58 protein-coding genes, 2 tRNA genes and 1 rRNA gene (1 of these 61 running past the window's edge) are annotated in these 55301 nt (G+C 60.9%); 35 read left to right on the top strand and 26 right to left on the bottom strand.

Annotation, left to right across the window (positions count from 1 at the left end; genetic code table 11):
- The 5 genes from BLR35_RS17505 to BLR35_RS17485 all read right to left on the bottom strand — a co-directional run.
- Nucleotides 1–251, bottom strand: partial view of an SHOCT domain-containing protein gene (locus BLR35_RS17505; RefSeq protein ID WP_090384913.1) — the 5' portion only. It extends 157 nt beyond the left edge of the window; 251 of the gene's 408 nt are visible here — the first part of the coding sequence; the start codon lies at nt 249–251; its stop codon lies off the left edge, out of view.
- Between the two features lie 140 nt (nt 252–391).
- Nucleotides 392–730 (bottom strand): hypothetical protein, encoded by a 339-nt coding sequence (locus BLR35_RS17500; protein WP_090384910.1) that lies wholly within the window; start codon nt 728–730, stop codon nt 392–394.
- Nucleotides 727–1671 (bottom strand): polyprenyl synthetase family protein, encoded by a 945-nt coding sequence (locus BLR35_RS17495; RefSeq protein ID WP_090384908.1) that lies wholly within the window; start codon nt 1669–1671, stop codon nt 727–729. The genes BLR35_RS17500 and BLR35_RS17495 overlap by 4 nt, the downstream gene beginning before the upstream one ends.
- On the bottom strand, nt 1668–2363 hold the full coding sequence (locus tag BLR35_RS17490) for a TetR/AcrR family transcriptional regulator (protein WP_090384905.1): 696 nt from the start codon (nt 2361–2363) through the stop codon (nt 1668–1670). Before BLR35_RS17490 ends, BLR35_RS17495 begins: the two co-directional genes overlap by 4 nt.
- A gap of 47 nt (nt 2364–2410) precedes the next feature.
- Nucleotides 2411–2689 (bottom strand): WNWW family protein, encoded by a 279-nt coding sequence (locus BLR35_RS17485; RefSeq protein ID WP_090384903.1) that lies wholly within the window; start codon nt 2687–2689, stop codon nt 2411–2413.
- Nucleotides 2690–3178: 489 nt separating this feature from the next.
- On the opposite strand from BLR35_RS17485, the gene BLR35_RS17480 reads away from it, so the two are divergent.
- A complete protein-coding gene (locus tag BLR35_RS17480; RefSeq protein ID WP_090384901.1) occupies nt 3179–3571 on the top strand; it encodes a 30S ribosomal protein S6e in 393 nt (130 codons plus the stop codon).
- Between the two features lie 32 nt (nt 3572–3603).
- Nucleotides 3604–4050: a DUF7112 family protein gene (locus tag BLR35_RS17475; protein WP_090384899.1), complete on the top strand. Its 447-nt coding sequence runs from the start codon at nt 3604–3606 to the stop codon at nt 4048–4050.
- 60 nt (nt 4051–4110) lie between these two features.
- Here the strand turns inward: BLR35_RS17475 and BLR35_RS17470 are convergent, their stop codons facing one another.
- Complete coding sequence (locus tag BLR35_RS17470) at nt 4111–4614, bottom strand: helix-turn-helix transcriptional regulator (protein WP_090384897.1); 504 nt, start codon at nt 4612–4614, stop codon at nt 4111–4113.
- A 433-nt stretch (nt 4615–5047) separates the two neighbouring features.
- On the opposite strand from BLR35_RS17470, the gene BLR35_RS17465 reads away from it, so the two are divergent.
- Nucleotides 5048–5293 (top strand): DUF7385 family protein, encoded by a 246-nt coding sequence (locus BLR35_RS17465; RefSeq protein ID WP_090384895.1) that lies wholly within the window; start codon nt 5048–5050, stop codon nt 5291–5293.
- Between the two features lie 110 nt (nt 5294–5403).
- On the opposite strand, the gene BLR35_RS17460 is transcribed toward BLR35_RS17465, so the two are convergent.
- Nucleotides 5404–7881 carry a CARDB domain-containing protein gene (locus tag BLR35_RS17460; RefSeq protein ID WP_244510273.1) on the bottom strand — a complete coding sequence of 826 codons (2478 nt, stop codon included), beginning with the start codon at nt 7879–7881 and terminating at the stop codon, nt 5404–5406.
- A 270-nt stretch (nt 7882–8151) separates the two neighbouring features.
- On the opposite strand from BLR35_RS17460, the gene BLR35_RS17455 reads away from it, so the two are divergent.
- The 3 genes from BLR35_RS17455 (at nt 8152) to BLR35_RS17445 (ending at nt 11127) form a co-directional block, all read left to right on the top strand.
- Nucleotides 8152–8838, top strand: coding sequence for a DUF8159 domain-containing protein (locus tag BLR35_RS17455; RefSeq protein ID WP_090384890.1), 687 nt, complete (start codon nt 8152–8154; stop codon nt 8836–8838).
- 166 nt (nt 8839–9004) lie between these two features.
- Nucleotides 9005–10267, top strand: coding sequence for a HEAT repeat domain-containing protein (locus BLR35_RS17450; RefSeq protein WP_090384888.1), 1263 nt, complete (start codon nt 9005–9007; stop codon nt 10265–10267).
- On the top strand, nt 10264–11127 hold the full coding sequence (locus BLR35_RS17445; RefSeq protein WP_090384886.1) for a CheF family chemotaxis protein: 864 nt from the start codon (nt 10264–10266) through the stop codon (nt 11125–11127). The genes BLR35_RS17450 and BLR35_RS17445 overlap by 4 nt, the downstream gene beginning before the upstream one ends.
- A 135-nt stretch (nt 11128–11262) precedes the next feature.
- Here BLR35_RS17445 and BLR35_RS17440 read toward each other — a convergent pair whose 3' ends face one another.
- Nucleotides 11263–11457 (bottom strand): hypothetical protein, encoded by a 195-nt coding sequence (locus BLR35_RS17440; protein ID WP_090384883.1) that lies wholly within the window; start codon nt 11455–11457, stop codon nt 11263–11265.
- Between the two features lie 460 nt (nt 11458–11917).
- On the opposite strand from BLR35_RS17440, the gene BLR35_RS17435 reads away from it, so the two are divergent.
- The 11 genes from BLR35_RS17435 to BLR35_RS20825 all read left to right on the top strand — a co-directional run bounded on the left by BLR35_RS17435 (nt 11918) and on the right by BLR35_RS20825 (nt 23508).
- Nucleotides 11918–12964, top strand: coding sequence for an archaellin/type IV pilin N-terminal domain-containing protein (locus BLR35_RS17435; RefSeq protein WP_090384881.1), 1047 nt, complete (start codon nt 11918–11920; stop codon nt 12962–12964).
- 439 nt (nt 12965–13403) lie between these two features.
- Nucleotides 13404–14426 (top strand): archaellin/type IV pilin N-terminal domain-containing protein, encoded by a 1023-nt coding sequence (locus BLR35_RS17430; protein WP_090384877.1) that lies wholly within the window; start codon nt 13404–13406, stop codon nt 14424–14426.
- A gap of 8 nt (nt 14427–14434) precedes the next feature.
- The gene (locus BLR35_RS17425; RefSeq protein WP_090384875.1) at nt 14435–14971 is read left to right on the top strand and encodes an archaellin/type IV pilin N-terminal domain-containing protein; all 537 of its coding nucleotides are present in this window, start codon (nt 14435–14437) and stop codon (nt 14969–14971) included.
- 334 nt (nt 14972–15305) lie between these two features.
- Entirely contained in the window at nt 15306–16271 is a 966-nt protein-coding gene (locus BLR35_RS17420) for an archaellin/type IV pilin N-terminal domain-containing protein (RefSeq protein WP_090384872.1), read from the top strand.
- 447 nt (nt 16272–16718) lie between these two features.
- The gene (locus BLR35_RS21170; protein ID WP_090384869.1) at nt 16719–17678 is read left to right on the top strand and encodes an archaellin/type IV pilin N-terminal domain-containing protein; all 960 of its coding nucleotides are present in this window, start codon (nt 16719–16721) and stop codon (nt 17676–17678) included.
- Between the two features lie 448 nt (nt 17679–18126).
- Nucleotides 18127–19083 (top strand): archaellin/type IV pilin N-terminal domain-containing protein, encoded by a 957-nt coding sequence (locus tag BLR35_RS21165; protein WP_090384867.1) that lies wholly within the window; start codon nt 18127–18129, stop codon nt 19081–19083.
- Nucleotides 19084–19444: 361 nt separating this feature from the next.
- Complete coding sequence (locus tag BLR35_RS17405) at nt 19445–19921, top strand: archaellum stator protein ArlF (protein WP_090384864.1); 477 nt, start codon at nt 19445–19447, stop codon at nt 19919–19921.
- Nucleotides 19922–20401, top strand: coding sequence for an archaellum stator protein ArlG (locus BLR35_RS17400; protein ID WP_090384862.1), 480 nt, complete (start codon nt 19922–19924; stop codon nt 20399–20401). It begins immediately after the preceding gene.
- A gap of 11 nt (nt 20402–20412) precedes the next feature.
- Nucleotides 20413–21477 (top strand): FlaD/FlaE family flagellar protein, encoded by a 1065-nt coding sequence (locus BLR35_RS17395; protein ID WP_090384859.1) that lies wholly within the window; start codon nt 20413–20415, stop codon nt 21475–21477.
- Nucleotides 21478–21581: 104 nt separating this feature from the next.
- Nucleotides 21582–23324 (top strand): archaellar assembly protein FlaJ, encoded by a 1743-nt coding sequence (gene flaJ / locus BLR35_RS17390; RefSeq protein ID WP_090384857.1) that lies wholly within the window; start codon nt 21582–21584, stop codon nt 23322–23324.
- Between the two features lie 46 nt (nt 23325–23370).
- Nucleotides 23371–23508: a hypothetical protein gene (locus BLR35_RS20825; RefSeq protein WP_170831070.1), complete on the top strand. Its 138-nt coding sequence runs from the start codon at nt 23371–23373 to the stop codon at nt 23506–23508.
- A gap of 45 nt (nt 23509–23553) precedes the next feature.
- Here BLR35_RS20825 and BLR35_RS17385 read toward each other — a convergent pair whose 3' ends face one another.
- Nucleotides 23554–24192 carry a DUF7500 family protein gene (locus BLR35_RS17385; protein ID WP_090385296.1) on the bottom strand — a complete coding sequence of 213 codons (639 nt, stop codon included), beginning with the start codon at nt 24190–24192 and terminating at the stop codon, nt 23554–23556.
- 429 nt (nt 24193–24621) lie between these two features.
- On the opposite strand from BLR35_RS17385, the gene BLR35_RS17380 reads away from it, so the two are divergent.
- The 4 genes from BLR35_RS17380 to BLR35_RS17365 all read left to right on the top strand — a co-directional run bounded on the left by BLR35_RS17380 (nt 24622) and on the right by BLR35_RS17365 (nt 29781).
- Nucleotides 24622–26370, top strand: coding sequence for a FlaD/FlaE family flagellar protein (locus BLR35_RS17380; RefSeq protein WP_244510272.1), 1749 nt, complete (start codon nt 24622–24624; stop codon nt 26368–26370).
- A complete protein-coding gene (locus BLR35_RS17375) occupies nt 26363–27121 on the top strand; it encodes an archaellum protein ArlH (protein ID WP_090384852.1) in 759 nt (252 codons plus the stop codon). Before BLR35_RS17380 ends, BLR35_RS17375 begins: the two co-directional genes overlap by 8 nt.
- A gap of 15 nt (nt 27122–27136) precedes the next feature.
- On the top strand, nt 27137–28810 hold the full coding sequence (locus BLR35_RS17370) for a type II/IV secretion system ATPase subunit (protein WP_090384849.1): 1674 nt from the start codon (nt 27137–27139) through the stop codon (nt 28808–28810).
- A gap of 98 nt (nt 28811–28908) precedes the next feature.
- Nucleotides 28909–29781, top strand: a complete 873-nt coding sequence (locus tag BLR35_RS17365) for a CheF family chemotaxis protein (protein WP_090384846.1) — start codon at nt 28909–28911, stop codon at nt 29779–29781.
- Between the two features lie 3 nt (nt 29782–29784).
- On the opposite strand, the gene BLR35_RS17360 is transcribed toward BLR35_RS17365, so the two are convergent.
- The 5 genes from BLR35_RS17360 to BLR35_RS17340 all read right to left on the bottom strand — a co-directional run bounded on the left by BLR35_RS17360 (nt 29785) and on the right by BLR35_RS17340 (nt 34854).
- Nucleotides 29785–30999, bottom strand: coding sequence for a chemotaxis protein CheC (locus tag BLR35_RS17360; protein ID WP_090384843.1), 1215 nt, complete (start codon nt 30997–30999; stop codon nt 29785–29787).
- Between the two features lie 6 nt (nt 31000–31005).
- Nucleotides 31006–31359, bottom strand: a complete 354-nt coding sequence (gene cheY / locus BLR35_RS17355; RefSeq protein ID WP_090384840.1) for a chemotaxis protein CheY — start codon at nt 31357–31359, stop codon at nt 31006–31008.
- A 162-nt stretch (nt 31360–31521) separates the two neighbouring features.
- The gene (cheA, locus tag BLR35_RS17350; protein WP_170831069.1) at nt 31522–33453 is read right to left on the bottom strand and encodes a chemotaxis protein CheA; all 1932 of its coding nucleotides are present in this window, start codon (nt 33451–33453) and stop codon (nt 31522–31524) included.
- Complete coding sequence (gene cheB / locus BLR35_RS17345) at nt 33450–34514, bottom strand: chemotaxis-specific protein-glutamate methyltransferase CheB (RefSeq protein WP_090384835.1); 1065 nt, start codon at nt 34512–34514, stop codon at nt 33450–33452. Before cheB ends, cheA begins: the two co-directional genes overlap by 4 nt.
- A gap of 145 nt (nt 34515–34659) precedes the next feature.
- Nucleotides 34660–34854, bottom strand: coding sequence for a hypothetical protein (locus tag BLR35_RS17340; RefSeq protein WP_090384833.1), 195 nt, complete (start codon nt 34852–34854; stop codon nt 34660–34662).
- 172 nt (nt 34855–35026) lie between these two features.
- Between BLR35_RS17340 and BLR35_RS17335 the strand changes: the two genes are divergently transcribed.
- From BLR35_RS17335 to BLR35_RS17325, 3 genes are all read left to right on the top strand, one after another.
- The gene (locus BLR35_RS17335) at nt 35027–35815 is read left to right on the top strand and encodes a ParA family protein (protein ID WP_090384831.1); all 789 of its coding nucleotides are present in this window, start codon (nt 35027–35029) and stop codon (nt 35813–35815) included.
- The gene (locus tag BLR35_RS17330) at nt 35812–36933 is read left to right on the top strand and encodes a chemotaxis protein CheW (RefSeq protein ID WP_090384828.1); all 1122 of its coding nucleotides are present in this window, start codon (nt 35812–35814) and stop codon (nt 36931–36933) included. The genes BLR35_RS17335 and BLR35_RS17330 overlap by 4 nt, the downstream gene beginning before the upstream one ends.
- A 129-nt stretch (nt 36934–37062) precedes the next feature.
- Complete coding sequence (locus tag BLR35_RS17325; RefSeq protein WP_090384826.1) at nt 37063–38649, top strand: methyl-accepting chemotaxis protein; 1587 nt, start codon at nt 37063–37065, stop codon at nt 38647–38649.
- A gap of 144 nt (nt 38650–38793) precedes the next feature.
- Here BLR35_RS17325 and BLR35_RS17320 read toward each other — a convergent pair whose 3' ends face one another.
- Nucleotides 38794–39225: a chemotaxis protein CheW gene (locus BLR35_RS17320; RefSeq protein WP_090384823.1), complete on the bottom strand. Its 432-nt coding sequence runs from the start codon at nt 39223–39225 to the stop codon at nt 38794–38796.
- Between the two features lie 316 nt (nt 39226–39541).
- Between BLR35_RS17320 and BLR35_RS17315 the strand changes: the two genes are divergently transcribed.
- The 5 genes from BLR35_RS17315 to hepT all read left to right on the top strand — a co-directional run bounded on the left by BLR35_RS17315 (nt 39542) and on the right by hepT (nt 43880).
- Nucleotides 39542–39994 carry a DUF5807 family protein gene (locus tag BLR35_RS17315; RefSeq protein ID WP_090384821.1) on the top strand — a complete coding sequence of 151 codons (453 nt, stop codon included), beginning with the start codon at nt 39542–39544 and terminating at the stop codon, nt 39992–39994.
- A gap of 60 nt (nt 39995–40054) precedes the next feature.
- Nucleotides 40055–40753 carry a hypothetical protein gene (locus BLR35_RS17310; RefSeq protein ID WP_090384818.1) on the top strand — a complete coding sequence of 233 codons (699 nt, stop codon included), beginning with the start codon at nt 40055–40057 and terminating at the stop codon, nt 40751–40753.
- Nucleotides 40754–41005: 252 nt separating this feature from the next.
- On the top strand, nt 41006–42976 hold the full coding sequence (locus BLR35_RS17305) for a S9 family peptidase (RefSeq protein ID WP_090384816.1): 1971 nt from the start codon (nt 41006–41008) through the stop codon (nt 42974–42976).
- Between the two features lie 36 nt (nt 42977–43012).
- Complete coding sequence (mntA, locus tag BLR35_RS17300) at nt 43013–43459, top strand: type VII toxin-antitoxin system MntA family adenylyltransferase antitoxin (protein WP_090384814.1); 447 nt, start codon at nt 43013–43015, stop codon at nt 43457–43459.
- Nucleotides 43341–43880 carry a type VII toxin-antitoxin system HepT family RNase toxin gene (gene hepT, locus BLR35_RS17295; RefSeq protein ID WP_342027645.1) on the top strand — a complete coding sequence of 180 codons (540 nt, stop codon included), beginning with the start codon at nt 43341–43343 and terminating at the stop codon, nt 43878–43880. Before mntA ends, hepT begins: the two co-directional genes overlap by 119 nt.
- Nucleotides 43881–43893: 13 nt before the next feature.
- On the opposite strand, the gene BLR35_RS17290 is transcribed toward hepT, so the two are convergent.
- Both BLR35_RS17290 and BLR35_RS17285 read right to left on the bottom strand, forming a co-directional pair.
- Nucleotides 43894–45081: a DHH family phosphoesterase gene (locus BLR35_RS17290; protein ID WP_090384810.1), complete on the bottom strand. Its 1188-nt coding sequence runs from the start codon at nt 45079–45081 to the stop codon at nt 43894–43896.
- A gap of 136 nt (nt 45082–45217) precedes the next feature.
- Nucleotides 45218–45670: a universal stress protein gene (locus tag BLR35_RS17285; RefSeq protein ID WP_090384808.1), complete on the bottom strand. Its 453-nt coding sequence runs from the start codon at nt 45668–45670 to the stop codon at nt 45218–45220.
- 328 nt (nt 45671–45998) lie between these two features.
- Here BLR35_RS17285 and BLR35_RS17280 point away from each other — a divergent pair, with 328 nt between their 5' ends.
- Nucleotides 45999–46457, top strand: a complete 459-nt coding sequence (locus BLR35_RS17280; protein ID WP_090384804.1) for a universal stress protein — start codon at nt 45999–46001, stop codon at nt 46455–46457.
- Here the strand turns inward: BLR35_RS17280 and BLR35_RS17275 are convergent.
- Both BLR35_RS17275 and BLR35_RS17270 read right to left on the bottom strand, forming a co-directional pair.
- Nucleotides 46449–47021 carry a GNAT family N-acetyltransferase gene (locus tag BLR35_RS17275; protein ID WP_090384803.1) on the bottom strand — a complete coding sequence of 191 codons (573 nt, stop codon included), beginning with the start codon at nt 47019–47021 and terminating at the stop codon, nt 46449–46451. The two genes, BLR35_RS17280 and BLR35_RS17275, sit on opposite strands and share 9 nt — an antisense overlap.
- A gap of 2 nt (nt 47022–47023) precedes the next feature.
- The gene (locus BLR35_RS17270) at nt 47024–47392 is read right to left on the bottom strand and encodes a universal stress protein (protein WP_090384800.1); all 369 of its coding nucleotides are present in this window, start codon (nt 47390–47392) and stop codon (nt 47024–47026) included.
- Nucleotides 47393–47517: 125 nt separating this feature from the next.
- Between BLR35_RS17270 and BLR35_RS17265 the strand changes: the two genes are divergently transcribed.
- Together BLR35_RS17265 and BLR35_RS17260 are read left to right on the top strand one after the other, a co-directional pair.
- A complete protein-coding gene (locus tag BLR35_RS17265) occupies nt 47518–48951 on the top strand; it encodes an ATP-binding protein (RefSeq protein ID WP_090384796.1) in 1434 nt (477 codons plus the stop codon).
- A gap of 104 nt (nt 48952–49055) precedes the next feature.
- Nucleotides 49056–50240, top strand: coding sequence for a methyl-accepting chemotaxis protein (locus BLR35_RS17260; RefSeq protein ID WP_090384793.1), 1185 nt, complete (start codon nt 49056–49058; stop codon nt 50238–50240).
- A 1-nt stretch (nt 50241) separates the two neighbouring features.
- Here the strand turns inward: BLR35_RS17260 and BLR35_RS17255 are convergent, their stop codons facing one another.
- The 5 genes from BLR35_RS17255 to BLR35_RS17235 all read right to left on the bottom strand — a co-directional run bounded on the left by BLR35_RS17255 (nt 50242) and on the right by BLR35_RS17235 (nt 52851).
- Nucleotides 50242–50820, bottom strand: coding sequence for an NUDIX hydrolase (locus BLR35_RS17255; RefSeq protein WP_090384790.1), 579 nt, complete (start codon nt 50818–50820; stop codon nt 50242–50244).
- Nucleotides 50821–50874: 54 nt separating this feature from the next.
- Entirely contained in the window at nt 50875–51285 is a 411-nt protein-coding gene (locus BLR35_RS17250) for a DUF5809 family protein (protein WP_090384788.1), read from the bottom strand.
- Between the two features lie 32 nt (nt 51286–51317).
- Complete coding sequence (locus BLR35_RS17245; protein ID WP_090384784.1) at nt 51318–51698, bottom strand: DUF5810 domain-containing protein; 381 nt, start codon at nt 51696–51698, stop codon at nt 51318–51320.
- Between the two features lie 40 nt (nt 51699–51738).
- A complete protein-coding gene (rimI, locus tag BLR35_RS17240; RefSeq protein ID WP_244510270.1) occupies nt 51739–52212 on the bottom strand; it encodes a ribosomal protein S18-alanine N-acetyltransferase in 474 nt (157 codons plus the stop codon).
- 144 nt (nt 52213–52356) lie between these two features.
- The gene (locus BLR35_RS17235) at nt 52357–52851 is read right to left on the bottom strand and encodes a DUF892 family protein (RefSeq protein ID WP_090384778.1); all 495 of its coding nucleotides are present in this window, start codon (nt 52849–52851) and stop codon (nt 52357–52359) included.
- Between the two features lie 408 nt (nt 52852–53259).
- Here BLR35_RS17235 and BLR35_RS20820 point away from each other — a divergent pair, with 408 nt between their 5' ends.
- The 3 genes from BLR35_RS20820 (at nt 53260) to BLR35_RS17225 (ending at nt 54346) form a co-directional block, all read left to right on the top strand.
- Entirely contained in the window at nt 53260–53427 is a 168-nt protein-coding gene (locus BLR35_RS20820; RefSeq protein ID WP_170831068.1) for a hypothetical protein, read from the top strand.
- Nucleotides 53428–53462: 35 nt separating this feature from the next.
- Nucleotides 53463–54182, top strand: a complete 720-nt coding sequence (locus tag BLR35_RS17230) for a DUF7119 family protein (protein WP_090384775.1) — start codon at nt 53463–53465, stop codon at nt 54180–54182.
- Nucleotides 54183–54272: 90 nt separating this feature from the next.
- A tRNA-Lys gene (locus BLR35_RS17225) sits at nt 54273–54346 on the top strand.
- A 457-nt stretch (nt 54347–54803) separates the two neighbouring features.
- Here the strand turns inward: BLR35_RS17225 and BLR35_RS17220 are convergent.
- Both BLR35_RS17220 and rrf read right to left on the bottom strand, forming a co-directional pair.
- A tRNA-Cys gene (locus tag BLR35_RS17220) sits at nt 54804–54879 on the bottom strand.
- A 138-nt stretch (nt 54880–55017) separates the two neighbouring features.
- Nucleotides 55018–55139, bottom strand: a 5S ribosomal RNA gene (gene rrf, locus BLR35_RS17215).
- Nucleotides 55140–55301: the final 162 nt, after the last annotated feature.

The raw sequence follows: 55301 nt of genomic DNA, 5'->3' as shown, positions 1-55301 counted from the left end.
CGGGATCGATCACTCGAGGGGACGTCGACGTCGGACGTTCGGCCGGCCGACGACTCACTCCGGAGCAACGACACCAGTCCGAGCACAGCCAGCGCGAACAGCCCCAGTACGACGACGGTGACGAGGATCGAGAAGATGGTTGCAACGATCGAGAACGCGATGCCCACGATCGTCGCGATGACACTCAGTACGATGAATGCGAGAACGAAGACGCCGATTCCCTTGAGGAGAAGCGTACCGAGACGGCCCATACGAGACGTTCGGCGGGCCACTACAAAAATAGCACGTTCTATCAACCAGTTGTCTTGTATCCGCTTTTCGAGGCGGTCACACGTCCGACTCAGACGGTCTGCTGGAAGTCAGTTCCGACGCGACCCAAGCAGCGATCCGTTCAGGAGCCGTTCGAATGGGGTTCTGCCCCCGCGGTCGCTCCGGTTCGTTTCGAGAGCCCGATGAGATAGACGTCGAGCAGACAGACGATCAGAACGGAAAGCGGGAGCGCGACGTCGGTAAAAGCGACCTGCTCGAACTGTAATGCGGTGACGACGAACGGCGCGTCTAGTTCGAACGCACCCGAAACCGTTCGGGCACTCAGGAACGCAAGCGAGAGCACGTACAGCAGGAACCAGATCACTCCGCGTTTCCAGTGACCCAGATAGCAGTGTCCCAGGCCGGCGACGAAGACCGACAGGGGGTAGGCAGGCCAGATCGGGCGCGTGAATCCAATCATAGTTCGATCGTCTGGAACGGAACCCGCGTCGCTCGCTCGAGTCGATCCAGCGGCGACGGGGACCGACCGGCCGTCAGTCCAGTTTCATCGCCGTCCGATCGCTCGAGACCGACGTCTGCTGCCGCCTCGAGCCGTTCGAGCGTCTCGCGTGCCTGCTCGAGATGTCGTTCGACCGGGGCTGGGACGATGGCTGACGAACTCGATCGACTCTCGATGCCGTCCTGGTGGACGGAGCGACCGTCAGTCTCGCTGGACGAGGTGTGTCCGGAGAGGATGCGGGCCGTTAGCCCGTGGACGTCGTCGATCGGGTCCGAAGACGACGATCGAATCGCAAGCGCCGACCCCAGTGATCGACCGTAGTTCTTCGTCGCCGACCGCGTCTCGTTCGTCGCACCGAGGGCTGTCGCCCCCAGTTCGGCCGCGACACCGGCGAGGATCGCCGTCGGTCGTGATCGCTGATGGTCGTCGTCAGTGTCCGCGTCGGTCCCGGTGTCTCCCCACTCGAGGAATCCACGGGAGAGCGCGGTCGATCCCCCGGTCAGGATCCGGTACAACTCGATCGAGCGACGGTCGGAGATCGGTGCGTCGTCGACCGCCGCGTACGCTGCGGCGTGGAGGTAGTCACTTGCAAGCAGTGCCGCGTCACGTTCGTCCGTTTCGGCGGCGTACCGGTTCGTCGCCACCAGATCGTGCCTGATACGGACGTACCCCTCGAGCGAAGTGACGGCGCTTACGACGGGGTCGACGATCTCGGCCGACGGATCGCTCGAGTCGGCCGTCGATCCAGCCGCGATTTCGGCCGCGACGGTACAGAGCGTTGCCGGGACGGAACGGGATTGCGGAGGAACCGAATCGGAAACGATCCGTCGGACCGGCGACGCCAGTTGTGGAGAGGCAGTACCAGTGTGTTCTGTCTCGGTCGAAAGGGTGTGTTCACTCATTGTCTACTCGCCTCGTCGGACGGGTCGTCGATAGCATCGGAAATGGAGGTGTTCGCCGAACGGTCCAGTTCGTCGACAGCGGGGGAGTCGGCCGGGAACGAGACGCCGTCGGCCAGTATATCCGCGAAGATTCGCGAGACGATCGCCGAGCGAACCTGCTCGACGTAGTCGTCGCGCTCGAGCGTGAGCTGGCGAATGCGTGCCCCATCGAGTGTGGCGATCAGGAGTGCCGCCGTCTCTTCGGGATCGTGATCCTCGAACTCGCCGGCCTCGATGCCGTCACGCAGGATCTCTTCGAGAATCTCTCGCAACAGATCGTCGCTCCGACGGAGCTGTTCGCGGTATTGTTCGTTGTGTGGCGCCTGCGTTCGGATCTCGAGCATCGCCGTGTGAATCGACTGTCGCTCGTCGGCGTCGGTCGAACCGTAGAGGAACCAGTCGACGAACGTTGCCAGCCGCTGGGTCGGCGGTAACTCCTCGGTTTCTTCGAATCGATCGCCGAACCACTCGACGAGGTAGTCGACGAAGTCGGCGACGAGATCCTCCTTCGAGTCATAGTGATAGAACAGCAGGGACTTGCTCTTGTCAGTCCGGTCGGCGATATCCTGGGCGGTCAGATCGGTGTACCCGTACTCACACACCGCCTCGTAGGTCGCTTTCATGATCGCGTCGCGAACGTCCGGATCGGTCACTAACTGAATAGTTGGTCAGGAACCTGTAAAATGCGTTTCGTTATTGTCTACGCCGGATATCGATCGATCCTGAACCGGGCGTAATCGCCGTAGGCAATCTCGAGTGAGCCGATCCACCAGTTCCACCGATCCGCGGGCGTCCCGTCCGGTGCATCACCGAGTTCCGAGACGACGACGTCGTTCGTCAGCGGACCGCCGGCGTCGTCCCGGTACTGACCCGAATCCGCGAGGTCGACGGCCTGGCGCACGACGACGCGTCGCTCCTCGGTCGTGCCGTCGAACTCCTCGCGCAGGCGCGTCTCGAGGCGGTCGGGATCGATGAACACGCCTAACTGTAGGACGGCAGCGTACTTGACTGTTCGAGTAGGAACAACAATAGAGGGCATCTCGATGGCCGGGAGCGACCTCGCCGAATCCGGCGAGGTCGCGACTCGGGGGAGGGCAGGCCCTCACCGATACTCACCGCGAGCGAGGCCGAAATCGCGGCGCTACGCGCCGCGCAACGACGAACGGCCGGAGGCCGTGAGTCAGGCCGAGCGAGCGGGCCGACGACCGATGTGACGGCCCGCAACGCGGGCCGGAACGGAGGGAGAAGGCTTTTCATCGAAGCTAAGCGGGAGCGAAGCTCCCGCGAGGTCCGAGAGAGCTTCGCTCTCTCGAGATTTTGCCGAGGGCGCGGCGGAGCCGCGCCCGTGGTTCGAAAGGCGCGAAGCGCCTTTCGTCATCACGGAAGACGCGTAGCGTCTTCCGAACGACAGAGCAAAAGTTCGTTGGGAAACGATGTTCTTTTGAGCCACGACCGCCTTCCGTCGTGCATGGCAAGTTTCACTGTCGTCGTCGGTGATCCCGACTCCGGGATGACCTACCAGCTCGAGGCCGAAGAACAGGATGCAAACCGGTTTATCGGCAAGTCGATCGGCGAAGAAGTCGAGGGCGACGCCGTCGGACTCGACGGCTACACCCTCGAGATCACCGGTGGCTCCGACGAAGCCGGCCGTCCCCTCAACGGAGACGTCCCCGGAGCGAACCTGAAGGAAGTGCTCATGAGCGAGCGCCAGACGGGATACCACCCGAGTCGCGACGGCGAGCGTCGCCGTATCACGGTGCGCGGTCGCGAACTTTCGGACGCCGTCGCACAGGTCAACGCCTCGATCGTCGAACGCGGAAGCACCGACGTCGACGAACTGCTCGGCGAAGACGACGAGTAACTGACCGAAGACGATTTCTCGAGAACGCATACATGGGAGACAGAGTCTCGAGCGACCATCCGTCGGTCCGGACGGTCCGTACGACGTGTACCGAAACGGCAACCGGTGTTCGACTATCGATTCCGGCGGACGACCGCGACGCGTTTCCGACCGACGAGGTCGTCCGGATCGTCCTGGACGGGGACGAGCTGTTCGCTCGAGTCGAGCGGGCGCTAACGGGCGAGGAACTGTCGATTCCGGCCGTCTACGAGACGCCGGATCTGGCACGGGACCCCTCGGGTGGCACCGATCGACTGACGGAGTGGATCGACGATCACGGAGTGTCGGCGGGTGGATCGGCACTCGTCGACGTCGTCGAACCCGACTTTCTCTACGGACTTCGCGAACCGGGGGCGACGGCCTACTACGACGCCCACGAACCGCCAAGCGAGAGCCTGAGCGATATCGCGAAGAGCCTCGAGGACGGCGACGGGACGTAGTCGGAGCCGTCGCTTGCGGGGTGACGACTCGAGAACGACGTTCGGGGACGAAAACGCCGGCTACAGTCGGGTGAGAAACGCGTAGAGCAACAGCCCGAACGAGAGGTGCTGGACCATCGTCTGTTCGACCGCCTGCTGGACGTAGGCCTCGTCTTCGATCGAGTACTCTTTGGTCTGGACTTTCGCCTGCATCGCCAGAATGTCCGCTTCGTTGAGTTCGTGGAGACGAGGATAGACGGTTCCCGGGCTGAGCGTCGCGTCGAAGAGATGCGACAGGTCCGAGAGCAGTTCCTTCCCGTGGGTCTCCTCGTGCAAGGCGATGAGCAACAGGAGTAGTTCGTCGAGGTTCTCCTTGACGAGGTCCTCGTCGAACGTGATGTCGTCGACCGGTACCACGCTGTCGACGTGTGCTATCAGCTCGTCGAGTTCGCGTTCGATTCCACCGTCTGATTCCGTCTCCCGACCAATCTCGAGAGTGTCTCTCGAGTTCGACTGGTCGGCTGTCGTTGCCATCCGTGACAGTTCGTCGAAGACGGACTCCGTACTGGTTGTGTCCTCACGCATTGACGATCACCGATTGGGGGTTACGTGGCTGGGTCCGCTCGTCCACCGTCGGCCACACCGGTCCGACGATCGTCCGAAACGCGGTACCACACACGACTACTCAATCACTGGAACTGATACATATTAAACGACAGGGAACCGAACGAATCAAATTGCGATATTTTAACTCCTCGTGATGGACATAATAACCATCTCCCGTGTGTCCCACGCCAGGATTCGTATTCTTGCAGCAGTAAAATTGAGAAGTGAAGATCGAGGTGGCGATTGGTTTACGAACGTTTATATCACTGACGAATTCAAAGAAGTATAATAAACTATTGGCCATCTTCGTCCATTTGTTTGACATGGGTTGTTTCTGATCGGTCTATAGATAGGTCGAGAAATCGAACTATCGGGCCGTTGCAGTTATCTTCGAATACAGGAGACGGTGCGTATGGAACGAATCGACGTCGACGACGGGTTCAGCATGCACGAGTACCGTGCGAAGCTCAAACTCCTGAAGGACAACGGCGACACGCGCATCCTCGAGCACCGCGACGACCTCGGTTGCCCGTCCTGTGGACAGGCGTTCGACCGACTGTTCGTCACCGAACACCGGACGACCTCGTTCGACACTCCTCCGGATCGGCCGTTCTGTCTCGCACGGACCGACGAGAAACTACTGCTGATCACCCACTAGATTAGTAGCGCCCGATCTGAGAGAAAAAATCTCGTTGTGGGTTTGATTCGACCCAGCAGTCGACGCCCGAAACGATACTAGCCGAACACTCGAGTCGAGCGCAATCGCCGTTATAGTTCTCGAATCGTGATCCCTTCCGGCCGAAGGATCACGCCGACCTGGTCCGTCTCCCCACCGAACGTTTCTTCGTGTGACGTGATGTCGTCGACGCCGGCACCGACCTCGAACCGGTCCGCGTCCGGCAGCGTGTTGAACGTCCGTCGCTCGCTTTCCCCGAGCTGGAAGTCCTCGAGGAACACGACGTCGTTTCCGGCCCTGACTCGGATGCGAACCAGCGATTCGCGTGGGAGGTCGTTCTGGACGATGACGGCTCCGGAGCCGATACCGGGAATTGCGCCAATGGCAGCGTTTTGTAACTGCCGAACACGGGCACGGACAGCCGCCGGATCGTTCCGGTACTTGATCACGCCCGCACCGGCCAGCAGCAGGCCGAGAAGCGACGCGACGAGCACGGCGACGGTCGCTCCGCCGGGAACGTTCGGAAGACCCAACGTGTCGCCCGTCGCTCCCGTCGTCGCGGTGCTAGCGGCGGAGTCGTCGTCGGTCGACGCACCATAGGAGTGAGTCACGCCGTCTTCCTCCGAAGCCGGTGCCTCCGAGGTGACGGTGGCTTCCTCGTCCGGCTCGAGAGTGACCTCCTCGGAGTGGATCGTCTCCCCGTCGAACTCGAGCGAGACTTCCTGGGTGCCCGTGACGCCACCCATGTTTCGCACCGTGGAAACGACGTCGACGCCGGATTCGGGATCCTCCGCTCCCTCGAGCGACGCGTCCGTGATATCGAACTGTGCCTCGTTGTCCCGGACCTCGACCGTCGTCGCCGTCGACGCCTCGCTCGTCGACGCACGCAACTCGAGTTGCGGGGGCGCGTTCCCGGTCAGATCGAACGTGACGTCTTCGCTCACCGATTCGCCGGGCTCGATCTGGATCTCTCGCGTTTCGGTTCCGTTCGATTCGACTGCAAAGGAGTTCTCGATCTCGATCGTGAGCGTATCCTGGCCGGGCGATTCGCCGTTGTCGGTGACGACGACGGTCGTGTCGAGCGGTTCGTGGCGAGCCGCAGGATCAGTCACGTCCGCGAACGCGATATCGGTGTCGCGGTCGAAGGTGACCGTCGCGTCTTCACCCGGCGTTTCGACCGTGACGTCGGTTATCGGTGGATCGGTCGCATCCCGGTCGTAGGAGAACGTCTCCTGGGTGTCCGTTCCGTCTTCCAGGGTGACGTACCGGTGGTCTTCGAACGTTCCGTCGACAGTGAGATTCGCAGGGAACGTCGTCTCTCCAGCGGGAAGCTCCCCGTCGTATCCGAAGGACGCGTCGACTTCGAGCGTCCCACTGGAGCCGAGTTCGTCGATGTTAGTGTCCGTAATCGACGCCTGGATGTTGTCTTCGTACTCCTCCCTGGAGATTACGTCGACCTGGTCAGTACTCGAGTCGGTGTCACTCGCGACTCGAACGTCGACTTCCGGCACGTCGTTATCGTCGGTTTCGTACGTGTACGTGAGTTCTCGCGTTTCGCCCGCCGACAGGCCGACGATTTCGGTTCCGACTTCCGAACCGTCGACGTAGAAACTGACCGGATACGACACTGCCCCTTCCGGGACGTCTCCGTACCGGTGAACCTGTGCCGTTACCTCGAGTTCGTCACCCTGGATCGTCGGTGACGTCGTCTCGGTAATCGAAACTGCTGCGCCGGCAGCTTCGATGTTGACGTCTTGCGATTCGACGGCTTCCCCGTCGGCAACGTCGATCTCGAACTCGTTTGCGATGTAGTGTGTCGCTCTCGTTTCGAGATCGAACGTGTGTGTGATCGACTCATCGCCATCGATGTCGATCGTCTCGTTCGAGGACGCGAGTTCCCCGTTGCGTTCGAGGAGTCGAATAACGGCCTCGGTGTCGTGGGCGTGACCCCAGTCGTGGTTCTCGATCTCCGTCTCGACAGTGAGCGTCTCTCCCTCGTCGGGATCGTTCGCCTCGAGGATTTCGAGCGTCAGATCGTACGAGTCGTAGCCCTCGTACTCGACGGGGGCGCCGTTGACATCGAGAGAGTGGTCGTTCTCTGTCCAAACGGTCCCGTCCTCGCGATTCACCTCGAGCGATTCGGTGCCGGTGATCGATCCGTGAGAGTCCCGCTCGAAAACGACGAGGTTGGGATCGTCACCGGAAGAGACGTGAATCGGCCTCCCGTCGTCGGTCGTCGCGACCTCGCCATCGTCCATCGTCTGGACGACCCGTCGGTCGTGTTCTTCGTGATTGTCGATCACGAGGTACTCACCGCCCGCAGTCACTTCCGGATCGGGAGGGAGGTCGTCGTCGTCGACGATTTCTCCACTTACGACGTAATCGTCCTCGAACCGAACAACGATACGCTTCTCGTCGTCCGGCTTATTTACGTTGGGCGGGTCGGACAGCACGGGAGCGTGGTTCGAGTCGTCGATACTCGAGGTTTCGAGGCTGGGAGTGGCGGTTTCGGGCACGTCGTCTACAGTCCCGGCGCTCCCGACGACGAACACCAGACTGCCGGCGACCATGAGAACGAGAAAGATAGAAAAAGCGACAGCGAGAACTAGTTTCGCTTTCTGGGTGGGAGAACAGGAAACGATACGGGCGGCCAGCGTGCGCAGAGAGGACAGTGGCTTGGTAAGCAGGTTTACGTTCATCCAGGCGACACCAGTACGTGTGTCTGCAACTGTTTGGGTGGGTCCGTAATATACTCTCTGGGCGAACTAAGTCGTCGACGGTGAAACGAAATCGAATCGGCCAACGCGTTTTTCACTCATTGGTGAGAGGATATCGTAACGATGAGCACGGGCCCCGGGTGTGGAAGCGAAGACACCGACGAATCCGGTCGCGAAGCCAGCAGTCGCTCAGTCGTGGAATCAACCGAACGATCGACGCTCGATCGCCGACAGGCGCTGTCCGCTATCGGAACTCTCTCACTTGCGACGACGGCAGGCTGTCTGGGATCGCTGGATCTCGGCGGCGGCCGAGAAGAAATCGTGCCGGAAGAGCCGGACGACGATCCCGACGCGACGCCTGGCGAGTTCTACCATCTACTCGAGGCAAACGGAATCGACGTCGACGTGATGCAACTCGATCCCGAGTATCGGATCGAAGACGAGGTCTCCAAGGCACTGTTTCTGTTCTACAACTCGAACGCGGACGATTTCGAGGAGTCCGACAGCGAGATCTGGACGATCTACGAGGCGTTCAAGGAACTCGTCGATCACGGTTCGGACATCGAGTACCTGATCACCGAAGTGCAGGACGGCTTCGACGAACAGGTCGACGGCTGGAGCATCAACGCGGCGTGGGTCGAACAGCACCTCAACGAGGACGAAATAACCGACGACGACATCTGGCACTCGATCGTCACCCACGGGAAAGTCTACGAAGGTGAAGATCGGTACGAAGACGGAGTCGGAGGCATCCAGATCGGCGGCGACGGTGATCAAGCAGGTGACGACAGTGAAAGCGACGGTGAGTAGCGACATCGGCCCCGACGATATCTCCGAGCGGCCGTCGAAACGACGATCGACCGTCCCTCGTCCGTCGGCTCTCAAAACCAACGTTGAATATCCAGCAACCGAACAGGTACACACGAACGCAAGATACCGACGTTTGCGTCCCGTCCCGAACAAGTGATCTAGAAATATGTCGCTATTCGAACTCGAGCGAAACGCGGAATTCGAAGAGCTCGTAACCCACCTCGAGGAGAGTTCAAACACGGACATTCGCCGCCGAGCGGCGGAGATCCTCGGGGGTCTGGCCTCCGAGGTAGAAAAGACCAGGTTTCCGCGGGAAGACGTCGTCGATCCGCTCGTAGAGGCGTCACAGGACGACGACGACGAGGAAGTCCGAGCAGCAGCGATCGACGCGCTCGACCAGTACGGACAGGACGCACTCGAGAAGTTCATCGGTGAGGTGTCCGGCCAGGACATCGACAACGTCGCAAAGTGGAAGAAAGCGAAGGTGCTGGCTCAGGGGTTAAACGCCGACCGGCCCGAACTGCGGATGGCCGCTGCGACCGGACTGGGACGAATCGGCGAAGATAACGTCGTAAAACACCTCGTCAATCAGCTGAACGACCCGGACCCACGGGTTCGAAAGCGAGTCGCACGCGCGTTAGGACGTATTGGGTCGCCCGAGTGCGTCCCGGCGCTGTCACAGCGACTCCACGAGGATCGGTACGCCATCCGAATCGAGGTCGCGTACGCGTTAGCAGATATTGGGACGAACAACGCCTTGCACGAACTCGTGGACGTGGCCGAAGCCGACGACGAACGACTCCGACGGATCGCCGTCGACGCGCTCGGTCGTCTCGGGAGCATCGAGGCAGTCGAGGTCCTCGCGGAGGGACTGCAAGACGAGGCCGAAGTCGTCCGGCGGACGGCGATGTTCTCGCTCGTACAGTTGCTATCGGAAGCGCCGTCGAACGCGAGCCACAAGATCCGAGAGAAGATCGTCGGCGAACTCGAGCAGGTCACCGACAGCCGGGTCGAACAGCCGTTGATCGACCTGCTCGAGAAGAGTACCGAGACCGCACAGCGCCGGAACGCGGCGTGGCTGCTGGGACGGGTCGCGAGCGACGAGTACCGCGACGAAGCCCAGGAAGCGCTGATCGATACGCTCGCCGACGAGGACGAGATGACCTCGAAGTTCGCCGCGACGAGCCTGTCGATGTTAGACGGCGACGGACTCGAGGAGCGGTTGCTGAACATCGTCGAAGACCGACATCGCGACGAAGAGGCTCGCGTGAAGGCGCTTTTCGTCCTCGGCAAGATCGGCGGCGAGGAGTCCCGGAATCGGATCTCCGGGTTCGTCGACCGAACCGAAAGCGATCGACTGCGCAAGCGCGGCTTCTCCGCGCTGTCCAAACTCGGCGGCGCTGGAGCACCGAGTGGTGACTTCGCATGAGCAAATCCGAGCAAAAACTCGCGGACGTTACCGGACAGTTCACCCAGGTGGTCCGGGACGGTCGAAAGCTCTCGGATACGGACTGGTCTAACGGTCGCATCATCCTGTCGAACAAACGGGTCGTGATCGCGACAAACAGCGGGAAGCGGACGATCGCGCTTCCACAGATCCAGTCGATCCGGGGCCGGTACGACGTCAACCAGACGGTCGCGAAAGTCTCGGACTACATCAGCATCAACGCCGGCAACAACGTCTATCTCGTCTCGATGGGCAACGTCGAGGAGTTCGAACTCCAGTTACAGAAGGCGATCCTCGACGGCGAGATTGTCCTGATCAAACACCCGGCCGTCAAGGGTGGCGTCGTCCAGGAGACGTCCTGGGAGAAAGCCCGCGTGAAGATCAACGAGGGCGTCGCGAACTTCGCCGTCGAGTCCGGTTCGCTCGTCCAGATCGAGGTCGACGACGTCGGTACCGTCGAGAGCGACGAACGCCAGATCCGCGGCCAGGAACGACCGGTGATCGAGGCCGAACACACCAAAGAGGGCTCGAGCGTCCAGACCTACCTCTCCGGTGGCGCCCAGAACTGTGCGATCCTGAAGTCGGTGCTGGACCGCGGTGCCGAGAAGAACTCCTCGCAGATCGACCTCTCCGGAAAAGAGGAGGAGGTGCTGATGGCGATCTACTCCGGCGTATCGCCGTTCGAGGTGCCCGAGTTTTTGGACATCGACACCGACGAGGTCGAAGAGATTTACGAGCGACTCGTCGAGCTCGACGTACTCGAGGAGGTCCGGATCCGCCGCGAGGTCGCGCTGAAACCCCGCGGCCGGAACATCGCGAGCGAAGCGATGAGCAGCAAATAAGGTCGTTTCTATTCGGTAGCTCGCGTCGAAGAGTGACAACTGTTTCGTGACGAGAAATAAAAGCTGATCTCGACCGTACCGTCGACCATCCCCCACGGCCGACCAGTCGGTGGTCGGTTCTCGACTGCCCGTTCGCTACTCGTGTTTGAGGTAACTGACGTCGCGCTCGAGTTCGTACCCCCGCGGGACGCCGACGTTCTGGAGACAGTCGTCACAGATCGGTTTGGCGTAGGTCCGGTTGTTTCGCTTCCCGAGGACGTTCGCGTCTTCCAGCATGACGACGTCCCCACAGCGACTACATTCGATCTTCTCGCCGTCGATGATGTCCATTCTACTATGGGTTCGGTGGACCGATGGAATAAGTCTCCCGGCCGTCAGCGAACAGCGGCGTTATTATCGATGGTGAGCGTCGGTGCCGATGGCTCGAGCGGTGGACTGGTGTTCGGCGTTTATCCCGTCTGACGCACGTCATGCGGGTGCTCGAGCGGGGACCGACCAGAAGCTGTCGTGGAATTCTAGAGAGAAGCGGCCTGTGACGTCAGTTCTTGTGAGATGATGATCGTGGGCGTGGACTCGAGAGACAACACTTAGACGAGAATTAGTTAGTAATCGTAGTTAAATAGGAACGTTGCATATCGGCAATAAGATTTAATAGAGGCTGTGTACGGCAATTAGGCTTAAGTAATGTAAGCATGGCGAGTAGATTTATGTCGGGAGGGTCAAATATGTCTGACACGTTCCGCAGCCACTGGTCCCTCTGTGGACCCACACTGGGGAGCAATTACCAACCATGTTCGAACGAGTAACAGACGAGGAAGAGCGCGGTCAGGTGGGTATCGGGACACTCATCGTGTTCATCGCGATGGTGCTTGTCGCAGCGATTGCGGCAGGCGTCCTGATCAACACCGCCGGCCTTCTGCAGTCACAGGCAGTTGCGACCGGTGAAGAGAGTACAGCACAGGTGTCGAACGTCGTCCAGATCAATACGGCGACGGGTCAGGTGACCGAAGATCCTGGCCAGACATACAACTTTGAGGAAGGACTCCTGTTCGTTCTCCCCGGTGACGAGAACGTGGGAGTAAATGACATTGATTCCGACTACGATGATCCGGATGTCTGGGGCCCAGATGAGGACGAGACTATCACTGAGGGAGACATCCACATAACTGTCGAAGATAACAACGACGAAGTCATCCAAGCTGGAGAAAATCAGGACGGTGATGCCCTCGAGGGAGTTCTTGGTACTGTCGACTTCACCCAAGAAGTCTACCTCACCGGTGAAACGACCATCACAGTCGAGTTCGAGGGAGAACCCGATGGTGTCGATGAGGAAGACGATGATACTATCGAGCTTCGTTTGAACAGCGACCTCGGTGAAGAGAACGACGAACTCGCGTTCCACATCGAACCGAACGGTGATGAAAACGATGAACTCGACATCCGCCTCGACGACGGCGACAGTGACGCCCTCGATGACGGCGTCTACGACGAAGTCCGCGAAGCCTCGATCATGGTCTCGCTCGGACCCGGCGCTAACGCCGTCGACCTTGGCGCAGCGACGTTCGAATTCGTCGGCGACACCACCGTCCGTGGCCAGGCCGAAGAACTCGACGACCTCGAAATCGAAAACCTCGAGGGAGATTCGACGGACAACCAGGTTCTCGAGGGTGACCGTAATCTGCAGATTGTAATCGACCTCTCTGCGGATAACGACGGCTTCAACACGATCGATTCCGGTGACTCCGCGGAGTTCCGCATCACCACTGCCGACGGCTCCCAGACCGTCGAAGTGCTGATGGCTCCGTCCGCGATCACCGACAGCGCAGTGAGCCTGTAGACTGGGCTAGTAGCATTTGACGAGAACGACCGCTGACGATTGCGGTCGGGTCGCCTTTGTGACGCTCGCCGTTTCGTGACCGTAGCCTTCGTGCTACGACACGACGGACGCCCCGTTTTGGGCGACTCGTTCCCGTCACGTTCGCACGACAGATATATACTCTATCTGCCTTTTCTGTAGTAAGCAGATAAATACATTCGTCAGTGGATATTGTATTTTATGTATTTGTAGATGTGGCATTCAGAGCTTAAGCACGGCATTATGGCCACAGTATCTAAATACCAGAATCGGCCAGTTTAAGTATCGAGAAGTATCGGCAAGTAGATTCAAGACATGTCGAGTTGGCGAGTAGCTTTATTACGAGATAGTCGAAACTGACGGCCACGTTCCGGCACTGCTACAGGCGATTGTAGCGCTGTCGGGGCAACGTAATACAACAATGTTCGAACGAGTAACAGACGAAGAAGAACGCGGTCAGGTCGGTATCGGGACACTCATCGTGTTCATCGCGATGGTGCTCGTCGCAGCGATTGCGGCAGGCGTCCTGATCAACACCGCCGGTCTTCTGCAGTCTCAGGCAGTTGCAACGGGTGAAGAAAGTACAGCACAGGTCTCCAACGTCGTCCAGGTCGACTCTGCGACGGGGCAGGTGACCGAAGATCCTGGCGAGACCTACGAGGATCTCGACCTCACCATCACGAACGATAACGGTGAGTGGGCATCAGAAGAGGATGGAACCATTGATGATGCGGACATCCTTCTAACCGTTACGGATAACGAGGGTAACTACCTCGATGGCGATGACGGCGCGGGCGGTACAGTAACGCTCGACGGATCCGACTCTGCCGATCTTGATGCGTACAATGGGCTGCACGAAGACTCACACCTTACGGGTGAAGTCACCATTGAAGCAGAAGTTGACGCAACGGAAGTTGGTACCGATGACGACGATATTAACGATGATGCAACCATCGAGCTTCGCCTGAATAGCGACATCGAAGACGACAATACTGACATCGAGGTTCAGATTGTCCCAGACGGTGAAGACAATATGCAGGTCAACCTTGAACTGGCCGACGAAGACAGTGACGCCCTCGCGGACGGCGTCCACGACGACGTCCGACAGGCGTCCATCATGGTCTCGCTGGGCCCCGGTGCTGACGCCGTCGACCTCGGCGCAGCGACCTTCGAGTTCGTCGGTGACCAGACCGTTCGCGGTCAGGCTAGCGAGCTCGACGACCTCTGGATTGAGGACCTCGAAGGCGACGACGTCGACAACGAAGTCCTCGAAGGCGACCGCAACCTGCAGGTCTACATCGACCTCGCTGCGGACAACGACGGCTTCAACACGATCGAAGCTGGTGACTCCGCGGAGTTCCGTATCACCACGGCTGACGGTGCACAGACCGTCGAAGTGCTGATGGCTCCGTCCACGCTGACCGACGACGCAATTAGCCTGTAAACGAGTTGATGTTGGTGACGGCCGCTGAGAACGACCGCGATCGTCGCGGTCAGGTGGGTGTGGGGACGCTCATCCTTTTTGTTGCGATGGTGCTCGTCGCTGCATTAGCCGCAGGCGTCCTCTTTCAGGCTGCCGAAGAATTGCGAACACAGGCCGAAGCCACGGGCGAAGACAGTACAGCTCTGGTTGCAAACGACCTTACCGTCTACTCGACCATCGGTACGGCCGACGACGACGGTGAGACTATCGAACGGATCGAGATGACGATCGGACTGGTTTCCGGCTCGGATTCGGTCAATCTCAGTGGTTCCGTCGTCGACTACAGTACGAGAAGCGGTCAGACGTATCTCGAGATCGAAGAGGTGACCGACGGTGGACCGGTGCTCGAGTCGGACGACGATCGACGGACAGTCGTGGTCGACGTCGAGGACCTCGAGGCAGGCGACGAGGCGTCGGTGACGCTGATTACGGGAGACAGAACGCGGACGACCGCCGATCTGGAAGTTCCGTACGAGCTCGAGGCCGGAGCGTCCGTTCCGCTGTAAGTCGATCCACTCTTCCGTCGACATCAATCGCGATAACCTAATCAATCTGATATTCATATAGTAATGGATATGCCATACTCCATCAGGTGCGAATATTAACTGACGACAGATTGGATACAAAACACATAGATCGCCCCTATCAGTGCTTAGAAGCAGACATAGCGATTACTATCAGGATAGATATGATGCCCATGCCTGTCAGTAAAGAAAAACCAGTACTGTCGGTTTGGCGAGTAGATTTAATACGAGACAGTCAGGACTGCTAACCACGTTCCGGCGGTGCCAATACGGACCTAAATGGTGTGTCGGCCTGCCGGAGCAAGACAATCCAACAATGTTCGAACGAGTAACAGACGAAGAAGAACGCGGTCAGGTAGGTATCGGGACACTCATCGTGTTCATCGCGATGGTGCTCGTCGCAGCGATTGCGGCAGGCGTCCTGATCAACACCGCCGGTCTTCTGCAGTCTCAGGCAGTTGCAACGGGTGAAGAAAGTACGGCTCAGGTCTCTAACGTCGTCGAGATCAACTCCGCCACTGGTCAGGTAGTCGATGCTGACTGGGAGGAAGACGAAGCGTTCAATGACGAGGATCTCCATTTCGAAAACGAGGATCTCGACCTTACTGGCGCTGCTGACGCTGACGTCCAAGTCACTGTGGAGGATTACGACGAAGAGGAGACAGGAGATTCCCCACACGATGTTGGTACAAGTCTAGAAGATAATGATGAAGCCACCGTTGCTGATGACCTCACTGGTGTAACCACTGTCACTGTTAGTGTAAATGACGTTAACGGCGTCGATGACGAAGAGAGCATTGAAATCCGAGTGAGCGACCGTATCGTAGAGGACTTCGAGGACGAAGGCGGCATCCCTATCACCATCAGCGACGATGGTGACGGCGAGATTGCACTCGAGGCCCCCGAGCACGTCGTCAACAACGGCGTCTACGACGAAGTCCGTGAAGCCACTCTCATGGTCTCGCTCGGCCCTGGCGCTGACGCCGTCGACCTCGGCTCGTCCACCTTCGAGTTCATCGGCGACCAGACTGTCCGTGGCCAGCCGCACGAACTCGACGACCTCGAGATTCAGGATCTCGACGGTGACAGTGTCGACAACCAGGTCCTCGAAAGTGACCAGAACCTGCAGGTCTACGTCGACCTCGCCGCGGACAACGACGGCTTCAATACAATCGAAGCTGGCGACTCCGCCGAGTTCCAGATCACAACGGCTGACGGTGCCCAGACCATCGAGGTCCTGATGGCTCCGTCCACGCTGACTGACGACGCAGTTAGCCTGTAGACCAACGGATAGCAGTTCCGCTGCTACAGACGACCGCGACGTCTCGCGGTCGTATTGGGGCGTTCGTCACGAACGTCCCTGCTTTCTCGACGCGTTCTGCTATAATCCACCGACAATTATCGATTCCAGTGAATCGACTGTTCCAAATATAACTAATCCGATACTATTTAGATGAAATTCCATGTGGAGAATGCACGATAGATCCCTTCGAGTACTAGAGAGAGGACAGAATCAGCACTTAAACCCAAGTGAATGGGCAATCAAATCTAAATACTATCGTGTATCACGGCAAGTAGTTTTAAGTGCAGAGAATATCGGCAAGGAGAGTTAAGTCATGTCGGTTTGGCGAGTAGACTTAATACGGGATAGTCAGGAGTGTGTACTCACGTTCCGGCATCGCTGACACGAATGAAGTGCAGGCGATCGCTGGAGCAAGATAATTCAACCATGTTCGAACGAGTAACAGACGAGGAAGAACGCGGTCAGGTGGGTATCGGAACACTCATCGTGTTCATCGCGATGGTGCTTGTCGCAGCAATTGCGGCCGGTGTTCTGATCAACACTGCCGGTCTTCTGCAGTCTCAGGCAGTTGCAACGGGTGAAGAAAGTACGGCACAGGTCTCCAACGTTGTTGAGGTCAACTCCGCTACCGGCCAGGTAGTCGATCCTGACTGGGAGGAAGGTGCAGAGTATGAGGCTGACCTCCTGTTTGATGGCGAGGACCTGGGCGTTGACGAAGATACTTGGGGGGATGTTGACGTTACTGTGACGAACGTTGATGATGATACAGAGAACCAGGAAATCTCCAGTAATCTAGCAGGCGACGAAGGAGAAGACGACGAAGCCATCGTCACTGTGGATCCCATCACCGGAGTAGCCGAAGTTGAAGTGTCTGTTGACGACGACGACGAGCTCGAGGACACTGCAACGCTCGACATCCGAGTGAGCGACAGAATCATAGAGGAATACGAGGATGGTATCCCTATCACTATCGAAGAGGATGACGGTGAAATCGATCTCACTGCTCCTGAACACGTAGTCGACAACGGTGTCTACGACGAAGTCCGTGAGGCGACCATCATGGTCTCGCTCGGCCCAGGTGCTGACGCTGTTAACCTCGGCTCGTCGACCTTCGAGTTCATCGGCGACCAGACCGTCCGCGGTCAGCCGGACGAACTCGACGACCTCGAGATTCAGGATCTCGACGGTGACAGTGTCGACAACCAGGTCCTCGAATCTGACCAGAACCTGCAGATTTACATCGACCTCGCCGGTGACGCCGACGGCTTCAACCCGATCGAAGCTGGCGACTCCGCCGAGTTCCAGATCACCACGGCTGACGGTGCCCAGACCATCGAGGTCCTGATGGCCCCATCCACGCTCACTGACGACGCAGTCAGCCTGTAAACGGTCAGCAGTTATCGCTACTAACGCACACCGCGAAATCTCGCGGCCACAATGGGACGCTCGTTACGACCGTCCCTGCTTTCTCGACGCGGTTTAGTATAATCAGTCGGCAATTATTGAGATAGCGTGGAACAATCAGTTTTGGTATAACTAGCTCGACACCATCTTGGTAAAATTTCATGCACTGAATCCAGAATCTGTTCTGGTAATGACTGGAGTCAAAACTGAATATGTATTTAAACCCAAGAGAGGGCGGCAGTTAGGCCTAAATAAGATCGTGTGATACGGCAAGTAGGTTTAAGTATAGAAAGAGTCGGCAAGGAGAGTTAAGTCATGTCGGTTTGGCGAGTAGACTTAATACGAGACAGTCAGGAGAGTGTACTCACGTTCCGGCATCGGCCAACACGAAACGGTGTGTAGGCAGTTGCTGGAGCAGACTAATCCAACAATGTTCGAACGAGTAACAGACGAGGAAGAACGCGGTCAGGTAGGTATCGGGACACTCATCGTGTTCATCGCGATGGTACTTGTCGCTGCAATCGCGGCAGGTGTCCTGATCAACACCGCCGGTCTTCTGCAGTCCCAGGCAGTCGCAACGGGTGAAGAAAGTACGGCACAGGTCTCTAACGTCGTCGAGGTTAATTCCGCAACTGGTCAAGTCGTCGATCCGGACTGGAACGAAGAGGATACGTTCGACGATGTAACGTTTGAATTCAACACCGACATCGACGTAGAGGGAGCAGACGTTGTCGAGGTTACTCTAGAAGACGTCGACGAAGAGGTCATCGACGGTGAAGACGGCACAGAGATTGCCCTTGATGGTGACGGTACAGATACAATTGACAATGTTAATGACGTCACCGGTGTAACCGAAGTTACCGTTGACTTCGATGCAGATGATGAGTCTATAGTGGATGAGGAAAGCATTGAACTCCGAGTAACCGAGAGCCACATTGACGAGCACGAAGATGGCCTCCCCATCACCATCGAAGATGATGGCGATGACGAGATTTCGCTCACTGCCCCTGACAACCTCGTCAACGACGGCGTTTACGACGAGGTCCGCTCGGCTTCCATCATGGTTTCGCTCGGCCCTGGCGCTGACGCCGTCGACCTGAGCTCGGCGACCTTCGAGTTCATCGGCGACCAGACCGTCCGCGGTCAGCCACACGAACTCAACGATCTCACGATCCAGGACCTTGACGGCGAGAGTGTCGACAACCAGGTCCTCGAAAGTGACGAGAACCTGCAGGTCCACATCGACCTCGCAAGCGATGACGACGGCTTCAATACGATCGAAGCCGGCGACTCCGCCGAGTTCCAGATCACCACGGCTGACGGTGCCCAGACCATCGAGGTCCTGATGGCTCCGTCCACGCTCACCGACGACGCAGTCAGCCTGTAACTGGGCGACTCGCCGTCTTCGGTAACTCGTAACTGAACCGTTTCGATCGGGACACAATCGCTGTCGGCCATCGTTCGTTTGCCGACGCCGACTCCCGGTTTGTACCGACGTTTCCGACACCACTACTTCTGAGCCGTGCGTCTATCGTATACCAAGACGTCACCACAGTTCGAGACCGAGCACAACGGCTACCCCTCTGATCTCGAGCGGACGAGTCATACTGATTGCTGTAACAGTTTACCGGCGTACCGAGGGACAGCCACGGTTGCGCCGGAGTAACAGGCAACGGTCCGTATCAGTGACGGCGACAGTTCGGATGGCCAGAGCGTTTTTGCCAGTGGCATCCCTTTCCCAGAGACGAATGGGGTTCAGTACCAGCGCCGCCGCCGCGATTATGCTTATCGCGTTTCTGGTAGCGGCCGGTGTAATCTTCCCTGCAATATTCACTGTGAGCGCCGACACGGGTGACGCCTTTGCCGCGCAAGCAGAGCAAAATCGCGACCAGGCGAATACCGATATCGACGTCTTGCCATACGAGACGGACGGCGGCGACCTCACCGTGACCGTCGAAAACGAGGGCACGACCTCGCTGACCGTCACCGACACGGATCTCCTGGTAAACGGACAGTTCGTCCAGCCCGACGAGACAGCCGTGGTCGACGAGAACGAAGACGAAGACGACGATGTGTATACGGAGACGGACATCTGGGTTCCGGGAACAACCCTCGAGTTGACGATCTACGAGGAAACGCTCTCCGAGAACGGGATCGACGATCCCGAACGCGTCAAGATCGTCACCGAGACGGGCATTGCAGACGCCACAATGGAGGAAACATAGATGGCGAGCGTTTCCGCCACTCACATCATCCTGTTCATTGCGAGCGTCGTCGTTGCGGCGGGCGTCGCCGGAACGATCGTCGTGGAGGTGAACCAGTTGAGCGACGCGGTCGAGACTCGTGGCTCGAGTGTCTCCGAAGAGATAGCGACGGACATCCAGGTCACGAGCGACGCGGCGTACGCCGAGTCGATCTACGACGAGACCGCCGACGAGGTGACCGTCCTCGTGAAGAACGTCGGCTCAGAGAGCGTGCAAGCGCATCCATCAGAGGTGGACGTGCTGGTGGACGGGCGGTTCATCCAGAGCGACGATATGACGGTCGAACGGGTGGACGTCGACGACGATACGTGGCGACCCGGCGGGGTCGTCGAGGTGACGATCGACGTCAGCAACGACGACAACGTCGACGTCAGCGGCGATACGCGTGTGACAGTGATCGTAAACGACAACGAGGACAGCATCGACTTCATCGTCGATTAACCTGACAAACTATGAGTAGCCTACTCGACGACGCCGACGACGAACCGGACGAGACCGAGGACGACCTGTTGGGCGGTGCAGACGACGGGTTGATGGGAGACGATTCGCTGTTCGAGGGCGACGAGGACGACGGCGGCAGCGACGAACAGGAGATGACCTATCGGCTCGACGAAGTCGAAAAGGAGGTCGACTCCCTCGAGGGACAGATCGAGACCGTTCGCAGCGAGAACGAGAAGATCAGTAACTCGATCGACACCGTCGAGAAGAACGTCGAGAAGCTCGTCGAGATGTACGAGATCGTCACTCAGGGTATCAACCCCTTCGTCGGCGACCAGGAGATCGGGAACGCCTTCGATTCGGCGACCGAGGGGATGTTCGACCCGGACGAGGGTGGTGAAGGGCTCGACGACGACCTCGCGGAGAGCGAGGCCGAGGAGTTCCTCGACGACGATCTCATGGAGGACGACGACGAGGAGGAGTTCGGTGACGAGTTCGCCGACGACCTCGATGACGGGCTCGACGACGAGGACGAATTCGGCATGGAGGATGACGACGAGTTCGCCGACGACCTCGAGGACGAACTGGAAGACGACGTCGAGGAAGACCCGTTCGAGGACGAGCCGGACGAGTTCGGCGACGAACCCGACAGTACCGACGATCTGGACGGCCTCGCCGACACCGAGCCGGAGCAGCTCCCCGAGAACGGCGAACTGGACGAGCCGCCGTACCTGGTCCGGCATCCGTCGCGCAACGACGCCGAACTGGTCACGCTCGAGTGGATACAGTATCTCATCGAGACGGCTGGAATCGAGGGTGCGGCACAGACGATCGCGTACTACGAGTCGATCGGCTGGATCTCGGGGCCGATCGAGACCTACCTCCTGTCGATGCTACAGGGGTTCGACGACAGGTCTATCGACGACGATCTCGACCCTCGGTCGGTGCTGAGTGCGGACGAGCACAAACGCAGCCTGCAGTACATCGCCTGGATCGCGAGACCGGAGCGGGCACCGGAGCTGGACCTCCTGGGCGGGGTCGACGAGCAGCCGGCGGATTCTGTGCCTGAGGAGTCCTGACGGAAAAAGGCCAGAAGTTTTGTATGACGTGCATAACTACGTAGTCCGTACGATCGGACGTTTCGCCGTGCTGATATCGCCCGGCGGCGCCGGGAAAACCGAAAATGAGTATTGCTGAAAACGCTTCGTTGGCAGCCAACCTGAGCAAATCCATCATTCAGTCGTACGACGAGATGGAACTGCCGACGAAGATATACGTCCCCTTCGTCCTCGGTCCTGCGTTTCTGATCCTTCTCGGGACGGTCGTCGCTGCGATCGTCCTCGACGCGTTTCTACTGGTCAGGCTGCTGATCCCCGTCTTTGGCCTGCTGATCTTCGCATCGGCGCTGGGCTATCCGCGCCTGGCCGTCGACAGTCGCCGGATCGAGATGGAGAATCGATTCCATCTGTTCGTGATCCACATGACGATCCTGTCGACGACGAACATCGACCGGATGGAGGTCCTCCGGAAACTCGCGGCCGAAGAGGAGTACGGCGAACTCGCACGGGAGTTCCAGCGAGTCGTCGACCTGGTCGACATCTGGCACATGAGCCTCGGCGAGGCCTGTCGGCGGCGAGCGTCGGAGGTACCGAGCGAATCCGTCTCCGACCTCCTCGAGCGGATGGCGTACACGCTCGGTGCCGGTCAGGGGCTCGACGACTTCCTGCTCCAGGAGCAGGAAGTGCTGATCGACAAGTACTCGACTGCCTACAGACAGTCGCTCAGCAACCTGGACGTCCTGAAAGACCTGTATCTCGCGATGATTATTTCGATGACGTTCGCGCTCGTGTTCGCGGTCGTGCTCCCCTTGCTGACGGGGAACGATCCGACCCTGACCGTCGCGCTCGTCATCGTCCTGTTCCTGTTCGTCCAGCTCGGGTTTACGTTCGTTATCAAGGCAATCGTTCCGGACGACCCGATCTGGTATCTCGAGGACGGGTACCGGACGTTCCGGAAGAAGCTGTTGCTCATTTCGACGGTCGTCGGAGTCGCACTGAGCATGATCTTCATCGTCGTCATGACGCTGATCTTCTTCGAACTGATTCCCGGCTCGGAGCACGTTCCGATCAGGGCGATTCCGCTGTTGATGTACATGCCGATCGCGACGTCACCACTCCTGATCCCCGGATTCGTGTTCTGGTATCACGAGCGGCAGGTGTTCAATCGGGACCGGGAGTTCCCCAACTTCATCCGTGCGCTGGGGGCAAGTGAGAGTGCAAAACAGTCGACGACGACCGAGGTGCTGTCGTCGCTCAGAAAGAAGGACTTCGGGCCGCTGACGGATTCGATCGACGATCTCTACCGGCGGCTCAACATGCGATTGAGCACGGAGGAGTCCTGGCGGTACTTCACCGGCGACGTGGGGTCGTTCCTGATCCAGAAGTTCAGCGAGATGTACCTGGTCGGGCGGGACATGGGTGGCAGCCCGAAGAAACTCGGCGAACTCATCAGTAAGAACATGAGCGAGATCGTCAACTTGCGCGAGGAGCGCAAGCAACAGACGACCACGCTCATCGGTGTCATTTACGGGATCACCGCCGCGTCGTCGTTCGCGTTCTTCATCGGCCTCGAGCTGGCGATTATGATGTCCGGGTTCGACATCGCGACCCAGGGCGCGGCAGAGGTGGGGCCGAACGTCGGTGCCCAGCTGATTCACACCGAGCAGTACGACATCCTCATGCTCCGGTATCTGATCATCCTCGTGTTGATCTTCAACGCGTTCATCTCGTCGATGGTGATTCGCGTGTCGGACGGCGGTCACTTCGGCAACTCCTACATCCACTTCACGGCGTTGCTCTGGCTGGGAGCGATCACCGGCGCGATCACGCAACGGCTGATCGACGCACTCATCGTGGTCGACCTGTAGACGGCCGAAAGATCATTTATCCCCCACTGTCGATTCACTAGCAACGATGACTCTCGACCTCGCCTCTCAGCGACTGGATCGTGGAATCGAATCCGTACACGCTGCCGTCCTCCTGTTCAGTTTCACGATCGTGTTGACGATGTTTATGGCCGGAGTTATCTTCCTCAACGGGACCGGTCACTGATCGTCCACGGCCGACGAAAAACGGTGAGTAGACGCTGACAGACGACTATTCGAGTTCCTCGAGGAGGTTGCCGATCGTGTCGGTTTCGTCGAGGTCGTGTTTTCTGAGGGCAGCCTGTAGCTGGGGAGTGGTCAGTTCCGTGTCGAAGTCGGACTTCGCGAACAGCAGCGACACCGCCCGGTCAGTTCGCGTGTTTCGAGCGACGTTCCGGGCGAACCAGAACACGAGGCTGTTGAACGTATCGAGGACGTCGTTCGACGTCATCCGGTGGCGGACGGTGTCGTCGCCGAATCGGGAGACGATGTCGAGCGCGTAGCGAGTGTCCGCTCGCTCGAGTTCGTCGGCCAGAAGCGACCGTGCAGCCTCGGGGCTCTGGACCGGCTGGCTCGAGTTAGCGGCGGGCTGGTCGGCTCTCCCCGGTCGTTCGGGTCGGGTGTCGCGGGCCTCCGACTGGCGTGCAGGAAGCGCGTCGTTTCCTTTTCCCGGGACGTTCGGCGGTGTGCGATCCGCCGATACCACGTATCGTCCCTCCGAAATTTCGTCGACGTACGGGCTTTCGGAGATGTCGAGGTCTTCCGGAGAGAGTACGCCCCCGGCGTCGGATGCCGTCTGCTGTTCGTTCGGAAGGACCGGCGGCACGTCCGCGTTCTCTTTCGGGGAGCCCCCTTCGTTAGTATCTGTCATGTCCACTCCGATGTACCCCCGTTCGAGCCCAACGGAAAAGAAACCTTTGCTCATCTGACTTACCCTCCGTTCGACAGAAGTTGAGTCCGGGACGGCGGTGCTACTCGGGTGGGGTGAAACAGCCATAATTACTTAATACATCGACACTCAAGAGGTTCACAGATGGCTACTCGTCGCAGTCCCGGTCGAACGAACGAGCATCTCGGGCGCACACGTAATCGCCGCGAGGGACTGCGAAGTGGATCGAGCTACCTAGGGTGATACGGCATGTTACTATCCATAATCGGGAACATACTCGGAGGCAACGACGGTGGCAGTTCCGGGAATAGCGGCGATGATCTAATGGGGGGAAACTCCTCCGGGGCCGGCAGCACGAGCGATCAGGGGCTGATGCCCAATGCTGGTTCGTCTGGCGGTTCCGGAGGAGGCATGGAAATGGACGGTGGTGACGACTTCCTCGACGACGACGGCGGATTCGGTGACGGCGGTGGCGGTGACGACTTCCTCGATGACGACGGCGGATTCGGCGACGGCGCCAGCGACGACGACATGTCCTTCGGCGGGATGGACGACGGCGGCGGCGGCGGCGCCTCGAGCGAACTCGAGAACCGCATCGATGAGATGGAAAACGACGTCGGCTCGCTGTCTTCGACGGTCAACACCGTCCAGAGCGAGAACGAGAAGATCAGCGACTCCCTCGAGGAGATCGAAGAGGACATCCGAAAGCTGCTCGAGGTCTACGAGATGGTGACCCAGGGGGTCAACCCGTTCGTCGAGGGCGACTCGATGAGCGAGATGATGGGCGGTGGCGGCCCCGGTGGTGGCGGCGGTGGCTTCGGCGGCGAGAGCCTCTTCGACAGCGGTGAGGGCGAAGAGGACGCCGACGAGATGGGCGACGACGTCGCGAACGCCGAAGCCGAGGAGTTCCTCGACGAGAGCGTCATCGACGACGAGGACGAGTTCGGGGATCTGGACAACGACTTCGGTGACGACGGCCTCGACGACGACGCCGAGTCGGGCGGAGCGGACGAAGACCTCTCGTTCGACGACCTGAAATCCGAGTACGACGAGGATGACGGCTTCGAGGACGGTGCCGACGACGGCCTCGGCGACGATCCGGTCGTCGACGATGGACTCGAGGACGATGGACTCGAGGACGAACTCGGCATGGCGGACGACGAGCCCGCCGACCTGGGTGCCGACGACGATCTAGGTGCCGAGATCGGCGACGCAGAACCCGCAGACTCGGCCAGTGCCGCCGAGGATGAAGACGTCCCGTGGGACGACGGCGGACGGCCGTATCTCGAGGAGATTCCCTCCGAGTACGATACGGAGTACGTCGTGATGGACTGGCTGGAGTACCTCGTCGAGAAAGCCGGTCTCGACGGTGCGGCACGGACGATCCGGTTTTACGAGACGATCGGCTGGATCGGCCAGCCGGTCGACGACTGTCTGCAGACGATGCTCAACGGGTTCGACGGCGGACCCAACATCGAGGATCCCGAGCCACGATCGTCGCTCGGGGTCGATCACAAGCGCAGCCTCTGGCGGATCAGCCAGATCTCGACGCCCGCCAGGAAGCGCCGCTCGTTCGACGAGTGGCTGGAAGAAGAGGGAATTTCGACCCGGAAAACGATCGAGATCCAGGGAACGGGCGAGTCCGACGAGTCCGAAACGGAGGACGCCGACGAAACGGCCGAATCGGACGACGCGCCGACGGCGGACGAGGCGTCCGCTTCGGACGACCTCGGGTCGGATACCGAACTGACCTTCACCGAAACGATCGCTGACGGGCCGGACGACGACCACGAGTCGGACGTCGACGACTCCTCGGGGTCCGACGACGACTCCGACAACGCCGTCAACGTCGCCGTCACGGGCGCCGAGACCGAAACTGAGACCGAAACCGAGGGCGGCGACTCCGGCTACGGGCAGATCGCCCACGAGGAGTGGATCGTCGACGACGACGTCGACTCCGACCGGGAGATGGTCTGGGTGGACTCGGACGTTATGGAGACCGAGTCCGGGACCAAACTCCACGAGGGTTACTACGGCTACGCCAATCACGACGACTACGCAAAGCCGATCCTCGTGCCGGACGAACAGACCGATCTGGAACCGTGGCAGATCGAATTTATCAACTCGGTCCTGATTTCCGACGAGGGAGACTATGAGTAGTCGAACCAATATCTTCTCGCTCGGACTGGACAACCGGGACCGCCTGAACAAGGAACTCGGTGGCGGCATCCCGACCGGGAGTATCGTCCTGATGGAAGGTGACTACGGTGCCGGAAAGAGTGCGATCTCACAGCGGTTCGCGTACGGACTGTGTGAGACCGACCGGTCCGTTACCTTCCTCTCGACCGAACTCGAGGTCAAAGGGTTCGTCGAACAGATGGACTCGCTCGACTACAACGTCGAGGAACACCTGCTGTTCGAGAACATGCTGTTCCTTCACGGCGACCTCGACAGCGGTGGCGTCTTCTCTTCCGACGAGGAAGAGCAGAACCGCCAGGACCTCCTGACGGATCTGATGGAGGAAGATACGATCTGGTCGGCGGACGTCATCATCATCGATACGTTCGACGCAATCTTGCGAAACGATCCGAAGTTCGAGGCGCTGGTCCGTGACAACGAAGAGCGGCAGGCGGCCCTCGAGATCATCTCGTTCTTCCGAGACATCATCTCGCAGGGGAAGGTCATCATCCTGACGGTCGACCCCTCGACGGTCGGCGAGGAAGCGATCGGTCCGTTCCGGTCGATCGCCGACGTCTTCATCAAACTGGAGATGATCGAGGTCGGTAACGACATCCGTCGCCAGCTGTTCATCAAGCGGTTTGCGGGTATGGGCGAACAAGTCGGCGACCGGATCGGTTTCTCCGTCCGGTCGGGTACAGGTACAGTTATCGAGAACCGGAGTGTTGCGTAACGCAGTGACCGCCATATGACGGAAATGGGGACGCCCAAGCCGTCGGACGAGCTTCAGGAGCACGCAGCACGGCGGCCACACCTCCGCGAACATCTAAAGAAGTTCAGACAGATTACGGGAGAGTTCCCGCTCCTGATCGACGAACCGACGGCCGAACACGAGGTAGACCATCCGAACGTCCTGTATCCTGTCGGTGGGCCGATCTACAGTCACGTCTACGGCGACGTCGGGACGAAGATGCAGTACTTCGCGATCGAACCGACGCTCTCGGAGGAAGAACAGGAAGTCTTCGAGAAGATCAAAGACTCGCTGTTACGCCGCAGTACGACGAAAGAGGCCCCCGAGAAGGACGTCGAGTACGACGACCGAATCGAGGAACTGCTCAACGAGACGACCCACATCAAAGACGAGGAACTCGATAACATCATCGAGGAGCTAAAGGTCAGGTTCCATCCGGGAATCCAGGAGATTCCCCAGGAGACCTACGAGAACATCCGGTACCGACTGAACCGGGACATCGTCGGTCTGGGTCCGCTCGAGCCGGTCATGCGCGACCCGGAGAACGAGGACATTCACGTGATCGGCCCCAACGAGTGTTACGTCGATCACGGCGTGTTCGGGATGGTCGAGACGTCGGTCGACTTCGGGACGCCTGAGAACTTCGATCGCTGGCTGAACAACATGGGTGAGCGGATCGGCAACCCGATGACCGACGCGAACCCGATCATCGACTCGACGCTGCCCGATGGCTCGCGTCTGAACGTGATCTACAGCGACGACGTGAGCGTGAAAGGGCCCAGCCTCACCATCCGTCAGGGCGACGAGGTGCCGCTGACGGTCACCCAGATTACCAACTGGGGGACGCTGTCGCCCGAACTCGCGGCCTACCTCTGGCTGTGTCTCGAGAACGAGCGAACGGTGTTCGTCGTCGGGGAGACGGCGTCCGGGAAGACGACGACGCTGAACTCCATCATGTCGTTCATCCCCCGCGACTCGAAGATTTACACCGCAGAGGACACTGCTGAGGTCCTGCCACCACACGACACCTGGCAGCAGTTGTTGACTCGAGAGAGTCGCGACGAGGACAGTACGGACGTGAGTATGTTCAATCTCGTCGAGGCAGCACTGCGTTCCCGTCCCGAGTACATCATCGTGGGTGAGGTTCGTGGTGAAGAGGGTCGGATGGCGTTCCAGGCAGCCCAGACTGGTCACCCGGTCATGCTGACCTTCCACGCGAGCGACATCGTCTCGATGATCCAGCGATTTACCGGGGACCCGATCAACGTCCCGGAGACGTTCATGGACAACGCCGACGTCGCACTGTTCCAGAACCGCGTCAAGCAGGGTGACAACGTCCTGCGACGGGTCACGAGCGTTCAGGAGATCGAAGGCTACTCCGAGGAGATGGACGGGGTCGTCACCCGGCAGGTGTTCTACTGGGACCCCGTCGAGGACGAGATCGTCTTCCAGGGGATGAACAACTCCTACGTGCTCGAGGAACAGATCGCGACACTGCTCGGGTACGCCGACACCCGCGACATCTACGACGACCTGCAGTTCCGGGCCGACATCATCGAGCGGATGATTCAGGAGAACATCCTCGAGTATCACGAGGTGAACTCGACGCTCGATGCGTTCCAGCGTGACGGCGTCGAGGGACTGCCGTTCCACGTCTCCCGGCCGGACTGACGGTACCGCGTCTTCCGTTCGTATATCGACGGTGATGGGTCAATAGAAACGAATATTATGGAGAAACGACTACGGTACGACATTCGGTTCGACTCATCATGAACGAGGACATCGTCGCCGACATCACCGGCCGTTTCTTTCTGAACCGGAGTGACGACGACCGGCCGGTCAAAGGCCGGATTATTCTGACGAAGCGACGGTTCGTCTTCGCGTCCTCGAACGAAAAGGAGACCATAGCGCTCTCGAAGATCATCGACATCAACGTCGGGAGCGTTCCGAACCACGTCAAGCAGTTTTTCGACGATACGGTGACGGTCGCGTACAAGGCCGACGGCAGTACGCAGACGGCGATCATCGAGAGCAAGGGTGAAACCGTCGAGAAACTCGTCGCGATCCTGTTTCGCTGTCTGCTCAACGGGAAGAAGGCGGCGATTCAGCATCCGAAACGGGTCGGCGGCCGCGTGAAGAACACGTCCATCGCCATCGGCGAACTGCGGCTCAAGAACCAGCAGGTCGCGGTCAGGACCAAGAGCCAGAGCGTCAGTTTCGACGTCGCGAACGTCATGCAGATCGATCGTGCGAACAAGATCGGCGACGACGACCGAATTACACTCGTCGTGAAACACGTCGACAGCGACACCGGACAGACGACGACGACCCTGATCGCACCCGCGAAAGGCCAGCACGTGAACCTGCTCGCCAGGTATCTCCGCCTCGAGTTCGACGAGTTACGCGAGGAGATCGAGGAGATTCAGCTGTCGAATCCCGAAAAGCGACTGCTGGTCAGCATTCACGCGACCGACGGCGACATCGACTTCACGAACATGCTCGACGGCGACGCGGCGTACGTGACGAACGTGTTGAACTCGGTCCAGCGAAAACAACTGGTCGTCGAGAACGGGACCGACCTATCGCTGACGCCGCGTGGTCGAATCGTCGTAAGCGAACAGATCGAAGACGTAAACGCCTGAGAATTAGCCGAACAGGTCGTCCGGATCGACCCGCGTGTTCTCCGTGTTCTCGACCAGCAGATCATCGAGTGCCGCCTCGAGTTCGTCGCGATGTGGCAACGCGAGCATCTGACAGGTGAACACCTGGTCGGTGTTGGTCTCGATGCTCGAGTCCAGCAGGAACGCGTGGTCGTCCGGTCGGCCGATCTGGTCGGTGACCGTCCGCATCACGGAGGTCCCGGTGTCGGCGACGAAGTCCGGCGGCTGGTGTTTGATCTCGGCGTTCAACACGTTCGCCCAGCCGTCGACGAACCCGCTCGTCATGATGTTCGACAGCTCCTTGAGCGCCTCCTGTTCCATCTCGCCCCACTGTTCGTCGGTCTCCATCGGGACGAGTGCGTCGACGACCGCGCGCCCGGAGGGATGATCGAACAGGATCACGAGATAGCCGCTGATCTTCCCTTCGTACTCCATGACCGTACCGACGTACCGCTTCGTACCGACCTCCTTGGGGATGTCCTCGATCGGAACGAGCGTCAGCCGACTGATGTTGACGTTCGTCTCGATGCTCGTCATCGAGGTGATGTTCGTGGCGGCTTTCTGGGCACCCTCCTTGCTCATATCGGTGAAGATCTCGAGTTTCTCGAAGGAGATGCCGTCCTCGGTCTGTGGCTCGAGCGTCCGCTCGAGGGAGTGTGAGTCGGGGATTAGCAGGATACGGAAGTCGACGGCTTCGTTGGCGTCGGTTCCTTCCTCGACCTCGACGCGGCTCCGGAACACGAACAGGTGGCTGTCGACTTCGGACACGGACGTCGGGAGCACGTCGGTCCCCTGCCCCTGGATGTACGTCGGTGGGGAGCTCTTGATCGTCGCGTTCAGGTAGTTCGCCCAGCCGTCGACGAACCCGCTGGTCATGATGTTGCCGACTTCTTTGATGCTGCTCTTTTTCTTCTCGGGGTCGTCTGCCGGGACGAGCTTGTCGGTGATCGCCTCTCGCCCCTCTTCGTCGAACGCGAGCGCGACCTGGCCGGAGATTTCGCCGGTCAGGTCGATGCTGACGCCGGCGAACTCTTTGGCGAAGAACTCGTTCTCGAGGTCCGACGGGGACATCAGCGAAACGTTCGTCACCTGGACGTTCGTGCCGATGCCAGTCAGCTGTGAGAGGGAGTCGGCCGCGGATCGTGCACCGTCGTGGGCGAGTTCCTGGTACGTCTCGAGCTCCCGAATGTCGATCTCCATGGCAGATTACCCGGTGATGCTGTTGAGCTCTTCGAGAACGCTCTCTTTCTGGAACGGTTTCGTGATGTACCCCTCGGCACCGGCCTCGATGGAGTCTTTCATCTGCTCGGCCTGCTCGACGCTGGTACACATGACGACCGTCGCGCTCGGATCCATGTCAGTGATCTCGTCGGTCGCCTCGATCCCGTCTTTGATCGGCATCACGATATCCATGAAGACGATGTCCGGCTCTTCCTGCTGGTAGAGTTCGACTGCTTCGACGCCGTTTTCGGCCTCGCCAACGACGTTGTGGTTCTCCTCGAGGATTTCGCGAAGAAGATCCCGCATGAAACCGGAATCGTCTGTGATCAACACGTCCATGGGCGAGTCAATACACCCAGATGACTTAATTATGTTGACCGAATTGGCGGTCGTTGCACGGGAAACGAAGGGACGGAACCGTGGTCACAGAATTCGAGGAAAAGAACCTATTCTGAAACTTCCAGAGCGTGGAAAAAATGGATCCGGCTCGACGGAACAGACTCAGAGCGTCTCGACGTCGAGGATCATCACGACCTCGCCTTCTCCGAGGACCGACGCGCCACTGATCCCTGGCGTTCCGCTGAGTACGCCCTCGAAGGGTTTGATGACGACTTCCTCCTGGCCGACGACGTCGGAACAGCGAAGACAGACCTGCCTGACGGAGTCTTTGATCCGAATGACCATGTCGTCGTCAGCGTGCTCGGTGTCGGGAACGTCCAGTCGGTCGCCAAGCGACAGCAGCGGGTAGACGCGGTCGTCGTGGGTCACCGTGGGCCGGCCCTCGACCGACTCGACGGTGACGTCGTCGAACTCGGAAATTTCGTCGATGTTCTTGATCGGGACGCCGTACTGTTCGTCGCCGACGGTGACGAACAGCACGCGGACGATGGCGACGCTGACGGGCAGCATGAGCGTGATCGAGGTGCCCTCGTCGGGTGCACTTTCGACGTTGATCGAGCCGTCGACGCCGCGGACGACCTGGTTGACGACGTCCATCCCGACGCCGCGGCCGCTGACCTCGGTGACTTCCTCGGTCGTCGAGAAGCCGGGGTGGAAGATGAGGTCGTACACCTCGGAGTCGTCGAGCACCGCCGCCTCCTCTTCGGTCTTGACCCCCTGATCGACCGCCTTCTGGCGGATCTCCTCGACGTCGAGGCCGCCGCCGTCGTCTTCGACGGTGATCGAGACGCGGTCGCGTTCGCGTTCGCCGATCAGTTTGATCGTCCCCTCGCGGGGTTTGCCTTTCTTCTCTCGCTCTTCGGGCGATTCGATACCGTGGTCGACCGCGTTCCGGATGAGGTGCATCAGCGGATCGCTCAGTTCGTTCAGGATCGAGCGATCCATCTCGATGTCGACCCCTTCCATCTGGAAGTCGATCTCCTTGCCCTGGTCACGGGAGATGTCGCGGACGACCCGCGGGAAGTTGCCGACGATCTTCTTCAGGGGGACGAGTCGAATCTCGAGGACGGTATCCTGGAGCCGCGAGGTAATCTTGCCGTGTTCCTCGAGTTCGTCTTCGGCCTCGACGAGGTCGTGTTCCTCGATGATCTTCCGGAGTTTGATCCGGCTGGTGACCATCTCCTCGACCTGGTTGTACAGCTGGTCGATCTGTTCGACGTCGACGCGGATCGACTCGACTTCCTGGGTGCTGTGGGACGAACCGGTATCGCCTCCCTCGTCGTCGTCCTCGGTGAGTTCGGCCGAGACTTCCTCGACGCTGACACCGCCGACGTACCGGTCGTCCTCGTAGAAGCCGCTGATGTCGGCGCTGCTGACGCTTCCGTCGCTCAGTAGGTAGGCGTCGAACTGGCCGTCGAACTCGTCGGACTCGATCGTCTCGTCGTCTGGGACGGTTCGGACGAGTTCGTACTCGTTTCGGGTCGAGTCGAGAACGAACATCGCATCGACGTGTGGTGCGTCCTCGTTGTCGATCGCGATAGAGGCCCGGTAGAGTTCCTGGTCGTCGTCCAGGTCGAGTTCCTCGGCCAGTTCGTCGACCGGCATCTCGCGGGAATCGACGCCACCGTCGTCGTCAGTTTCCAGAACCTCGGCGTCCTCACCTTCCTCGATCGACGACCGAATCTTCGTGATCGTCGCCTCCGGGTTAGTATGGGTCTCCCCGTCGTCGGAAATCTCGTTTACCATCTGCTCGAGCAGGTCGACCCCGCTGAAGATGAGGTCCATCCGCTCGCCGGTGACCGCGAGTTCGCCGCCCCGGATACAGTCGAGCAGGTCCTCGATCGCGTGTGCCAGGTTGCTCGCCTTCGTATAGCCCATCACCCCGAAGTTACCCTTGAGGTTGTGTGCGACCCGGAACACCGTCTCGATGGCGTCGGAGCTCTCGGGGTCGTCCTCGAGTTCGAGCAGGGCGTCGTTGAGCTTCCGGATGTCCTCCTTGCTCTCCTGGACGAAGGTGGAAGTCGCGTCACTCATGACGACCACCCCTGGAAGGCGTTGACGACGCCTTCGGCGATCCGGTCCTCCGGCAGGACCATGTCGACGTCGACCTGTTCGGCAGCGACTTTGGGCATGCCGTAGACTCGAGAGGTCTCCTCGTCCTGAACGATCGCCTTGCCGCCGGCGGCCTTGATCTCGGCGAGCCCGTCGGCGCCGTCGGCTCCCATTCCGGTCATGATGACACCCGCGAGGTTGCCGGTGACTTTCTTCGCTGCAGTCTCCATCGTCACGTCGATAGCCGGCTTGACGTTGTGTCGTTTGGGGCCATCGTCGTGTTTGACGGAGAGTTTACCGTCCGAGAAACTCGAGACGGCGAGGTGGTAGCCGCCTTTCGCGAGGACGCCCTCGCCGGCACCGATCGTGTCACGACCGGACGCCTCTCGAATGTCGTAGTCGGTTCGTTTGTCGAGCCGTTCCGCGAAACGTTCCGTGTAATGGTCAGCCATGTGTTGGACTATGAGGATTCGTAACCCTGCTCTCTCGGGTAGTTCGGACAGGACCCGCTCGACGACGCGCGGGCCGCCGGTCGATGCACCGATGATGAGCGTCGGCTGGCGTGGAAACGCCTCCGCCGCGTCGACGTCGACCGTCGACAGTTCGTCACGCGTCGGTCGGGCGTCGCCGGCATCGGTACTGCCGGAAACGTCGGCCTTTGCGACCGCACGAACCTGTTCGACGATCTCGTCCTGTTTCGACCAGATCGGCACCGAGTTGTCGCCGCTCGGCTTCGCGATGAAGTCGACTGCACCGGCCTCGAGCGCCTCGAAGGTCGCCTCCGCGTTTTTCGTCGTCTGCGAACTGATGACCAGCATCGGCGTCGGCCGCTCGGCCATCACCTGCTCGATCACCTCGTGGCCCGTGAGACCGGGCATCTGGATGTCGACCGTCGCGACGTCCGGTTCGAGGTCCGTGATCATCTCGACGGCCTCGGTGCCGTTTTTGGCGCGGCCGACGACGTCGAGTCCGCCGTCCTCGAGAATCTTCCCGAGGGTTTCCCGCATAACTGCGGAGTCGTCTGCGATAACGGCTCGGACCATCAGTGACAATCGAGGTACTCGTCGGTCGACTGCTGCACCGTACCGGTCTCGAAGCCGGGGTCGAAGCCGGATACGAGTACGGAAACGGGTGTGACGGTGGATGTCGGCTGGCCCTGCCGCGTCGAACGTGGAGAGAAGATAGTACTCATAGCTGGGTCCCGTCTACTGGCAGCTGAGTAGAGCCATCGACGCACCCCTCCGATAGGGTCGTGGAGCCGGCGTCGGCGCCGCTCCAGCCGGTTTTTGTGTCCAGATCACTGCAACCGTCGGCGTCGAAGAACCCGACCGCCGACGGAGTCGTCGCGTCGGCGTCGTCAACGGACGATACGTTCACTGCCATGGGACTGAATTGCGATGTTCGCTTGATAAAGAATTCGGCCGATTCGACTCCGTATCTGGAAATTAGCGGACAGTTGCAATCGTCGAATGGCGAGAAAAGTTACAGGTAGACGCTCTCGAGAGTGAGGTTGGCCGTGTGAGTTATGTGGGCAGAGTTGAAACGACCCAGGAGAATGGCGGAACCCGCTCGGCTATGTGTGACAAATCAGAAGGGAGGTGTCGGGAAGACGACCGTTGCGATCAACCTCGCCGGGGCCTTTAACGACCGCGGGAAGGACGTCCTCTTCGTCGACATCGACCCACAGGGAAATGCGACGGAAGGACTCGGGCTTCTCGAAGCCTACGACGCCGAGCCGCCGACGCTGCTCGACGCTCTCGTCGACCCCGAGAACGTCTCGAAGGAGGAAATCGTCTACGAACATCCCGAGATGGACGTCGTCGCGAGCAACGTCGACCTAAACGCCGCCTCGTCGACGCTTCCGTCGGAGGAAAACGCCGAGATGCGTCTCGATCGGCTCCTGACGCAGCTCGAAGACGAGTACGACGTCGTCGTCGTCGACTGTCCGCCACACCTCGGAGTCATCACCGACAACGGACTGTGTGCGGCAGGGAACCTCGTCATCCCGGCACTCGCCGAACCGACGAGCAAACGATCGCTCGAGTTGCTGTTCGACTACATGGGCGCACTCGAGATGGATCACGACGTGACGATCGAACCGCGTGCACTCGTCGCGAACCGGATCGAGAACACGAACGCGGCCGCAGAGATGCTCGCGTGGTTCGACGACGCACTGCCGGAGACGCCGATCTACCGGGTCCGCAAGCGGGTCGCCTTCCAGCGTGCGTTTACGGACGGACACTCGGTCTTCGAGGCCGAGGAGGAAATCGACATGAGTGAAGTATTTGCTTCGATGGCAGCGAAACTCGACGAACAGCTGCTGACCGAGGAGGTGTCGGCATGACCGACGACAGAGCACGGCGCATCCGAGAGATGCGAAATCGTGGGAAGAGTACTGGTGAGTCCGAAGACGAGGCCGACGATAGCCCGGACGAGCCCGAGTCGGCGACCGACTCGAACGAGGAGTCGGAGCCGGAGCGTTCGGAATCCGAATCGGAGCCGGAGGCCGACGACGCCGGGAGCGACGAGGAGGCGTCGGAGGAAACGGACGAAGAGCCGACGGAAAGTAACGAGCCAGAATCCGAGGGTGAGACGGTCTCCTACGACGAAACCGAAGACGTCGACGGCGTCGAAGACACGACCTCCGACGAGACGACGACGGAGACCGACTCGACGTCCGACGACACAGACGAGACCGCCGATTCAACGCCATCGACCGCGAGTACGGACGAGGATTCCGGACCGGAAACGGAGGCAGAGCCGGTCGCCGAAAGCGACGAGTTCGACGGACTCGATCCCGCGCTCCGGGGAGCGATCGCAGGGACCAGCGTCGAGGGATCGATCGGCGACGACGAAGTCACCGTCGACGCCTCGGTCATCGGCGAGGGCGGCGGAACGTACGGCGACGCAGCGATCGGCCGCGGGAAAGAAGTCCTCGAGCGAGGCGACTCGCTGATCGCGTCGACGCACAACGAGGAAGACACGATCCAGATGCTCGAGTTCTACCTCGAGGACAGCCGGTATGCGATCGAGATCGATCGGATCAGCGCGATCGTCGAGATGAAAGACATCACGCGGTTCCCGCGTGGCCCCGAGGCGATCGACGGCGTCACCGACCTTCGCGGGGAGATCACGGGCGTGCTCGATCCGACGGCGCTGCTGGACGTCGAACGAAACGAACTCTCGGACGATCACTACATCGTCGTCATCGAACGCGCCGACGACAAACAGAAACTGGGTGTCCGCGTGAGCGACGTCTCCCAGGCCGTCACGTACCGCGAGTCCCAGATCGACGAGACGGCAGCGGCGATGGACGACAGCGTCGAGACCCATCACGAGTTCGTCGAGGGGATCATCAAGAAGACCAAAGACGACGGGACGACGCTCGTCACGTGGCTCGACATCGACGGCATCATCGAAAGCGTCTCGGCGGAGCGAACGGTGGCAAGCGTCGACGCGTAGCGACTCTTTTCGGCGACGACTCGATCCGTTCGGTTCGGTTATGACCGGTTCGGCCGCTCGAACCCGTCCTGTGGAGCGAATCCGCCGCGAGATTTATCTACCCGCAGTATACCATTTAACATGGTACCAATGGGCAAACAAGCGACAGATGGTGGCTACGGGGCACGGCAACCAGCCAGCGGGTCGGGGCCCGATGGCGAGCCAGCCACCGACGCGGAAGGCGGCGGAGAGCGGACAGAAGACGCCGACTCGCTCGAGAGGGCGGACGGCTCCGACGAAGAGGGGGCACTTCGGCGGGCCGGCTATCAACAGCTTTTCGACGGGACGGGGATACCGACGTTCGTTCTGGACGCGGACGGGAAGATCGCCGAGTGGAACGCCGCGATCGTCGAACTGACCGGCGTCTCCCGCGAGGAAGCGATCGGCCACGACCACGTCTCGGAACTGTTCTATCCCGATGGACGGCGTGCCGACACGCTCGCGGACAAGGTGTTGCAGGAACCCGACCGCGCTCACGAGGAGTTCGGCGTCGAACGCCGCGATCCCGACCGGAACCGGTACGGCGATACGAGTACGATGGTCGACCGTCACGGCGACGAGAAACACATCGATTTCTCCGCGACGCCGCTGTACGACGGCGACGAACTGATCGGCGTCATCGAAGTGGTCGTCGATCGAACCGACGTCGTCACCGAACGGGACGCCACCGCCGATCTGGTCCGGGAGATCCAGTCGACGGCAAACGAGATCAGTCGCGGCGACCTCACCACACGCGCACAGCGCAGCGAGGAGTTCGAGACGCTCGATTCGGAACTGGTGGCGGTCATCGACGACGTCAACGAAATGGCCGACAGCCTCGAGACGCTGACCGGCCGTGTCACCGAACGGGCGGGCGAGATGGAGGCCGCCGTCGACGAAACGACCAATGCAGCCGACGAGATCGCCGAAAACGTCGGTGAGCAACACGAACTGCTCGAGGACTCGGTCAACGAGATGCAGTCGTTCGCGGCCGCCATGGAGGAACTGGCAGCACAGGCCGACGAGGTCGATTCGGCGGCCGAAGCCGCAAGCGGCGCGGTCGAACGGGGGCTCGAGGCCGGGGCCGACGCTCGCGAGGCGACGAAAGACGTCGTCGAGATCGGTGACGAACTGGTCGAGAGCGTCGACGCACTCTCGGCACAGATGGACGAAATCGTCGACGTCGTCGAGGTCATTTCGGACGTCGCCGACGAGACGAACCTGCTCGCACTGAACGCGAACATCGAGGCGGCGCGAGCGGGCGACAGCGGCGACGGCTTCGCGGTCGTAGCCGACCACGTCAAGACGCTTGCCGACGAGACGCGCGATCACACCGAAGAGATCACGGCGAGCCTCGAGGAACTACAGCACCAGTCCGACGAGACGACCGAGGCCGTCGAGCACTCCCACGAACGGATCGAACACGCCGACGATCAGATCGAGGACGTCCTCGGTGCGCTCGAGGAGATCACGGACTCGGTCGACGAGGCGACGAACGGCATCTCGGAGGTCGCTCGCGTGATCGACGATCAGACGGCCAGCGTCGAAGAACTCACGGCGACGATGGAAACTGTTCGCGACCGCTCCGACGAAAGTGAGGCAGCAGCCCAGCGGGTCGTCACGGCGACCACCCAGCAAGAACGGACGATCGACCGGCTCATGGCGGGCGTCGACGAGTTACAGACCGACGACACCTGATCCGGATCCGAACGAACGACAATACGGACACAGGAAGGGACGGACGACGCAAACGAGAGACCACCGAACTAGTCCCGTTCCAGACGTCGACTGCGGGGTCGAACCGAACCACAGCGCGGATTCGACCCTGCAGTTCAGACCACACTAGATACGGACGTCCGTCGGATCGACCCAGAGAACGAACTCGTCGTCGCGGCGAATAACGCCGGCGATCCCCTCGCCTTCGACGGACGTATCGACGTCTCGAGTGTGTACTTCCCGGACCTGGTGGACTTCGTCGGCGAGCCAGCCGATCCGTTCCTTGGAGTTTCGTTTGCGCTTGAAGACGATGATTCGGCTGCCGAGGTCCGACTCCTCGTCGCCGAAGATCTTCCGCAGGTTGACGATCTTCGTCGTCTCGCCGCGGAGATCCATGACGCCCTCGACGTGGTCGGGCGTGTTCGGAACCGACGTCAGTTCCTCCGTGTTGACGATCTCTGCGACGTAGCCGATGTCGACGCAGTAGCGGTTCTTCCCGAGCGTGAACTCGAGAACGTTCGTGCGTATTCCGTCCGTGGTCTGTTTCGTCGTAGACATGGTCAGTTGCGTTCGTTCGTCGGCGTCGGGAGACTCGAGCGTGAATTCGGGCCCGAACTCGAGTTCGAACGGGGCCGACGAGTGCGTTCGGAGCCGATCAGGTTCGGTTCGGCGAGCGGGCGGAGACCGCCACGCCCTCCACCGGAACGAAACGCCGTCCTGTCGGCTCCGGACATAGTCATGAAAGGGAAGGTAACACAGATAAGTGTTTTTGCAGCGCAGCGGCGGCGTCGGGCGGCGGCCACAACGTTCATCTGCGGCGGTTCGACGGCCCGGTGTCGCGGCTTTTATCCCGCTCGAGGGCCGACAGCGGGTCATGAGTGACTTGCGCGCCCGTGAGGAGTTTCTCGCCGGCGACCGGCCCGACGACGTCGCCCTCTTTCTGGCAGATTCGTTCGTCTCGGACGACCGCCTCGAGGAGTTCGGGGAGCGCGTCGACGACGGCACCTTGATCGTGGTCGACGGCGAACGTGGCCGGAACGCGTTCCAGGCTGCGACGGGTACCGAGGCGATGGGATTCGCACGGTCGGCGATGGATCTCGAGGGAATCGTCGACGGCGACCTCGCTGGCGGGACCTGTCCCGAGACGCCCGGCGACGACGCCGAGGACCACGAGATCCAGTTCGTCTTCGCCTTTGCGGAAGAGCAAAACGAGGACGTCGGTGGCATCTACGCGGAGGGCGACGTTATCCACGCGTACGCTCAGTGTTCGTGTGGGGTGGCGTACTCGGATCGGTGGAATCCGAGCGATGCCGACGGCGGCGAGTAAGGTCGGGCCACGCCAACGCTGCCGGCATCCTTTTCAGAACGGAATGGGTAGTTTCGGGCAATGAGTTCGTTCGAAACGTCCCACGACACGGGGCGATTCACGCTGACCGGTCGGGAAGGAAAAGTGATGGGCGGCGCAAGCGTCCTGATGGCGATCAACGTCCTGTTGATGTACGTTTTCCTGGCGACGCCACTCGCCGCCGTCAACGACGTCCTGTTCGGGGCCGCCCCGATCCTCGGCGTGCTCGTCTACGGTGCGGCGATCTTCGTCGGTGAACTGATCGCCGAGCGCGGCGTCAAGGGCGGCGACATGGGGACGGCCTTCGCCGGAATGGTGATCCTGCAACTGGCCTTCGGGGTCTTCGGCGCCGGTGTCCTCCGGTTCGCTCCGCCCGAGTCACAGCTCGCGATCCTTGGAGTCACGGCCATCGTCACCGCGATTATGACGGCCATCATCACCGGCTACGTCTACGCCCGCTCTGCCACCTTCGAGCACTGGGGGACGTTCGCCAACTTCGCGTTCATCGGCGGCGTCGTCGTCATCGCGATCGGCTCGTTCGTCCTGCCGATCCTCCTGCTGCTCGGCTTCGTCCTGATCTTCCTCGGCTTCATGCTCCGACTCGGCTACGAGATCTGGCAGGTTCGCGATCATCGCAACGCCTCGACCGCACTCCAGACGATCGGCGTCTACATCGCCGTCGCCGGTGTCTTCGTCCACGTGCTCCAGCTCGTGATGCGGTACTTCCTCTCCCAGGAGTAACCGTCACCCGGCGTTTTTCGATCGGCCACGAACACGAGTAGCGTCAGTACCGCGACCAGCCCGAGGAAACCCCCAACCAGGTCGTCACCTGGGACCACAGTCGCTCGAGGTCGCCACCGAAAATCGACTGCGTGACCACACCAGTTCCGAAGAAGATCGCGATCAGATGGGCATGGCCACTGACTATCGGAAGTGGATAACTATTCTGACAGATTACGGGATATTCAAGATAACCCTCGATTACCGTACGGTATGCAAACAAACGACGAGGGTCGATCCCCGTACGGAACGTGGCAGTCGCCCATCTCGGCGGAGATGGTCGCGGAAGGGAGCATCGACTTCGGCCACCTGACTGTCGACGACGAAACCGTCTACTGGCGAGAACAGCGCCCGGACGAGGGCGGCCGCGGCGTCGTCGTTCGCCGCGACGGTGACGAACTCGAGGACGTCACTCCCGAAGACGTCGACGTCCGAACGCTCGTCCACGAGTACGGTGGCGGCGACTTCGAGGTACGGAACGACGTCGTCTTCTTCTCGAAAGACGACGACCAGCGACTCTACCGACAGTCGATCGGCGAGGAACCGAAGCCGATCACCCCGAAACCCGAGACCGAGCAGGGTCTTCGGTACGCGGACTTCGAAGTGAGTGACGAGGGATACCTGTACTGCGTCCGGGAGAACCACGACGCGGCGGCCGAGGACGGCGACGCCGACGAACCCGTGACGACGCTGGCCCGAATACCTATCGACGGGAGCGAGGAGCCACGGATCGTCGCCTCGGGTCACGACTTCTACGCCGCTCCCCGGCTCTCGTCCGAGGGCGACCGACTCGCCTGGCTCACCTGGGACCACCCCGGAATGCCGTGGGACGGCACCGAACTCCACGTCGCCGATGTCGCCAACGACGGCGGCCTCGAGAACGAACGCGTCGTCATGGGTGGCCCCGCCGAATCTGTGTTCCAGCCCGAATGGGGAGCCGACGGGACGCTTCACGCCGTCTCGGACCGGACCGGTTGGTGGAACCTCTACCGACTCGAGGACGACGAGTGGGTCTCCTACCGCGAAGAGAAAGCCGAGTACGGCGTTCCACAGTGGCTGCTCGGCTTCTCGACGTACGGCTTCCTCGCGGACGGCCGCGTCGCGACGCTCGTCACCCGCGACGGGGAGAAGACGCTCGAGGTTCTGGGCGAGGACGGCGACCGCGAGACCGTCGACCTCCCGTCCGCCACGTACGCGCCGCGGCTCGTCACGGACGGCGAGTCGGTCGTCGTCCCGGCCGGCGGGCCGGCCACGCCGACCAGTATCGTGCGGTGGTCGCCGGGCGACGGTCGGGACCACGAGGTGCTTCGCCAGGAAACCGACGCCGACGTCGACGACGACTACCTCTCGAGACCCGAGCACGTCACCTACGAGACTCGAGACGGCGCGAAGTCCCACGCGTTCGTCTATCCGCCGACGAACCCCGACGTCGAACCGCCGGAAGACGAGACCCCGCCGCTGCTCGTGACCGTCCACGGCGGCCCCACGAGTTCGACGGGGCCAGCGTTCGACCTCGGAATCCAGTACTTCACCAGTCGCGGCTTCGCCCTCGCGGACGTCAACTACCGCGGCTCGACGGGCTACGGCCGGGCGTACCGCGAAGCACTGTACGACGAGTGGGGGCACGTCGACGTCACCGACTGTATCGACGCCGCCCGCCACCTCGCGGACGAGGGACGAGTCGATCCGGACCGACTGGCGGTAAGCGGCGGGAGCGCCGGCGGCTTCGTCGTCCTCTCGGCACTGGCCTTCCACGACGACTTTACCGCCGGAACGAGCTACTACGGCGTCGCCGACCTCGAGCGCCTCGCCGAACTCACCCACAAGTTCGAGTCGCGGTATCTCGACCAGCTGGTCGGCCCCTACCCCGAGGCCGAAGCGAGCTACCGCGAGCGATCCGCCAGCCACCACGCCGACGAAATCGACGCACCCGTCCTGTTACTCCAGGGCGAAGACGACCCCGTCGTCCCGCTCTCGCAAGCCGAAGACATGGCCGACGCACTCGAGAAGAACGACGTCCCACACGAACTGGTGGTCTTCGAGGACGAACAGCACGGGTTCCGCAAGGCCGAATCGAGGAAGCGAGCGTCCGAACTCGAGCTGTCGTTCTACGGCGAGGTGTTCGGGTTCGAACCGGCGGACGAGCTTCCGGCGGTCAAACTTTCGATAGGCGACAAAGGGTGACAACAATATAAGGCGATGTAAGACGTACTCGACTCCATGCGAGATGACGCTCGCGTCTCGAGCGACGACGTAGCCGCTAGCGTCGATCTCGAGGGGATCAGATCCGTTCTCGAGAACACCGATGTTCGCTACGCCGTGGTGTTCGGGTCGTACGCGACCGGATCGGAAACCGAGGCGTCGGATCTCGACATCTGCGTGCGATTCGCCGAGGACTGTTCGCGACGCGAGCGGTTTCGACAGCGGAATCGGATCGACAGTACCCTGCAGTCCTACGCCGAACCGTTCGTGGACGTCAGCGATCTCGAGGCGCTGCCGGATACCGTCGCACTGAACGCACTTCAGGACGGGACGCTCCTGTACGGAGATGGGAATCTCAAAACGGCAGACGAGCGCCGACTTACGCAGCGCGTCGACGCCTCGAGCGACCAGCGAACGCAACAGCGACGCGAGTTCATCGATCGGCTCGCCGAAGGTGACGTCTGATGGTAGACGAGGACGTCGTCGTCGATCGACTCGAGTTGATCAACCAGTACACGAAGAATGTAAAGATATGCGAGAGATCTCCAAAGCGGAATATATCGACGACATAGTCCGTCAGCGAGCCGTCGAACGATCACTGATGAACGCGATCCAGTGCTGTATCGACCTGGCAGGACATATTCGAGCCACCGAAGAACTCGGTACTGCCGAAACCTCGCGCGAAGAAATCGAAGCGCTCGTCGATGCAGGGATCATTTCCGCTGAAACAGGTACGAAGCTCGCTGAGGCGGTCGGTTTTCGAAACCATCTCGCATATCGGTACGGTGACGTCGATCACGATATCGTATACGACGTGTTGCAAGAGGATCTCGAGTGGATCGATCGGTTCCAGCAGGAAATCGCAATGTGGTTCCGAGATCAGTAGCGTTTACGCTATTCTAGGACTCTGACTCGTTCTCACCGTCCTCCTCGTTCTCGACGACGTCCCGGAACGCGTCCAGAATGACCTGTTTTGCCACCGCGCCACGGGAAGTCCAGTGGGTGGCGTAATCGAGCATGTCGTCGTAGATGTCGGGCTTGCAGCCCGCGGCCTTCGGGTGGCCGCCGCCGTTTACCTTCCCCGCGACCTCGTGGCAGTGGTCGAACTCGTCGGTGCCCCGGATGGAGGCCGATCCCGCGGGCTTGACGACTACCGACGCGTCGGCTCCCTGCTCGCGCATCGCCTCGGCGACCTCGTTCTGAGAACAGCGGCCGTAGGTGACGCCGACCGTGTAGTCACCGATCTCGCGGAACTCGGCGCGAGTGACCGCCTGCTCGATCAGTGCCTCCTTCTCCACGCGGCGTTCCTCGATGAACTCGCGAACCCAGTCGGGGAGGTCGACGCCGTACTCGCGGACGACCTCGACGTACTCGGCGGGATCGGTCCAGTAGGCGTAATCCGCGAGGTCGTCGCTCCGTGGGTCTTCCCGCAGCCAGAGGTCGTGATCCCGCGTGACCGCGGCCAGTTCCTCGTACACCGGGGAGAAGTCGTACTCGAGCGACCGGTAGACGACGTCGGCGGAACACTCCTCGTCCGAGTCGCCGACGACGAGGTCGACGCCAGCGTCTCGAACCGACTCGGCGACGTCGTCGTCCCACTGGTGGTGGTCGTACCACGCGACCGACTCCGCGGTCTCGAGAGCGGCCGCGAGTTCGTCCTCGACGTACTCGTACTTGTCCGGCGCGAGGTCACACACGTAGAGATCGATCCCCTCGGTCCCGTACTCGGCGACGCGAGCCAGCGCGTCCTCGACGTCGTGGGGGCTCGCAGGGATTAGTGCGACCTCGTGTGGCGTCGGTTCGATCTCCTCGAGGGACGGTTCCTCTTCGTCGCTCTCCTCCTCGTCATCCTCGGGTTCCGGCACGTCCCGCACGTCGTCGTAGGCCTCCCGCAACAGGGCGACGCAGGCGAGGCCGTCCGCGTCCGGGTCCGCGACGACGGCGACCTCGGCCCCCTCGAGTGCCGCTGCAGTCTGTTCGTCCTCGAGGTCCTCCTCGAGCGTGTCGGGAAGGAAGAAGCCGGTTCCCGGTAGCACGGACTTGCGGGCGAGCGGAAGATCGCCGCTGTCGATGAGTTCGTCGTACATGTCACCTGTTCGGGGGCGGCGGGGGAAGTAAGCGCCGGTCTGATACGGCTTACTGGAAGTCATTTCCGGCGTAACCGCCGCCTGGGTCGCAGTTGCGCCGATAAATCGTTACAGCAATCCGCATGAAGAGCTTCGGTCAGGCGCTGGCTTCCTCGTCTCCACCCGTCGGCTCGAGCTGTCGCACCGTGAGCACGGGAACGGGCGACGTGCGGACGATACGTTCGGCGACGCTGCCGAGCAACAGACGGTTCTCGCCGTGGCGACCACGGGTGCCGGTCGCGACGACGTCGGCGTCGACCTCGCGGGCGTACTCGCAGATTTCGGCTGCGGGTCGACCTTCACGGACGGCCGTCGTGATTTCCCTGTCGGTGCGGTCCTCGACGGTCGCGATCGCAGCGTCAGCTGTCGTCTCGAGGGCGGTTCGAAGCTCCTCTCGGAGCTGTTCGGGAGAGGCGTCGACTTCGCTGGCGTCGACGACCGACAGCGCGTGGACGTCGGCGTCGAACCGCGCAGCGAGGTCGAGCGAGACGTCGACGGCCCGTTTGACGCTTTCGGAGCCATCCGTGGCAACCACGACCGTATCGAACATAGACGTAAGTTCTCCCTCCGGTGGCTTAAACGTCCTCGCTCGATGCCCGAGTATTTTCTCGAGTCGTCTCCGTAGCTAGCCCGCTCGGTGAAACAACCACGAAAGTCCCACCCATGTCGGCTGACTGGTCAGGCCATCGTGGGTGGGACTGAAAGGGGCTGACACGCTCGAGGAAGCACGACGACGTAAGCACCACAACGAAGTGAGGAGCGCAGCGAGTCGAGCGAGTCGAGCGTGTCAGGGGCTTTCGTGGTGTTCGCTTTATCCTGACAGCAGATTCAGGTCGGCGGGGAGAGCTTTTTTGCGTCGGCGCGACACACTGCCGCGTATGGACGACACCGAGCAGTTTTCCGTCGATACCGTGCTCGCACCGGTCGACGGAAGCGACGAGTCCGCCACCGCCGTCGAGTACGCCGTCGCCGTCGCAGAGCGGTACGACGCAGACGTTCACGCCCTGTTCGTGCTCGGGCGCGGCGTCGTCCGCGGGCTGGACGCCGGAACGGTCGACGAAGACGACATCGCCGAGAAGACCCAGGCGTTTTTCGACGACGTCAGTCGGATCGCCGACGACGCAGACGTCACGCTCACGACCTCCGTCGACGACGGCTTCTCCCAGACCCGCAAGACCCGTCACCCTGGCAACGTCGTCCTCAACACTGCCGACGAGATCGACGCCGACTTCATCGTCCTCCCACGAGAGCCGGTCACCGAACCCTCCGCGGAGGTCCTCGAGAAAGCAGCCGAGTACGTCCTCTCGTACGCGAGCCAGCCGGTACTGTCAGTCTAGCAGGATCGCCATCTCCTGTTCGAAACTCTCCGACCCGGTCGCCTCGAACCCGACCCGTTCGTAGAGGGCGATCGCCGAATTGTTCCAGCGTTCGACCGTGAGCCAGACGTGCGTGATACCGACGTCGCTGGCGTGACCGAGCAGGTTCTCGAGCAGCGCCGTCCCGATTCCGGCTCGCTGGTACTCCTGAAGGACGAAGATAGCGAGTTCCCACTCGACGTCGTCGTCGACGGTTCCGTCCTCGATCGTCGGCGGTTCGTCCGCGTCGGGGACGAGCATCGCGTGACCGATCACGTCCTCGCCGTGGCGTGCGACGACGTTGATGCTCTCGTCTGCGATGGTCTCGAGCCAGCTACGGATGCGCTGTTCGCCCGTCGGTGGGATTCCCTGGGCCCGGTCGGTGGGATCGAACGCGTCGTACATCGCGACGACGTCGTCTATGACGTCGTCGAACGCGTCCGGTCCTCGAATCTCGATCGATCGTTCCGCCCCGTCGTCGAAGGTCGTCGGCGGGGATGGGAACGAGCCAACCGCTTCGTCCGGGTAGACGCGCGCTCCCGACATCGTTATCGCACCAGTTTGACGGTCGTCGGAGCGTTCAGCAGAACGAATTCGGTGATCGGGCCGAGCTGGATCTTCCCCATCGGGCTCAGCGTGCCGCCGCCGATCACCAGCTGGTCGAACTCGCCCTGTTCGGCGTAATCGACCAGCGAACTGCCGGGATCGCCCTCGAGGGTGACGACCTCGGCGTCGACGTCGGACTCCGCGAGGAGTGTCTCCACCTCGTCTTGCATCTCTTCCTGGGATCGTTTCGACTCCGGCTTGTCGAGTACTGCGATCGTGAGATCGTCGCCGACCGCCTCGGTACGACTGATCGTCTGCCGGAGCGTTTTCATCGATTCGTCGCTGCCCCCGAGACCCATCAGTACGTCCATACGAATGCCTGCGAGCCCATGGACGAAAGTCGTTGTGTTGATCCCGGCCGCCGGACCGGGCGACTGGCTCGCATACGATAGTCATGACGACGCTGTTAAGACCATGTGGACGGTACGTCGAACGAATGAATACTGGGGCGCTCGATGTCGTCGAGTTCCTGCTCACGACGAGCGTATATTCCGACGACCGGACGCTAGACGAAAACGACCTCCCGCCGTCGTTTCGCCGGGTGTTCTGGACTGGAGCCGGCCACGATGCGAGCGACGAGGATGGGAGCGAATCGACCGACCCTCGACACGCCGGGATCAGCCGGCCGCTCTCGGCGACGACCACCACTGCACGCGAGGCAACGGGCGTAGAACAGCCCTGGAGCGTCGTCTCCGACCTGATGTTTACCGAGCGTGACGAGTTCTCCGGGACGATCTCGCTCACCCAGCAGGACATGGCCGAGGAGTGGTTCGTCGAACGCGTCGACGACGAACGGCTGCTCGAGAACCCGACGCTTGCGAAACACTTCGAAGAACACGACGATTTCGACGTCGACGTCAGCCACGAGGCGGCCCGCGAGCAAAATCGACCCATCCAGGCCGACCGCGTCTGGATCGACGGCCTGTTAGAGGAGTATTTCGACGAGGAGGAAGACGAGGAGATGCTCGACCTCGTCGACGTTCGCGCTCCCGAGGAGGTCGATACGACGCTGGACGACCTCGTGTTGACCGACGACCAGGAGAACGAACTCGACAAGATCGCCAAGGCGATCGAACATCGGGATTACCTCTCCCAGATCGGCCTACGCGAGATCGGAAAGTTGCTGTTCGTCGGCCCGCCGGGAACCGGGAAGACGTCGACTGCACAGGCGCTGGCCCAGGACATGGACCTGCCGTTCGTCGAGGTCAAACTCTCGATGATTACCTCGCAGTACCTGGGTGAGACGGCGAAAAACGTCGACAAGACCTTCGAGGTCGCGAAACGGCTCTCTCCGTGCATTCTGTTCATCGACGAGTTCGACTTCGTCGCCAAGACGCGACGCAGCGACGAACACGCTGCACTCAAGCGAGCCGTCAACACCTTGCTCAAGAGCATCGACAACATCTCGCTAATCGAGGACGACGTCCTGTTGATCGGTGCGACGAACCACCCCGACCAGTTAGACGACGCCGCCTGGCGGCGTTTCGACGAGATCATCAACTTCCCGAAACCCGACCGCGGCATGCGGGCCGACATCCTCGGCGTCATCACTCGCCAGATGGACATCGAGGAGTTCGACCCCCAGATGATCGCCGAGGCGACCGAAGGGCTGACCGGCAGCGACCTCCGGATGGTGCTCCGGGAAGCCGTCCTCGAGGCACTGACCGAGGATCGGACCACCCTCACGCAGGAGGACCTGCTCCACGCCGTCGAAGAGTTCGAGGAACGAGACAGCCTGAAGAACATGGACATGATCGAGGGCGACCACGACGCGCTGGTCGCCGGCGGCGACATCGGAGCGGCAAGCGACGGCGGCGAGCCAGGCGATACGGGCCAGTCGTCGGGACACGGCCACGATCACGATCACTGATTGCAGCCGGCAGGACGAGACTCGATGCCGCCCGTACTGTTATTAAAACTAACCGATGGCAGGTTGGCGAAAATCCTTATTGCAGTATAGTTGCTCTTCGGAATATGGCGAACGCGGGACACGGCGAACTGTCGGAGGCAATCGATCACGTCTCGAAGCTGCAGGACCACGTCGAAGAAACGCTCAATCTGACGACCGTCCAGAGCGAGGAACTCTCGGACATCTATCGAGAAATCGAAGATCTGAGCGCGTCACTCGAGGAAGTCGCTGCGAGCTCTGAAGAAGTGTCGAGCGCCGCGGAAACCGCACGGGAAAGTGCAGAGACGGGCCATCGAACCAGCGCGGAGGTCTGGCAGACAATGGCCGAAGTCGTCGACTCCGCACAGCGACTCGACGAGGCGACGGCGGAACTCGAGTCGAAGATGGAGGAGGTCGACGCGGTCATCGAGATCATCAGCGACGTTGCAGACGAGACGAACCTGCTCGCGCTGAACGCCTCGATCGAGGCCGCACGCACCGGCGACGGCGGAGACGGGTTCGCGGTCATCGCGAACGAAGTCAAGTCACTCGCCACCGAAACCAGCGATCACGCCGACGACATCTCCGATCAGCTCACGGAACTCCAGCAACAGACAAGCACGACCCGCGAGGAAGTCGAACAGACCGACCGGTTGCTCCGCGAAACCAGCAACGAACTCGAGGACGTCATCGATCGGTTCGAGGCCATCACCGACACCGTCGACGAGGCAGCAAGCGGTATCACCGAAGTCGCAGCGGTCAACGACGATCAGGCCCAGACCGTCGAAACCATCGCAGACAGCGTCGAACAGGTCGACGAGCGATCAGCCCGGATCAACGGGGAGATGAACGAAGCCGGAACACTGGTCGACCGACAGGCCGAGATCGTTACCCACCTCACGTCGTACGTCGACAACCTGCCGGGGATGGCCTACCGCGTCGCGAACGAAGACGGGTGGCCGGTCATCTTCGCCTCCGACGGAACGAAGCGACTCACCGGCTACGACAGCGAGCAACTGGTCTCGGGCGAAATCTCGCTCGGCGGCGACGTCATCCACGACGACGACAGCGACGCGGTCTGGGACGCCGTCCAGGAAGCGCTCGAGGACCGCCGCGAGTTCGACATCGCGTACCGGATCGAAACCGCTCGAGGCGACGTCGTTCCAGTCCGCGAGCAGGGACAGAGCGTCGTCGACGATCAGGGAGACGTCGTCGCCATCGAGGGTTTCATCTCGCGACGCGAGACCGAAGAGATACAGCGTCTCTACTGAATTACAGCAACCCGTCTTCTTTCGCCAGCAACAGCGCCGTCATCGTCGAATCGTTCGCCGGCTGTTCCCGTGCCCGCTCGAGCGCCGACTCGACCGGGACCGTCGTCACCTCGAGGAACTCGTTGTTGTCCATTTCCCGCTCACCAGGTTCGAGGCCCTCGGCGTAGACGATGCCGCGGTCGTGCTGGAGAACGCCGGTCGCGACGGCGTACTCCTGAAGCAAGGCCGTACTCGAGGGACGAAATCCGGTCTCCTCCTCGAGTTCGCGCGTAGCCGCCTGCGTGTAGGATTCCCCGTCTTCGACGATGCCGGCTGGGAGTTCCAGATGCGTTTCGCGGATCGGCGGTCGGTACTGTTCGACGAACAGAAGTCGATCGTCGCCACCGTCCGTCTCGGCACCGTCCGCGAGAAGATCGCCTTCGACGCGAGCGACCACGACGACTGCAGGCGGTAACGACGCCCAGTAGTAGCGTTTCTCGCTGCCGTCAGGCTGTTCGACCAGGTCGTACCCCCCATCGTACCAGTCGGTCTCGTACTCGAGGACCGACTCGCGGTGCGTCCACTCCTCGGGGTTCGTCATCGGAGAAAGCTGTGACCTCGAGCGTCGAATAGATGGCGATGCCAGCCGGTGCGACTACAGTTGCTCCCGGTAAAGCCGGCCGAACGCCTGCCGGCGAAGCGTCGCGACCGCGGCCTCCTCCTCGTCCTGGAACGTGGCTGCGACGGCCTCGTCCTCGGGACCCGCGTGCCAGACGACGTGGTCGACGCGTTCGTGGCCGACCTCCGTGATCTCGCCGTCGTAAGCGTCGCTCCAGGACTCGTACTCCTCGCGAGTGCCGACCTGTACCTCGAGCAAACTCGCAAAGAGGGCGTCGCGAGCAGTTTCGACGACCTCGCCCGTCACGCGGTCGTCGTACTCCTCGCGGTCGAACTCCATGGCCTTCGCGACCTCGCGGACGACCGTCTGGGCCGCGGGGCCGATCGACTCGAACTGCTCCCGTGCCTCCTCGACCGACGACGGCGCGAACGTCCCGACTGTGTGCATAGTAGATCGTACCAGTGGCAGGGAGTTACCAGTTACGCGTCGTCTTCGTCGTCCTCGTGCATCCGTCTGGTCAACTCCCGGGCCTCCTCGAGGACGCCCTCGGTCTCGGCCGTCAACGATCCACGGCCGGGCCCACGGCCCTGTCGGGCGAGTCCACCCTCGAGCGAGTCGGGACGGCCGGGAGTATGATCGTGCCCATGTGCCGACTCGAACTCCGGTGTCTCGATCTCGGGTGCGTACTCGGCGACGATCTCACCCAGTTCCTCGGGACTGCAGTCACTCCACTCCGGAGCGTGTTCCGCGAGCCACTCGTCGTGGTCCTCGCGTCCGAGCGAGGCTGTAATCGCGAGATGGTTCGCGAGATGTGTCGCGTCGGACTGTTCGGCCTCACAGACGGGGCAGGCGTATCCCATACTCGAGCGTACGTCGCGAACGGTAAAACGTCCTCGTCGTCTACTCGAGTTTCCGAATCATCACGATCGCGTCCTCGCCGTCGTAGTAGTCCGGGACGCGTCGCAGCGGCTCGAATCCGAACTTCCGATAGAGGTGTTTCGCCCCGTCGTTTGACTCCCTGACCTCGAGTTTGACGCTGTCGGCACCGTGTGCCGCGAGGACGGGGATCGAGCGGGAGAGCAACGCCGATCCGACACCGTTTCCGCGACGATCGGGGTGGACGGCGACGTCTTTGATGTGACCGAGCTGTCGGCCGACGTTCGAGACGACGTCGCCGACGACGTAGCCGACGACCGCTCCGTCGCTGACGGCGACCAGAAACCCGGGTTCGCCGAGAAAGCGCTCGAACGCTTCGTGCGGCCAGGGCTGGGGAAACGACGCGTTCTCGATTCGAACGACAGCAAGGAGATCCGCACGCTTCGCCGGTCGAATCGAGAGATCGTCGTTCCGGTCCGCCGGGAACTGGACTGTCACGTTCGCGTGTACGGGACGACGGTAAAAGAACCGTTCGCTGACGACTCCGGGAGAACTCATTCCTCCACTTCGTCGTCTTCGTCGTCCTCGTCGATGGTCGTCGTCGGTCCCGCCGTCTGGGTGTCCTCGTCGTCAGCCGTGGAATCACTCCGCCGGGATCGCGTCCATCTCGAACTCCTCGGTGAGCCCTTTCAGTTTCTCGAGTGCGTCCTGTTCCTCCCGGAGGTTCTCCTCGAGCAGGTCCGCAGCCTCGCCCATGTCGAGCTGGTCCGCCAGCGGGAGCAGATTGCCGTAGGCTGCGATCTCGTAGTGTTCGGTCTTCTCCGCCGCGGCCATGTTGTGATAGTCCAGCACCTCCTGGTCGGGATCCATCCCGGTGAACTCCTCGTACTCCTCGATCAACCCCTCGATCCCTTCACACTCCTCTTTCTCCGGTGGCTCACCGAACATCTCGAAGACCTCCTCGAGACGATCGATCTGCTCCTGGGTCTCCTCGCGGTGCTCGGCGAACGCACTGGCGATCTCCTCACGTTCCGTGTTCTCCTCGAGATCCGCCAGCGCGTCCAGTAGCTGGTGCTCGGCGTGATAGATGTCCTCGAGACCGTGCTCGAACAGGTCCTGGATGGTGTCTACGCTCATGTCTCCAGCCCGACGTTCACCGGCAGAGAGAAAAAGCGCCGAGCCTGCGACGGAAAGTGATTCCGTAGGGAGAGATTTCAGACCCGACTCGAGTGATTGCCCGGGCACAGACTGGAACTACGCTCTCGACCACTCCTGCATTCGACGGACACCGCACAGGACATTATCGGACCAGTGGCACGTTTTCGCCAGGAACGAATCACGATACGTGCAGACGTCGAGAGCGACAACGACAGCGAGCAGCAATTTCGAAACCGTCTCGTCACAACCCTCACTGTGCACGTCGAATTTCACGGAAAACCGAATGTCGGGCGTAGAAGTATACGGTAATACCTTCCTCGAGTTCGGAGTAGGTGCACCGTTTGCGAGCACTGGAGAACGTATCCCTACGAAACGCTAACCCACACTATGGGCGACGATGACAGACACGACTGCGGTCGCGAGGTCGATCGGTTCGAAGACCTCGAACCGGGCGCAGGCTGTACGGAAATCTGGGAGTATCTCGCTGAAAAGCGATCCGAAGCCGACGAAGAAACCGACTGCGAAACCAGTACACAGCGAGATTCGCCACGGTAGCGACCTTTTTGCCTCCAAAGCCCATACCGAAGTTCATGACTGACGATCGGCCCGGAAACTCTTCCGACGGCCGCGAGGAGCCCGAACGAAAGCAAACTCAAGGACAGAACAGGCCCGTCCCCACCGACCGCGAATCACCCGTCGGCACCCCCGTCATCCGTGGCGACGAATCGGTCACCGGCAGCCACGCACGCGAAGCCGTCCAGTTCGATCCCGACGACCCCGACAGCCTCGAGAAAGCCGCCGAAACCGTCCGCGAATTCGCCACCGACAGCCACGGCGACGACCACCTCTTCATGCTCCGCGGCGCCGCCGCCTGCGCCGCACTCGTTCGCGGCGAAGGCTCCTACAAGGCCGCCGCCGAACGCGCCGGAAGCGACGTCACCGTCTCCTTCATCCGGAAATGGGCCCGCGTCCACGACCTCCCACGCTCCGTCCGCAAACAGGTCGCGATCGGCGAAATCGCACCCACCGCCGCCAAACACATCGCCCGCGTCGGCGGCGAAGCCCGACTCCTCCTCGCCTGGGCCATCCTCGACGGCGACCTCACCGTCCGGGACGTCCGACACGTCGCAAGCGCCACCAACGACGACACCCCACTCGAACACGCCCTTGCCGACTACGACGTCACCCTCGGCCAACTCGAACTCACGCTCTCCCCGACCACCTACCGCGACCTCCGCCGACGCGCCTCCATCGACGACGTCCACCCCGGCGAGATCGTCACCGACGCACTCGAAGAGTACCTCGAATGATCGAGAAAGAGCAGGAAGGGACGACTCGGGTCGGTATCGTCGGAACGAAAGAAAACGTTTAACCAGTACTCACCGATAGGTGTACCTGCAGGGCCGGTAGCTCAGTCTGGCAGAGCGTCTGGCTTTTAACCAGACGGTCGCGTGTTCAAATCGCGCCCGGCCCGCTTCTCGTCGCGAGCAAATCCGTGAGCGACGAATACGGAACCGGCGGGATTTGAACGCAGGGAGAGCGCAGTCTCGCGAACGGAGTGAGCGAGGAAGCGATCGACCGTGTGTTCAAATCGCGCCCGGCCCGCTTTTGCTCCGAGCAATTACACGAGGAGCAAAGCGGCTAGCGCGATTTGAAGTAGACTAGAAAGGCGCAGCGTAGCGAGTATTTCTGGACGTAGTTCACAATCGCGCCCGGCCCGCTTTCTGAGAGACACTTCGCGGTGATCAGGCCAACCAGCAATCTGAAACTAAGCAGAAAGTTTCGGGACAGTCAACCGGACCAAAGGGTCTCCTGACGGTTACAGTCCGTTTGATTCGATGACCGAACCAATAGACGTCGCTATCGAAATCACCAACAAAGAACTAAGGGTCGATTGGTGGCTGTCGCTCACGAAATTGTTCGAAACAGAAAGCCAAGGGCCGGATTTGAACCGGCGGTGGGCGGCTCTGCAGGCCGCTGCGTTAGGCCGGACTCTGCCACCTTGGCGCGTCTGAATGTTGTTACTGCGTTCGTTTAAGCATAGCGGTACGGCGTGACGACGCCGTCCACAGTGTAATATAAATACAGAAAGCCACAGGCACCTCGACGGTACCTGTGGCTCTGAATTACTGAAATGGAGTATGAATGGGGCGGCGAATCGGCGTTCCCAGAGGGTCTCCCACTCCAGTAGTTACCGATACGCGGGCGGGCTTATCTTCCGTGTTCGGGATGGGTACGGGAGGAACCCCGCCGCTCTGGCCGCCTAACGCCGACTCGCGGAATCGAACCGCGATCATACCAATGCCGGTAGGTCTGACCGTAGTGTACGTGTAGTCCAGTTTGCGTCCGGACCCGTTCTCGCGTCACGGATCCAATGCGATGTAGTGTATGAGTGTGTGGCTCGATCGGTTAGTGCTCGCGGGCTCAAC

The sequence above is a fragment of the Natronobacterium texcoconense genome (genome assembly GCF_900104065.1).
In the GTDB taxonomy this organism is placed as follows: domain Archaea; phylum Halobacteriota; class Halobacteria; order Halobacteriales; family Natrialbaceae; genus Natronobacterium; species Natronobacterium texcoconense.
The sequence above is the reverse complement of the archived record's forward strand: the minus strand, read 5'-3'. Positions and strand labels throughout refer to the sequence as shown.

What these genes read in the sequence shown, in the direction of transcription:
- BLR35_RS17435 (WP_090384881.1), top strand. Translation starts at nt 11,918, where the DNA reads ATGTTCGAACGAGTAACAGACGAGGAAGAGCGCGGTCAGGTGGGTATC.
- BLR35_RS17340 (WP_090384833.1), bottom strand. Translation starts at nt 34,854, where the DNA reads ATGGCAGTGAACGTATCGTCCGTTGACGACGCCGACGCGACGACTCCG.
- BLR35_RS17480 (WP_090384901.1), top strand. Translation starts at nt 3,179, where the DNA reads ATGGCAAGTTTCACTGTCGTCGTCGGTGATCCCGACTCCGGGATGACC.
- BLR35_RS17325 (WP_090384826.1), top strand. Translation starts at nt 37,063, where the DNA reads ATGGGCAAACAAGCGACAGATGGTGGCTACGGGGCACGGCAACCAGCC.
- cheY (WP_090384840.1), bottom strand. Translation starts at nt 31,359, where the DNA reads ATGGACGTGTTGATCACAGACGATTCCGGTTTCATGCGGGATCTTCTT.
- flaJ (WP_090384857.1), top strand. Translation starts at nt 21,582, where the DNA reads ATGAGTATTGCTGAAAACGCTTCGTTGGCAGCCAACCTGAGCAAATCC.
- BLR35_RS17375 (WP_090384852.1), top strand. Translation starts at nt 26,363, where the DNA reads ATGAGTAGTCGAACCAATATCTTCTCGCTCGGACTGGACAACCGGGAC.
- BLR35_RS17460 (WP_244510273.1), bottom strand. Translation starts at nt 7,881, where the DNA reads ATGGTCGCCGGCAGTCTGGTGTTCGTCGTCGGGAGCGCCGGGACTGTA.
- BLR35_RS17360 (WP_090384843.1), bottom strand. Translation starts at nt 30,999, where the DNA reads ATGGAGATCGACATTCGGGAGCTCGAGACGTACCAGGAACTCGCCCAC.
- BLR35_RS17450 (WP_090384888.1), top strand. Translation starts at nt 9,005, where the DNA reads ATGTCGCTATTCGAACTCGAGCGAAACGCGGAATTCGAAGAGCTCGTA.
- BLR35_RS17370 (WP_090384849.1), top strand. Translation starts at nt 27,137, where the DNA reads ATGACGGAAATGGGGACGCCCAAGCCGTCGGACGAGCTTCAGGAGCAC.
- BLR35_RS17285 (WP_090384808.1), bottom strand. Translation starts at nt 45,670, where the DNA reads ATGTTCGATACGGTCGTGGTTGCCACGGATGGCTCCGAAAGCGTCAAA.
- BLR35_RS17245 (WP_090384784.1), bottom strand. Translation starts at nt 51,698, where the DNA reads ATGGGATACGCCTGCCCCGTCTGTGAGGCCGAACAGTCCGACGCGACA.
- cheA (WP_170831069.1), bottom strand. Translation starts at nt 33,453, where the DNA reads ATGAGTGACGCGACTTCCACCTTCGTCCAGGAGAGCAAGGAGGACATC.
- BLR35_RS17320 (WP_090384823.1), bottom strand. Translation starts at nt 39,225, where the DNA reads ATGTCTACGACGAAACAGACCACGGACGGAATACGCACGAACGTTCTC.
- BLR35_RS17270 (WP_090384800.1), bottom strand. Translation starts at nt 47,392, where the DNA reads ATGGACGTACTGATGGGTCTCGGGGGCAGCGACGAATCGATGAAAACG.
- BLR35_RS17315 (WP_090384821.1), top strand. Translation starts at nt 39,542, where the DNA reads ATGAGTGACTTGCGCGCCCGTGAGGAGTTTCTCGCCGGCGACCGGCCC.
- hepT (WP_342027645.1), top strand. Translation starts at nt 43,341, where the DNA reads ATGGGAATCTCAAAACGGCAGACGAGCGCCGACTTACGCAGCGCGTCG.
- BLR35_RS17265 (WP_090384796.1), top strand. Translation starts at nt 47,518, where the DNA reads ATGAATACTGGGGCGCTCGATGTCGTCGAGTTCCTGCTCACGACGAGC.
- BLR35_RS17365 (WP_090384846.1), top strand. Translation starts at nt 28,909, where the DNA reads ATGAACGAGGACATCGTCGCCGACATCACCGGCCGTTTCTTTCTGAAC.
- BLR35_RS17470 (WP_090384897.1), bottom strand. Translation starts at nt 4,614, where the DNA reads ATGCGTGAGGACACAACCAGTACGGAGTCCGTCTTCGACGAACTGTCA.
- BLR35_RS17445 (WP_090384886.1), top strand. Translation starts at nt 10,264, where the DNA reads ATGAGCAAATCCGAGCAAAAACTCGCGGACGTTACCGGACAGTTCACC.
- BLR35_RS17475 (WP_090384899.1), top strand. Translation starts at nt 3,604, where the DNA reads ATGGGAGACAGAGTCTCGAGCGACCATCCGTCGGTCCGGACGGTCCGT.
- BLR35_RS17430 (WP_090384877.1), top strand. Translation starts at nt 13,404, where the DNA reads ATGTTCGAACGAGTAACAGACGAAGAAGAACGCGGTCAGGTCGGTATC.
- BLR35_RS17405 (WP_090384864.1), top strand. Translation starts at nt 19,445, where the DNA reads ATGGGGTTCAGTACCAGCGCCGCCGCCGCGATTATGCTTATCGCGTTT.
- BLR35_RS17425 (WP_090384875.1), top strand. Translation starts at nt 14,435, where the DNA reads ATGTTGGTGACGGCCGCTGAGAACGACCGCGATCGTCGCGGTCAGGTG.
- BLR35_RS17250 (WP_090384788.1), bottom strand. Translation starts at nt 51,285, where the DNA reads ATGCACACAGTCGGGACGTTCGCGCCGTCGTCGGTCGAGGAGGCACGG.
- BLR35_RS17395 (WP_090384859.1), top strand. Translation starts at nt 20,413, where the DNA reads ATGAGTAGCCTACTCGACGACGCCGACGACGAACCGGACGAGACCGAG.
- BLR35_RS21170 (WP_090384869.1), top strand. Translation starts at nt 16,719, where the DNA reads ATGTTCGAACGAGTAACAGACGAGGAAGAACGCGGTCAGGTGGGTATC.
- BLR35_RS17275 (WP_090384803.1), bottom strand. Translation starts at nt 47,021, where the DNA reads ATGTCGGGAGCGCGCGTCTACCCGGACGAAGCGGTTGGCTCGTTCCCA.
- BLR35_RS17255 (WP_090384790.1), bottom strand. Translation starts at nt 50,820, where the DNA reads ATGACGAACCCCGAGGAGTGGACGCACCGCGAGTCGGTCCTCGAGTAC.
- BLR35_RS21165 (WP_090384867.1), top strand. Translation starts at nt 18,127, where the DNA reads ATGTTCGAACGAGTAACAGACGAGGAAGAACGCGGTCAGGTAGGTATC.
- BLR35_RS17290 (WP_090384810.1), bottom strand. Translation starts at nt 45,081, where the DNA reads ATGTACGACGAACTCATCGACAGCGGCGATCTTCCGCTCGCCCGCAAG.
- BLR35_RS17495 (WP_090384908.1), bottom strand. Translation starts at nt 1,671, where the DNA reads ATGAGTGAACACACCCTTTCGACCGAGACAGAACACACTGGTACTGCC.
- BLR35_RS20825 (WP_170831070.1), top strand. Translation starts at nt 23,371, where the DNA reads ATGACTCTCGACCTCGCCTCTCAGCGACTGGATCGTGGAATCGAATCC.
- BLR35_RS17380 (WP_244510272.1), top strand. Translation starts at nt 24,622, where the DNA reads ATGGAAATGGACGGTGGTGACGACTTCCTCGACGACGACGGCGGATTC.
- BLR35_RS17260 (WP_090384793.1), top strand. Translation starts at nt 49,056, where the DNA reads ATGGCGAACGCGGGACACGGCGAACTGTCGGAGGCAATCGATCACGTC.
- BLR35_RS20820 (WP_170831068.1), top strand. Translation starts at nt 53,260, where the DNA reads ATGGGCGACGATGACAGACACGACTGCGGTCGCGAGGTCGATCGGTTC.
- BLR35_RS17385 (WP_090385296.1), bottom strand. Translation starts at nt 24,192, where the DNA reads ATGACAGATACTAACGAAGGGGGCTCCCCGAAAGAGAACGCGGACGTG.
- BLR35_RS17335 (WP_090384831.1), top strand. Translation starts at nt 35,027, where the DNA reads ATGGCGGAACCCGCTCGGCTATGTGTGACAAATCAGAAGGGAGGTGTC.
- BLR35_RS17465 (WP_090384895.1), top strand. Translation starts at nt 5,048, where the DNA reads ATGGAACGAATCGACGTCGACGACGGGTTCAGCATGCACGAGTACCGT.
- BLR35_RS17420 (WP_090384872.1), top strand. Translation starts at nt 15,306, where the DNA reads ATGTTCGAACGAGTAACAGACGAAGAAGAACGCGGTCAGGTAGGTATC.
- BLR35_RS17330 (WP_090384828.1), top strand. Translation starts at nt 35,812, where the DNA reads ATGACCGACGACAGAGCACGGCGCATCCGAGAGATGCGAAATCGTGGG.
- BLR35_RS17280 (WP_090384804.1), top strand. Translation starts at nt 45,999, where the DNA reads ATGGACGACACCGAGCAGTTTTCCGTCGATACCGTGCTCGCACCGGTC.
- BLR35_RS17305 (WP_090384816.1), top strand. Translation starts at nt 41,006, where the DNA reads ATGCAAACAAACGACGAGGGTCGATCCCCGTACGGAACGTGGCAGTCG.
- BLR35_RS17400 (WP_090384862.1), top strand. Translation starts at nt 19,922, where the DNA reads ATGGCGAGCGTTTCCGCCACTCACATCATCCTGTTCATTGCGAGCGTC.
- mntA (WP_090384814.1), top strand. Translation starts at nt 43,013, where the DNA reads ATGCGAGATGACGCTCGCGTCTCGAGCGACGACGTAGCCGCTAGCGTC.
- BLR35_RS17440 (WP_090384883.1), bottom strand. Translation starts at nt 11,457, where the DNA reads ATGGACATCATCGACGGCGAGAAGATCGAATGTAGTCGCTGTGGGGAC.
- BLR35_RS17230 (WP_090384775.1), top strand. Translation starts at nt 53,463, where the DNA reads ATGACTGACGATCGGCCCGGAAACTCTTCCGACGGCCGCGAGGAGCCC.
- BLR35_RS17500 (WP_090384910.1), bottom strand. Translation starts at nt 730, where the DNA reads ATGATTGGATTCACGCGCCCGATCTGGCCTGCCTACCCCCTGTCGGTC.
- BLR35_RS17455 (WP_090384890.1), top strand. Translation starts at nt 8,152, where the DNA reads ATGAGCACGGGCCCCGGGTGTGGAAGCGAAGACACCGACGAATCCGGT.
- BLR35_RS17310 (WP_090384818.1), top strand. Translation starts at nt 40,055, where the DNA reads ATGAGTTCGTTCGAAACGTCCCACGACACGGGGCGATTCACGCTGACC.
- cheB (WP_090384835.1), bottom strand. Translation starts at nt 34,514, where the DNA reads ATGGTCCGAGCCGTTATCGCAGACGACTCCGCAGTTATGCGGGAAACC.
- BLR35_RS17235 (WP_090384778.1), bottom strand. Translation starts at nt 52,851, where the DNA reads ATGAGCGTAGACACCATCCAGGACCTGTTCGAGCACGGTCTCGAGGAC.